General features: G+C 59.5%; 45 protein-coding genes and 2 pseudogenes. 20 read left to right on the plus strand and 27 right to left on the minus strand.

Annotation, left to right across the window (positions count from 1 at the left end):
- Positions 1 to 47: 47 nt before the first annotated feature.
- The 4 genes from cysN to BZL43_RS25425 form a co-directional block, all read right to left on the minus strand.
- Complete coding sequence (gene cysN, locus BZL43_RS25410) at positions 48 to 1,946, minus strand: sulfate adenylyltransferase subunit CysN (protein ID WP_095634820.1); 1,899 nt, start codon at positions 1,944 to 1,946, stop codon at positions 48 to 50.
- A 53-nt stretch (positions 1,947 to 1,999) separates the two neighbouring features.
- Complete coding sequence (locus BZL43_RS25415; protein ID WP_007901593.1) at positions 2,000 to 2,341, minus strand: four helix bundle protein; 342 nt, start codon at positions 2,339 to 2,341, stop codon at positions 2,000 to 2,002.
- Between the two features lie 104 nt (positions 2,342 to 2,445).
- Complete coding sequence (cysD, locus tag BZL43_RS25420) at positions 2,446 to 3,363, minus strand: sulfate adenylyltransferase subunit CysD (RefSeq protein WP_095634821.1); 918 nt, start codon at positions 3,361 to 3,363, stop codon at positions 2,446 to 2,448.
- A gap of 256 nt (positions 3,364 to 3,619) precedes the next feature.
- Complete coding sequence (locus BZL43_RS25425) at positions 3,620 to 4,378, minus strand: Nif3-like dinuclear metal center hexameric protein (protein WP_095634822.1); 759 nt, start codon at positions 4,376 to 4,378, stop codon at positions 3,620 to 3,622.
- 103 nt (positions 4,379 to 4,481) lie between these two features.
- Between BZL43_RS25425 and algW the strand changes: the two genes are divergently transcribed.
- The 3 genes from algW (at position 4,482) to BZL43_RS25440 (ending at position 8,603) form a co-directional block, all read left to right on the plus strand.
- Positions 4,482 to 5,642 carry a Do family serine endopeptidase AlgW gene (algW, locus tag BZL43_RS25430; protein WP_095634823.1) on the plus strand — a complete coding sequence of 387 codons (1,161 nt, stop codon included), beginning with the start codon at positions 4,482 to 4,484 and terminating at the stop codon, positions 5,640 to 5,642.
- A gap of 110 nt (positions 5,643 to 5,752) precedes the next feature.
- Entirely contained in the window at positions 5,753 to 7,858 is a 2,106-nt protein-coding gene (locus BZL43_RS25435; RefSeq protein ID WP_095634824.1) for a TonB-dependent siderophore receptor, read from the plus strand.
- Positions 7,859 to 7,871: 13 nt separating this feature from the next.
- Positions 7,872 to 8,603: a DUF4198 domain-containing protein gene (locus BZL43_RS25440; RefSeq protein WP_095634825.1), complete on the plus strand. Its 732-nt coding sequence runs from the start codon at positions 7,872 to 7,874 to the stop codon at positions 8,601 to 8,603.
- A 124-nt stretch (positions 8,604 to 8,727) separates the two neighbouring features.
- On the opposite strand, the gene hisC is transcribed toward BZL43_RS25440, so the two are convergent.
- From hisC to BZL43_RS25490, 10 genes are all read right to left on the minus strand, one after another.
- Positions 8,728 to 9,780, minus strand: a complete 1,053-nt coding sequence (gene hisC / locus BZL43_RS25445; RefSeq protein WP_095634826.1) for a histidinol-phosphate transaminase — start codon at positions 9,778 to 9,780, stop codon at positions 8,728 to 8,730.
- A gap of 2 nt (positions 9,781 to 9,782) precedes the next feature.
- The gene (gene hisD, locus BZL43_RS25450) at positions 9,783 to 11,108 is read right to left on the minus strand and encodes a histidinol dehydrogenase (protein ID WP_095634827.1); all 1,326 of its coding nucleotides are present in this window, start codon (positions 11,106 to 11,108) and stop codon (positions 9,783 to 9,785) included.
- A gap of 124 nt (positions 11,109 to 11,232) precedes the next feature.
- On the minus strand, positions 11,233 to 11,868 hold the full coding sequence (gene hisG / locus BZL43_RS25455; RefSeq protein WP_007901570.1) for an ATP phosphoribosyltransferase: 636 nt from the start codon (positions 11,866 to 11,868) through the stop codon (positions 11,233 to 11,235).
- A gap of 128 nt (positions 11,869 to 11,996) precedes the next feature.
- A complete protein-coding gene (murA, locus tag BZL43_RS25460; protein WP_095634828.1) occupies positions 11,997 to 13,262 on the minus strand; it encodes a UDP-N-acetylglucosamine 1-carboxyvinyltransferase in 1,266 nt (421 codons plus the stop codon).
- Positions 13,263 to 13,284: 22 nt separating this feature from the next.
- A complete protein-coding gene (locus BZL43_RS25465) occupies positions 13,285 to 13,536 on the minus strand; it encodes a BolA family protein (RefSeq protein ID WP_095634829.1) in 252 nt (83 codons plus the stop codon).
- Between the two features lie 115 nt (positions 13,537 to 13,651).
- Positions 13,652 to 13,957, minus strand: a complete 306-nt coding sequence (locus BZL43_RS25470; RefSeq protein WP_095634830.1) for a lipid asymmetry maintenance protein MlaB — start codon at positions 13,955 to 13,957, stop codon at positions 13,652 to 13,654.
- The gene (locus tag BZL43_RS25475) at positions 13,954 to 14,607 is read right to left on the minus strand and encodes a phospholipid-binding protein MlaC (protein WP_095634831.1); all 654 of its coding nucleotides are present in this window, start codon (positions 14,605 to 14,607) and stop codon (positions 13,954 to 13,956) included. The genes BZL43_RS25470 and BZL43_RS25475 overlap by 4 nt, the downstream gene beginning before the upstream one ends.
- Before the next feature lie 11 nt (positions 14,608 to 14,618).
- A complete protein-coding gene (gene mlaD, locus BZL43_RS25480; protein WP_095634832.1) occupies positions 14,619 to 15,086 on the minus strand; it encodes an outer membrane lipid asymmetry maintenance protein MlaD in 468 nt (155 codons plus the stop codon).
- Complete coding sequence (mlaE, locus tag BZL43_RS25485; RefSeq protein WP_095634833.1) at positions 15,086 to 15,883, minus strand: lipid asymmetry maintenance ABC transporter permease subunit MlaE; 798 nt, start codon at positions 15,881 to 15,883, stop codon at positions 15,086 to 15,088. The genes mlaD and mlaE overlap by 1 nt, the downstream gene beginning before the upstream one ends.
- Positions 15,883 to 16,692, minus strand: coding sequence for an ATP-binding cassette domain-containing protein (locus tag BZL43_RS25490; RefSeq protein WP_095634834.1), 810 nt, complete (start codon positions 16,690 to 16,692; stop codon positions 15,883 to 15,885). Before BZL43_RS25490 ends, mlaE begins: the two co-directional genes overlap by 1 nt.
- A 277-nt stretch (positions 16,693 to 16,969) precedes the next feature.
- Between BZL43_RS25490 and BZL43_RS25495 the strand changes: the two genes are divergently transcribed.
- From BZL43_RS25495 to BZL43_RS25540, 10 genes are all read left to right on the plus strand, one after another.
- Entirely contained in the window at positions 16,970 to 17,944 is a 975-nt protein-coding gene (locus tag BZL43_RS25495) for a KpsF/GutQ family sugar-phosphate isomerase (RefSeq protein WP_095634835.1), read from the plus strand.
- Complete coding sequence (locus BZL43_RS25500) at positions 17,944 to 18,468, plus strand: HAD family hydrolase (RefSeq protein WP_095634836.1); 525 nt, start codon at positions 17,944 to 17,946, stop codon at positions 18,466 to 18,468. Before BZL43_RS25495 ends, BZL43_RS25500 begins: the two co-directional genes overlap by 1 nt.
- A 7-nt stretch (positions 18,469 to 18,475) precedes the next feature.
- On the plus strand, positions 18,476 to 19,048 hold the full coding sequence (gene lptC / locus BZL43_RS25505; protein WP_095634837.1) for an LPS export ABC transporter periplasmic protein LptC: 573 nt from the start codon (positions 18,476 to 18,478) through the stop codon (positions 19,046 to 19,048).
- On the plus strand, positions 19,035 to 19,583 hold the full coding sequence (gene lptA / locus BZL43_RS25510) for a lipopolysaccharide transport periplasmic protein LptA (RefSeq protein WP_095634838.1): 549 nt from the start codon (positions 19,035 to 19,037) through the stop codon (positions 19,581 to 19,583). The genes lptC and lptA overlap by 14 nt, the downstream gene beginning before the upstream one ends.
- Positions 19,583 to 20,308, plus strand: coding sequence for an LPS export ABC transporter ATP-binding protein (gene lptB / locus BZL43_RS25515; protein WP_095634839.1), 726 nt, complete (start codon positions 19,583 to 19,585; stop codon positions 20,306 to 20,308). The genes lptA and lptB overlap by 1 nt, the downstream gene beginning before the upstream one ends.
- A 186-nt stretch (positions 20,309 to 20,494) precedes the next feature.
- Positions 20,495 to 21,988, plus strand: coding sequence for an RNA polymerase factor sigma-54 (locus tag BZL43_RS25520; RefSeq protein ID WP_095634840.1), 1,494 nt, complete (start codon positions 20,495 to 20,497; stop codon positions 21,986 to 21,988).
- 79 nt (positions 21,989 to 22,067) lie between these two features.
- Positions 22,068 to 22,376 carry a ribosome hibernation-promoting factor, HPF/YfiA family gene (gene hpf, locus BZL43_RS25525; protein ID WP_003178005.1) on the plus strand — a complete coding sequence of 103 codons (309 nt, stop codon included), beginning with the start codon at positions 22,068 to 22,070 and terminating at the stop codon, positions 22,374 to 22,376.
- 12 nt (positions 22,377 to 22,388) lie between these two features.
- On the plus strand, positions 22,389 to 22,853 hold the full coding sequence (gene ptsN, locus BZL43_RS25530; RefSeq protein WP_007901530.1) for a PTS IIA-like nitrogen regulatory protein PtsN: 465 nt from the start codon (positions 22,389 to 22,391) through the stop codon (positions 22,851 to 22,853).
- A gap of 2 nt (positions 22,854 to 22,855) precedes the next feature.
- Positions 22,856 to 23,713 carry an RNase adapter RapZ gene (rapZ, locus tag BZL43_RS25535; protein ID WP_095634841.1) on the plus strand — a complete coding sequence of 286 codons (858 nt, stop codon included), beginning with the start codon at positions 22,856 to 22,858 and terminating at the stop codon, positions 23,711 to 23,713.
- A 15-nt stretch (positions 23,714 to 23,728) separates the two neighbouring features.
- Positions 23,729 to 24,001, plus strand: a complete 273-nt coding sequence (locus BZL43_RS25540; protein ID WP_095634842.1) for an HPr family phosphocarrier protein — start codon at positions 23,729 to 23,731, stop codon at positions 23,999 to 24,001.
- Positions 24,002 to 24,106: 105 nt separating this feature from the next.
- Here BZL43_RS25540 and BZL43_RS25545 read toward each other — a convergent pair whose 3' ends face one another.
- The 5 genes and pseudogenes from BZL43_RS25545 to pmbA all read right to left on the minus strand — a co-directional run bounded on the left by BZL43_RS25545 (position 24,107) and on the right by pmbA (position 28,687).
- Positions 24,107 to 25,000 carry a ZIP family metal transporter gene (locus BZL43_RS25545; RefSeq protein ID WP_095634843.1) on the minus strand — a complete coding sequence of 298 codons (894 nt, stop codon included), beginning with the start codon at positions 24,998 to 25,000 and terminating at the stop codon, positions 24,107 to 24,109.
- A 30-nt stretch (positions 25,001 to 25,030) separates the two neighbouring features.
- Positions 25,031 to 25,320, minus strand: a pseudogene (locus BZL43_RS25550) (superoxide dismutase); the annotation flags it as partial.
- Positions 25,321 to 25,333: 13 nt separating this feature from the next.
- A pseudogene (locus BZL43_RS25555) lies at positions 25,334 to 26,709 on the minus strand (class II fumarate hydratase).
- Positions 26,702 to 27,097, minus strand: coding sequence for a FagA protein (locus BZL43_RS25560; RefSeq protein WP_095634844.1), 396 nt, complete (start codon positions 27,095 to 27,097; stop codon positions 26,702 to 26,704). The pseudogene BZL43_RS25555 and the gene BZL43_RS25560 overlap by 8 nt, the downstream one beginning before the upstream one ends.
- Positions 27,098 to 27,340: 243 nt before the next feature.
- Positions 27,341 to 28,687: a metalloprotease PmbA gene (gene pmbA, locus BZL43_RS25565; RefSeq protein WP_095634845.1), complete on the minus strand. Its 1,347-nt coding sequence runs from the start codon at positions 28,685 to 28,687 to the stop codon at positions 27,341 to 27,343.
- A 108-nt stretch (positions 28,688 to 28,795) separates the two neighbouring features.
- On the opposite strand from pmbA, the gene yjgA reads away from it, so the two are divergent.
- On the plus strand, positions 28,796 to 29,320 hold the full coding sequence (gene yjgA / locus BZL43_RS25570) for a ribosome biogenesis factor YjgA (RefSeq protein WP_095634846.1): 525 nt from the start codon (positions 28,796 to 28,798) through the stop codon (positions 29,318 to 29,320).
- Between the two features lie 53 nt (positions 29,321 to 29,373).
- On the opposite strand, the gene tldD is transcribed toward yjgA, so the two are convergent.
- The 8 genes from tldD to mreB form a co-directional block, all read right to left on the minus strand.
- Entirely contained in the window at positions 29,374 to 30,816 is a 1,443-nt protein-coding gene (gene tldD / locus BZL43_RS25575) for a metalloprotease TldD (RefSeq protein WP_095634847.1), read from the minus strand.
- A gap of 13 nt (positions 30,817 to 30,829) precedes the next feature.
- Positions 30,830 to 31,684 carry a carbon-nitrogen hydrolase family protein gene (locus tag BZL43_RS25580; protein ID WP_095634848.1) on the minus strand — a complete coding sequence of 285 codons (855 nt, stop codon included), beginning with the start codon at positions 31,682 to 31,684 and terminating at the stop codon, positions 30,830 to 30,832.
- Between the two features lie 185 nt (positions 31,685 to 31,869).
- A complete protein-coding gene (locus tag BZL43_RS25585) occupies positions 31,870 to 35,673 on the minus strand; it encodes a YhdP family protein (protein ID WP_095634849.1) in 3,804 nt (1,267 codons plus the stop codon).
- Between the two features lie 75 nt (positions 35,674 to 35,748).
- Positions 35,749 to 37,206 carry a ribonuclease G gene (gene rng, locus BZL43_RS25590; RefSeq protein ID WP_095634850.1) on the minus strand — a complete coding sequence of 486 codons (1,458 nt, stop codon included), beginning with the start codon at positions 37,204 to 37,206 and terminating at the stop codon, positions 35,749 to 35,751.
- Between the two features lie 57 nt (positions 37,207 to 37,263).
- On the minus strand, positions 37,264 to 37,860 hold the full coding sequence (locus tag BZL43_RS25595; protein WP_095634851.1) for a nucleoside triphosphate pyrophosphatase: 597 nt from the start codon (positions 37,858 to 37,860) through the stop codon (positions 37,264 to 37,266).
- Positions 37,861 to 37,904: 44 nt separating this feature from the next.
- Positions 37,905 to 38,396 (minus strand): rod shape-determining protein MreD, encoded by a 492-nt coding sequence (gene mreD, locus BZL43_RS25600; protein WP_095634852.1) that lies wholly within the window; start codon positions 38,394 to 38,396, stop codon positions 37,905 to 37,907.
- Complete coding sequence (gene mreC, locus BZL43_RS25605) at positions 38,396 to 39,523, minus strand: rod shape-determining protein MreC (RefSeq protein WP_095634853.1); 1,128 nt, start codon at positions 39,521 to 39,523, stop codon at positions 38,396 to 38,398. Before mreC ends, mreD begins: the two co-directional genes overlap by 1 nt.
- A 142-nt stretch (positions 39,524 to 39,665) precedes the next feature.
- Positions 39,666 to 40,703 carry a rod shape-determining protein MreB gene (gene mreB / locus BZL43_RS25610; protein WP_002555108.1) on the minus strand — a complete coding sequence of 346 codons (1,038 nt, stop codon included), beginning with the start codon at positions 40,701 to 40,703 and terminating at the stop codon, positions 39,666 to 39,668.
- Positions 40,704 to 40,913: 210 nt separating this feature from the next.
- Between mreB and gatC the strand changes: the two genes are divergently transcribed.
- From gatC to BZL43_RS25640, 6 genes are all read left to right on the plus strand, one after another.
- Positions 40,914 to 41,201, plus strand: a complete 288-nt coding sequence (gene gatC, locus BZL43_RS25615) for an Asp-tRNA(Asn)/Glu-tRNA(Gln) amidotransferase subunit GatC (protein WP_077045271.1) — start codon at positions 40,914 to 40,916, stop codon at positions 41,199 to 41,201.
- 16 nt (positions 41,202 to 41,217) lie between these two features.
- Complete coding sequence (gene gatA / locus BZL43_RS25620) at positions 41,218 to 42,669, plus strand: Asp-tRNA(Asn)/Glu-tRNA(Gln) amidotransferase subunit GatA (protein WP_095634854.1); 1,452 nt, start codon at positions 41,218 to 41,220, stop codon at positions 42,667 to 42,669.
- A gap of 10 nt (positions 42,670 to 42,679) precedes the next feature.
- Complete coding sequence (gene gatB / locus BZL43_RS25625; protein ID WP_095634855.1) at positions 42,680 to 44,125, plus strand: Asp-tRNA(Asn)/Glu-tRNA(Gln) amidotransferase subunit GatB; 1,446 nt, start codon at positions 42,680 to 42,682, stop codon at positions 44,123 to 44,125.
- A 257-nt stretch (positions 44,126 to 44,382) separates the two neighbouring features.
- Entirely contained in the window at positions 44,383 to 44,757 is a 375-nt protein-coding gene (locus BZL43_RS25630; protein WP_095634856.1) for a septal ring lytic transglycosylase RlpA family protein, read from the plus strand.
- 50 nt (positions 44,758 to 44,807) lie between these two features.
- Positions 44,808 to 45,869 carry a calcium/sodium antiporter gene (locus BZL43_RS25635; RefSeq protein WP_095634857.1) on the plus strand — a complete coding sequence of 354 codons (1,062 nt, stop codon included), beginning with the start codon at positions 44,808 to 44,810 and terminating at the stop codon, positions 45,867 to 45,869.
- Entirely contained in the window at positions 45,866 to 46,246 is a 381-nt protein-coding gene (locus BZL43_RS25640) for a carboxymuconolactone decarboxylase family protein (protein ID WP_095634858.1), read from the plus strand. Before BZL43_RS25635 ends, BZL43_RS25640 begins: the two co-directional genes overlap by 4 nt.
- Positions 46,247 to 46,292: the final 46 nt, after the last annotated feature.

A 46,292-nucleotide genomic window follows, 5' to 3' on the forward strand; every position in this document is an offset into this window, starting at 1 on the left:
CCCGCCGATGATCACTCATCGGCGGGTTTCTTTTTACCGGCTAACGCTTAGATCGCACCACGCTGACGCAGCAGATCCAGCACTTGCCTGACGCTTTCTTCCACCGACAGCGACTGGGTGTCGATTACCAGATCGGCATTCAGCGGCACGTCGTAGGGGAAGGATTCGCCCGGAATGTTGTCGCCACCCGCCGCGTACAGACCTTGCGGATCACGCTCGGCACAGACCGTCGGCGAGGCCTGGACGTAGACCGTCAGCAGACGCTCTTTGCCGATCAGTTCCCTGGCCTGCTCACGACCTTCAGCACTCGGTGCAACGAAGGCCGCCAGGGTCAGCAGACCGGCTTCGTTGAACTGCCGGGCGACGTGCGCCGCACGACGCCAGTTTTCGGTACGCCCGGCGCGATCATGTGGCAGACCTTTGTTCAGGTCATGACGCAGGTTCTGGCCATCGAGCACGAACACCGCGCGGCCCATGTCGAACAACTTGCGTTCAACCGCGTAGGCCAGGGTGCTTTTGCCCGCGCCCGACAAGCCGCTGAACAACACGGTGGCCGGTTGCTGACCAAAGCGCTGGGCACGTTCTTCGGTAGCCACATGCGCCAGTTTGCCGTGGTGGGTGCTGCTGCCATGGCTCAACGGCTGGGCGATGATCATGCCGGCCGCGACCGTGCCGTTGGTCAGTCGATCGATGACGATGAACGAGCCGGTGGTGCGGTTGCTGTCGTAACCGTCCAGCGCGATGGCCGCGTCGAGGCTGATCTTGACCCGACCGATCTCGTTCAACTGCAGCGAGCTAGCGGGACCTTCGGCCAGGGTGTTCACGTCCACGCGATTGACGATGCTGGTGATCGAACCCGGCACGTAGGTCGTGGCGCGTTTGATGTCGTATTTCTTGCCCGGCAGCATCGGCTCTTCGGCCATCCACACCAGCATGGCGTCGAAGGCGTCAGTCACTTGCGGCTGATTGTCGGCATGCACCAGCAAGTCGCCCCGGGAAATGTCGATTTCGTCTTCCATGGTCAGCGTCACCGCTTGACCGGGACCGGCGTGCTCCAGCTCACCTTCGAAGGTGACAATGGATTTAACGCGGCTGCTCTTGCCCGACGGCAACACCACGACTTCGTCGCCCTTGTGCACGATGCCGCTGGCCAGGGTGCCGGCGAAACCACGGAAGTTCAGGTTCGGACGGTTGACGTACTGCACCGGGAAACGCAGGTCGGTGTAGTTGCGGTCGCTGGCGATTTCGACGGTTTCGAGAATTTCCATCAGCGACTGGCCGGTGTACCAGGGCGAGCGCTCGGACTTGTTCACGACGTTGTCGCCCTTGAGCGCGGACATCGGCACGAACGCCATGGTGGTCGGCTTGAATGCGATGCCTTCGGCGAACTTCAGGTAATCGGCCTTGATCGACTCGAACACGCTTTCGTCGAAGCCGTTGAGGTCCATCTTGTTGATGGCGACAACGATGTGCTTGATGCCCAGCAACGAGGCGATAAAGCTGTGGCGACGAGTCTGCGTCTGCACGCCGTAGCGGGCGTCGACCAGGATGATCGCCAGGTCACAGGTGGAGGCACCGGTGGCCATGTTGCGGGTGTACTGCTCATGGCCGGGGGTATCGGCGATGATGAATTTGCGTTTGGCGGTGGAGAAATAACGGTAGGCGACATCAATGGTGATGCCCTGCTCACGCTCGGCCTGCAAGCCGTCGACCAGCAACGCCAGGTCGATGTCTTCACCGGTGGTGCCCACTTTTTTCGAGTCGCGGGTGATGGCTTCCAGGTGATCTTCGTAGATCATCTTGGAGTCGTGCAGCAGGCGCCCGATCAGGGTGCTCTTGCCGTCGTCGACGTTGCCACAGGTCAGAAAGCGCAGCATTTCCTTGCGTTCGTGCTGGCCCAGGTAGGCGAGGATGTCCTCGCTGATCAAATCAGATGCGTGACTCATTGCATTCGAGCTCCAAGCTGTAAGCTTCAAGCGGCAAGCTTGTCGGCGTACAGCTACTCAGAAATTTTGTTGATCAAGCCGCATAGCATTCTTGAAAGCTCGCGGGTTTCTGTAATCCAATCGTCAGCCAGAGGATCAGCGATGTAGGCAATTTCACGGCCGATGAGGATCTGAGTGCGCAACTCACCGCATGAAGCTTTCGCCACCCAAAGAAAATGTACTTTTTCCTTGGGACCACAACGCTCCATTCCTTCAGCAATATTGGAAGGCACCGAAAGTGCAGAGCGGGTAATTTGATCCTTGAAGCCAAAGTCCCCACATCTCGACAACTCTCTATAGATCCTTACTGCCAAACACTTGCTTCTCTGCCAGACAATCAGCTTCTCGAAATCCATTGCGAGTCATCCGATAACGGCTCGCAACACCCAGCTGCAAGCATCAAACTGCGAAATTACGCATACCACCCTTAACTTGCAGCTTGCCGCTTGTAACTCGAAGCTTAAAAGTATCCCTGACGTTTCTTTTCTTCCATCGAACCGGCGCCATCGTGATCGATGACCCGGCCCTGGCGTTCGGAAGTTCGCGTCAGGAGCATTTCCTGAATGATGTCGGTCAGGCTGGTGGCCTCGGACTCGACCGCACCGGTCAACGGGTAGTCGCCCAGCGTACGGAAACGGACCTTCTTCTTGACGATGCGCGCCTTGTCTTCATCGCTCAGGTGGTTGAGCAGGCGCTCGTCGTCGATCATGATCCAGGTGCCATTCATCTCGATAACGTCGCGCTCGGCTGCAAAATACAGCGGCACGATCGGGATGCCTTCGAGGTAGATGTACTGCCAGATGTCCAGCTCGGTCCAGTTCGACAACGGGAATACGCGGATCGATTCGCCCTTGTTGACGTTGCCGTTGTAGACGTTCCACAACTCGGGACGCTGGTTTTTCGGGTCCCAGCGGTGCTTGGTGTCACGGAAGGAATACACGCGCTCCTTGGCCCGGGACTTCTCTTCGTCGCGACGGGCGCCACCGAATGCGGCGTCGAAACCATGCTTGTCGAGGGCCTGCTTGAGGCCTTCGGTCTTCATGATATCGGTGTGCTTGGCACTGCCATGGGTGAGCGGGTTGATACCCTGCGCAACGCCCTCGGGATTCACGTGCACCAGCAGGTCCAGGCCGAGTTCTTCGACCATGCGGTCGCGGAACGCGTACATTGCCTTGAACTTCCACTGGGTGTCGACGTGCATCACCGGAAACGGAAGTTTGCCCGGGAAGAACGCCTTGCGTGCCAGGTGCAGCATCACGGCGGAGTCTTTACCGACGGAGTACAGCATCACCGGGTTATCGAACTCGGCGGCGACCTCGCGGATGATGTGGATGCTTTCGGCCTCCAGCTGTTTGAGATGCGTCAGTTTGTCGACCATGGCTACTCACGAAAACGATCTTATGGACGGCCTGCGGGCCGTGTTCGAGCGGGGAATCCTAGCACAGCGCTCTCTTCTAATCAGGCCGCGGACTAGATCGAAAGGGTATATGAATATACCCCCTCGTTTGGGCTCTCCCCCTGTAGGAGCGAGGCTTGCCCGCGAAGAACGATTACGCGGTATGCCTGATGCACCGCGTTATCGTTCTTCGCGGGCAAGCCTCGCTCCTACAGGCCAACCCCCTTCAGTTTTGAAATCAAATAGGGTTCGGGCAATCGATGAAGATATGCTCGAGCGCGAAACGTCGCGCCAGGTAATCGCCCAAAGCCTGCACGCCGTAACGTTCAGTGGCGTGATGGCCGGCAGCGATGAAGCTGATGTCGTTTTCCCGGGCGCTGTGGAACGTTTGCTCGGAGGCCTCGCCGCTGAGGTACAGATCGACGCCGGCCAATACCGCCTGATCAATGTACCCCTGGCCGCCACCGGTGCACCAACCGACCCGACGAATCATCGCGCTGCCTTCGATCAGCAATGGCTCGCGCCCCATGACTTCCTGCACGCGACGGGCGAAATCGCGAGGAGTCATCGGTTCGCTCAACGAACCGACCAGGCCAACGACTTTCAGATTATCCGGATCCAGCGGGCCTTCGACGGTGATGTCCAGTTGCCGGGCAAGCTGCACGTTGTTCCCGACTTCCGGGTGCAGATCCAGCGGCAAGTGGTAGGACAGCAGGCTGATATCGTGCTTGAGCAGCGTTTTCAACCGGCGCTGCTTCATGCCGGTGATGCACGGGTTCTCGCCTTTCCAGAAATAGCCGTGATGCACCAGCACCAGATCGGCCTGAGCCTCCACCGCGGCGTCCAGCAACGCCTGGCTTGCGGTAACCCCACTGACGATGCGCATCACTTGCGGCCGGCCTTCGACCTGCAAACCATTAGGGCAGTAATCGGCGATCTTCGCACTTGCCAGGTAGCGGTCGGCTTCTTCGACCAGAGTACTCAGGGCAACGGCCATAAAAGACTCCTAAATATCCCGTTCAGAGGCACGCGCGGCCTCGTATAATGCGCGACATTATGGGCGGTCTCACACCGCCTGCAACCTTTGTAGGACTTGCTTAATGCTCAAGGCGCTGCGTTTTTCCGGCTGGCCGCTGTTAGCCGGCGTTCTTATCGCTCTATTGATTATGCAGCGTTATCCGCAATGGGTCGGGCTACCGAACCTGGATGTCAATCTGCAGCAAGCCCCACAAACCCTCGGTCTGCAGCAGGGCCCGGTGTCCTATGCAGACGCGGTGACCACGGCTGCGCCGTCGGTGGTCAATCTGTACACCACCAAAGTGGTCAACAAGCCCAGCCATCCGCTGTTCGAAGATCCGCAGTTCCGCCGCTTCTTCGGCGACAACTCGCCCAAGCAGAAGCGCATGGAATCGAGCCTCGGTTCGGGCGTGATCATGAGCCCGGAAGGTTACCTGCTGACCAACAACCATGTGACCAGCGGTGCCGACCAGATCGTGGTGGCGCTCAAGGACGGTCGTGAAACCCTGGCCCGGGTTATTGGCAGCGATCCGGAAACCGACCTCGCGGTATTGAAGATCGACCTGAAAAACCTGCCATCGATCACCGTCGGCCGCTCCGACAACATCCGCATCGGCGATGTGGCCCTGGCCATCGGCAACCCCTTCGGCGTCGGCCAGACCGTGACCATGGGCATCATCAGCGCCACCGGGCGCAATCAGCTGGGGCTGAACAACTACGAAGACTTCATCCAGACCGACGCCGCGATCAACCCCGGCAACTCCGGCGGTGCGCTGGTGGACGCCAATGGCAACCTGACCGGCATCAACACGGCGATCTTCTCCAAGTCCGGCGGTTCTCAGGGCATCGGCTTCGCCATCCCGGTCAAACTGGCGATGGAAGTGATGAAGTCGATCATCGAACACGGCCAGGTGATTCGCGGCTGGCTCGGTATCGAAGTGCAACCGTTGAGTCAGGAACTGGCGGAATCGTTTGGGCTGTCCGGGCGTCCGGGGATCGTGGTTGCGGGGATTTTCCGTGACGGCCCGGCACAGAAGGCCGGCCTGCAATTGGGCGATGTGATCCTGAGCATCGACGGTGAACCGGCCGGCGACGGTCGCCGCTCGATGAACCAGGTAGCGCGAATCAAGCCGACCGACAAGGTCACCATACAGGTGATGCGCAACGGTAAAGAGCTCAAGCTCACGGCGGAAATCGGTCTGCGTCCGCCACCCGCGCCGATCAAGGAAAAAGAAGGCGAGTAAGCCGCCAGGAGCTGCACCCTAAGCAGCTCCATAACTGCGAAGCTGTTAACAGCAGACATTCTCATTAGGCATGTTATATTGTTTCAATAAAATTATTGGAACAACATAACATGTCGTCTCGAACAATGGCTTCCCTCGCAGGCCTGGCCCTCGGTTTGCTGGGGAATCCGGTCTTCGCCGAAGAATCGAAAACTGTTGAACTGGACGCCATCAGCGTCACCTCCGACTACGAATCCCCCACCGGCCCGGTCAAGGGTTACCGCGCCACGCGCTCCTCCAGTGCAACCAAAACCGACACGGCCATTCGCGATATCCCGCAATCGATCAGTGTGGTTCCCGTCAGTGTGCTCAAGGACCTGGGCAGCACCAGCGTCGAGCGCGCACTGGAATTTGCCGGCGGTGTGTCGAAGCAGAACAACTTCGGCGGCCTGACGCTCTACGAATACAGCGTTCGCGGCTTCACCACGTCGGAGTTCTACAAGGACGGCTTCAGTGCCAACCGCGGCTATCCAAGTACGCCGGACGTGGCCAACATCGAACGCGTCGAAGTGCTCAAAGGCCCGGCCGCCAGCCTCTACGGTCGTGGCGATCCGGGCGGCACGGTGAACATCGTCACCAAGAAACCCCAGCCTGAAGCCTTCACCACGCTGCAAACCAGCGCTGGCAGCTGGGATCGCTATCGCACCGCGGTGGACGTCAATACGCCACTGGATGATCAGGGCAACGTTCTGTCCCGCGTGAACCTGGCCGTGGAGGACAACCACAGCTTTCGCGATCATGTCGACAGCCAGCGTGTGTTCGTTGCGCCTTCCTTCAGCTGGCAACTGAACCCGGACACCAGCCTGTTGGTGGAAAGCGAATTCGTGCGCCACAGCTCGACCTTCGATCGCGGTGTCGTCGCGCCGAACAACAAATGGAGCGGCGTCTCCCGTTCGACTTTCCTTGGCGAACCCAACGATGGCGATATCGACAACCACAACAATCTGCTGCAAGCCGCCCTCGAACATCAGCTCAACGACCGCTGGAAACTGCGCCTCGCCAGCCATTACAAAGAAGGCAAACTCTGGGGCTTCGCCTCCGAAAGTCGTCCCTTGAACGCCGACGGCCATACCGTCAACCGTCGCTATCGTGAGCGCGATTCCAACTGGCATGACAGCATCACTCAACTCGAGCTGCGTGGCTTGTTCGACATTGGCAGTTGGCAACACGACCTGTTGATCGGCAGCGAATACGAGAATTTCCGCAAGAAGGAACGGGTCACGACCATTGCCGGCGGCCCTTACGCGATCGATATCTATCGACCGATCTACGGCCAGCCGAAACCCAATGGCGCACGCTCCGGGACTGACTTCTTCGAGCATGTAGAAAGCCGGGCGCTGAACCTTCAGGACCAGATCGTCTTCACCGACAAACTGCGCGGCTTGCTCGGTGCGCGCGTCGAACATTTCGAACAAAGCATCGACGATCACAGCCGCAACGCCACCAGCCGCCAGCGCCACGACGCGCTGACCCAGCGAGCCGGTCTGCTCTACCAACTGACGCCCGAAGTGGGGTTATTCGCCAACGCCTCCACCTCATTCAAACCGAACAACGGCCTGGACGCCGCCGGTAAATCCTTCGACCCGGAAGAAGGCGTCGGTTACGAAGTCGGGGTCAAGAGTGAGCTGTTCGACGATCGCCTGAGCACCACCCTCGCCGCCTTCCATATCGAAAAGGAAAACGTCCTGGCCCTCGACCCAAGCACCGACTCCAGCCGCGCCATGGGCAAGGCCCGCAGCCAGGGGTTCGATTTGCAAGTCACCGGGCAAGTGACCGACGCCGTGCGAGTGATCGGTGCTTTCGCGTACATCGACGCCGAAGTCACCCAAGGCGACAAGGTGATTCCCACCGGCAGCCGAATTCTTGGCGTGGCCAAACGCAGCGGCAGTCTGTTGGGCGTTTATGAATTCCAGGACGGCCATCTGCGCGGTTCGGACCTTGGCGCAGCGTTCACCTATGTCGGCGATCGCTCGGGTGAAGCCGGCAGCGATTTCCAATTGCCGGCGTATCACACCGTGGATCTGCTGGCCCATTACAAGGCCAGCGAAAACCTCACCGTGGGCCTGAACCTGAACAACCTTTTCGACGAGAAATACTTCGAGCGCTCCTACAGCAACTACTGGGTCAATCCCGGAGAACCGCGCAATTTTACCCTCAGCCTGACACTCAACCTGTAAAAGGACGTCCACCATGCAACATCTGAAGTCCCTGGCACTGCCTGGTCTGCTGCTCGGCCTGTTAAGCGCCAGTCAAGTCTCGGCCCACGGTCTCTGGACCGAACAACGTCGCAGCAACATCGAAGTCATCTACGGCCACGGCGCCGAAGACAACGCGTTCAAGGCGCAGAAAATCAGTGGCGCCTGGGCGTATGACGTTGCCGGAAAAATGATCCCGGTTGATGTGCAACGTCTGGCCGACCATGCCCGTCTGCAACCGCTGAAACCGCCAGCAGTGATGGCGGTAGCGCTGAACAATGGCATGTGGTCGCAAACGGCGGATAAGCAATGGATCAACGAAGGACGCAGCAAAGTGCCGGGGGCCATCGAGTCGACCGAGACGTTCAAATACAGCCTGGCAATCTACCAGCCGGGGGCGAAGCTGCCGAAGCTCGATCAAATGAAATTGTTGATTGTGCCGGAAGTTGATCCGCTAACCGTGGGGCCGGGCAAGTCGTTGCCGGTTCGAGTGCTGCTGGACGGTAAGCCGGCGGCGGGCGTGAAGTTGGTGGGCGACTATCGCAGCGCGCCGGATACGTTAAGCACCGAGACCGATGCAGAGGGTCGGGCGCAAGTATTGGTGCGTAATGAAGGGTTGAATGTGATTGCGGCGCAGGTGGAAGTTCCGCTGAAGGACAATCCGGATGTGGCGACACGTGGGCTGTTCACGTCGCTGACTTTTGTGGGCGAAGCGCATCACGATTAACCCCGAATGATCGTTCCCACGCTCTGCGTGGGAATGCCGCCATGGATGCTCTGCGTCCACTGTGACGCAGAGCGTCACGGGATGCATTCCCACGCGGAGCATGGGAATGATCAGTCTGGGGGTGTTACAGGTCGCCCAGTGCGTCGATCAGTGCCTGATTCTGCTCCGGCGTACCGATGGTAATCCGCAGGAACTGGGCAATCCGTTCTTGCTTGAAGTGCCGCACGATCACGCCTTGTTCGCGCAACTTCGCCGCCAGCCCTGCCGCATCGTGCTTCGGATGACGGGCAAAAATGAAGTTTGCCGCCGAGGGCAGCACCTCAAATCCTTTCGCTTGCAGCTGCGCGACCACTTTCTCGCGACTTTCGATGACCAACCGGCAGGTCTTGTCGAAATACTCACGATCTTCGAACGCCGCGGCTGCCCCGACAATCGCCAGACGGTCCAGCGGGTAGGAGTTGAAGCTGTTCTTGATCCGCTCCAGCGCCTCGATCAGGTCCGGATGCCCGACCGCCAGGCCAACCCGCAGGCCTGCCAGTGAACGGGACTTGGACAGGGTCTGAGTCACCAACAGGTTCGGATACCGGTCTACCAGCGTGATCGCCGTTTCACCACCGAAATCGATGTAAGCCTCATCCACCACGACCACTGAATCCGGGCTGGCCTTGAGCATCTGCTCGACCGCGTCCAGCGCCAACAGGCAACCGGTCGGTGCGTTCGGATTCGGAAAAATGATCCCGCCGTTCGGCTTGGCATAATCCGCCGGATTGATCTGGAACTGTTCATCCAGCGGCACCGCGTCGAATGCGATGCCGTACAAGCCGCAGTAGACCGGGTAGAAGCTGTAGCTGATGTCCGGGAACAACAACGGCTGATCATGTTGCAGCAAACCGTGGAAAATGTGCGCCAGGACTTCATCGGAACCGTTGCCGAGGAACACTTGATTGCCCTGCACGCCGTAGTACCTGGCGACAGCCTGCTTGAGCAGGTCGCTGTTCGGGTCCGGGTACAGACGCAGGTTGTCGTTCAGTTCGGTCTGCATCGCGGCCAACGCTTTGGGCGATGGGCCGTATGGGTTTTCGTTGGTGTTGAGCTTCACCAGTTTTGCCAGCTTCGGTTGCTCGCCCGGCACGTAAGGCACCAGGTTCTTGACGAAGGGACTCCAGAATTTACTCATGCTCAGCTGCCCTTCTTATCGTCAACGATGCGGTATTCGGCGCTGCGGGCGTGGGCGGTCAACGACTCGCCACGGGCCAGCACGGAAGCGGTTTTGCCCAGTTCGGAGGCACCCTGCTCTGAGCAGAAGATGATCGACGAACGTTTCTGGAAGTCATAAACACCCAGCGGCGAAGAGAAGCGCGCGGTGCCGGACGTTGGCAGCACGTGGTTCGGGCCAGCGCAATAATCGCCCAAGGCTTCGGACGTGTGGCGGCCCATGAAGATCGCGCCGGCGTGGCGGATCTGCGGCAACCAGGCCTGCGGGTCGGCAACCGACAACTCCAGGTGCTCGGGCGCAATACGGTTGGCCACTTCGATGGCTTGTTCCATGTCACGAACCTTGATCAGCGCACCGCGACCGTTGATCGAGGTTTCGATGATTTCAGCGCGCTCCATGGTCGGCAGCAGTTTGGCGATGCTCGCCGCGACCTGGTCGAGGAACTCGGCGTCCGGGCTGACCAGAATTGCCTGGGCGTCTTCGTCGTGCTCGGCCTGGGAGAACAGGTCCATGGCAATCCAGTCCGGATCGGTCTGGCCGTCACACACCACGAGGATCTCGGAGGGGCCGGCGATCATGTCGATGCCGACCTGACCGAACACGTGGCGCTTGGCGGTGGCGACATAGATGTTGCCAGGGCCGACAACCTTGTCGACCTTCGGCACGCTTTCGGTGCCGTAAGCCAGCGCCGCAACGGCCTGGGCGCCGCCGATGGTGAACACCCGGTCAACCCCGGCAATGCAGGCCGCGGCCAGCACCAGCTCGTTGATCTCGCCGCGCGGTGTCGGCACGACCATGACCACTTCGCTCACGCCGGCAACCTTGGCTGGAATAGCGTTCATCAGTACTGAAGAGGGGTATGACGCTTTGCCGCCCGGCACATACAGACCGGCGCGATCCAGCGGCGTGACCTTCTGGCCCAACACTGTGCCGTCGGCTTCGGTGTAGCTCCAGGAATCCTGCTTTTGCTTTTCGTGGTAGCTGCGCACGCGAGTCGCGGCCTTTTCCAGGGCTTCACGCTGAGGCGCGGTGATGCGGGTCAGGGCCAGTTCCAGGCGTTCACGCGGCAGAATCAGGTCTGCCATGGAGTCGACCTGCAGGCCGTCGAACTTCTGGGTGAATTCCACCAGCGCTGCGTCGCCGCGCTCGCGCACCGCCTTGATGATGTCCAGCACCCGCTGATTGACCGAGTCGTCAGACACACTTTCCCAGCTCAGCAGATGATCCAGATGATGTGCGAAATCCGGGTCGGCAGCGTTGAGTCGGCGAATTGCAGTCGGTGCGGTCATAGCGAGAGCCTCATAGGATTGGCAAAAACTCAGGCGCCCGAAGCTAACATTCGATCCGCTTGGGCACCTGAGAATTCTGGCTATGAGGCGGATAGACGGCGCGACTCAAGGTCGCGCAGGTAAATCAGCCGCGGTGTCGAGACTCCACTGCCTTGCGCAGGGTGTCGATCAACGCCTGGATACGGGCGTGTTGCATTTTCATCGAAGCTTTGTTGACGATTAGCCGCGAGCTGATGTCGGCAATGAAATCCTGGGGTTCCAGGCCATTGGCGCGCAGGGTGTTACCGGTGTCGACCACGTCGATGATCTTGTCTGCAAGACCGATCAGCGGCGCCAACTCCATCGAGCCGTAGAGCTTGATGATGTCGACCTGACGGCCTTGCTCGGCGTAGTAACGCTTGGCGACGTTGACGAACTTGGTCGCTACCCGCAGACGGCCCTTGGGCTCGACATCACCGACACGGCCGGCGGTCATCAGCTTGCAGAGGGCAATTCGCAGGTCCAGAGGCTCGTACAGACCCTGGCCGCCGTATTCCATCAGCACATCTTTACCGGCGACACCGAGGTCCGCGGCACCATGCTCGACGTAGGTCGGCACATCGGTGGCGCGTACGATCAGCAGGCGCACATCGGCCTGGGTCGTGGGGATGATCAGCTTGCGGCTCTTGTCCGGATTCTCGGTCGGCACGATGCCCGCTTCAGCCAGAAGCGGCAGGGTGTCGTCAAGGATGCGGCCCTTGGACAGTGCGATAGTCAGCATGGGAAACGTCAGTCCTTATCAGGCTACTGATGCCCGGTCGCAAATGGCGCCGGACACACATCGAACCTGAAACAGGCTCGACTTGAAACGAATTCAACGGGCGCGTCCCTGCACCCTTGCAGCAGAAACTAGCCCGGTACGCGGCGAATCTTCGCGCCGAGCATCTGCAGTTTCTCTTCGATGCACTCGTAACCACGGTCGATGTGGTAGATGCGGTCGATCAGGGTATCGCCTTCGGCGATCAGCGCCGAGATCACCAGGCTGGCCGAAGCACGCAGGTCGGTGGCCATTACTGGCGCGCCCTTGAGCTTTTCGATACCGGTGACGATGGCGGTGTTGCCTTCGACCTGAATGTGAGCGCCCATGCGGTGCAGTTCGTAAACGTGCATGAAGCGGTTTTCGAAGATCGTCTCGATCACCGCGCCAGTGCCTTCGGCAATAGCGTTGAGGGAGATGAACTGCGCCTGCATGTCGGTCGGGAACGCCGGGTATGGAGCGGTCCGCACGTTGACGGCTTTTGGCCGCTTGCCGTGCATGTTCAGCTCGATCCAGTCTTCGCCGCAGGTGATTTCAGCACCCGATTCGCGAAGCTTTTCCAGAACGGCTTCGAGAATGGTCGGATCAGTGTCCTTGACCTTCACGCGACCGCCGGTTACCGCTGCCGCCACCAGGTAGGTGCCGGTTTCGATACGGTCTGGCATTACTTTGTAGGTGGTCGGGTGCAGACGCTCGACGCCATCAATGGTGATGGTATCGGTGCCGGCACCGGAAACCTTCGCACCCATGGCGTTCAGGAAGTTCGCCAGGTCGACGACTTCAGGCTCGCGAGCGGCGTTTGCCAGCACGCTGCGGCCCTTGGCCAGAGCGGCAGCCATCATGATGTTCTCGGTACCGGTCACGCTGACGGTATCGAAGAAGAAGTGCGCACCACGCAGGCCACCTTCAGGAGCCTTGGCCTTGATGTAGCCACCTTCGACGTCGATCACCGCTCCCATGGCTTCGAGGCCACGGATGTGCAAGTCGACCGGACGCGAACCGATGGCGCAACCGCCAGGCAGTGCGACTTCGGCTTCACCGAAACGGGCAACCATCGGGCCCAGCACCAGGATCGAGGCACGCATGGTTTTCACCAGCTCGTACGGCGCGACCAGGGTCTTGATGGTGCGCGGGTCGATTTCGACGCTGAGCTTCTCGTCGATCACCGGCTCGATGCCCATGCGACCGAACAGCTCGATCATGGTCGTGATGTCGTGCAGGTGCGGCAGGTTGGCAACGGTCACCGGGCCATCACACAGCAGGGTTGCAGCCAGGATCGGCAAGGCAGAGTTCTTTGCCCCGGAGATGCGGATTTCGCCGTCAAGACGAGCACCGCCAGTAATAATCAATTTATCCATAAGAATCTCGACGCCCTTGGGCTCAGGTGCGCTCGGCCCAGGCCGCGCTGCTGAAAAATTTCATAGTGACCGCATGGATGCTGCCATCGGCGATCCATGGGTTCAAATGGGCATAGATCTGCTGCTGACGCTTCACCGGGCTCAACGCCGCCAGTTCATCGCTAATCACGTTCAGCTGAAAGTTGCAGCCTTCGCCCTCAACTTCCACCTGCACTTGTGACAGAGAAACGGACAGCTTTTCTTCAAGGAAGCTCTTTACTTCGTTGGCCTGCATGCTCAACCTCAATCGGCGCCCTGTGCGCGCGGGTCGGACATCATACAAAAAAGCCCCGCGCCTGCGAACCCCGCATTCACAGGACTCTGACGGGGGGCTTCTTTATAGATGCGGTTCAGGGGTGCGCCAACAGCTCGGTCAATTCGCTGACCTGAGCGATTTCGCGCATATCGTCGGGCATCGCGCGAATGCTCAGGGCCTTTCCGGCCGCCTGGGCATCGCGCATGAAACACAGCAACAGCGACAAGCCGACACTGCTGGACTTTTCCACCGCGGAGCAGTCGACCACCAGCGCAGCCGCGTTGCTGGACTTGATCAGCGCCTGCCCCTGCTTGCGCAAGTTGGGGCCCGTACGGTAATTCAGCACGCCACTGAGCAACAGCTCGCCGGCTTCGCTCATGCGGATGGCCGACTCACTCATTGGGTTTGATTCTCGGTGGATTTCTCGGTGACTTCCTTGGCTTTGGCGACTTCCCCGGCCCAACCATCGATGGTTTTGTCCAGATCGTTGCCATTGCGCTGCATCGCATCAGCGAACTGATCGCGGAACAGCTTGCCAATGTTGATGCCGTTGATGATCACGTTGCGCAGTTTCCACTCGCCATTGATCTTTTCAAGTGTGTAAGACACAGGATAGATCGCGCCGTTACTGCCTTTGACGGTCATGCCAACGCTGGTACGGTCTCCCGATTCTTCCTTGGCAGGATCGACGACGATGCCCTGGTTGTCGTATTCAAGCAAAGCATTGCCATAGAACTGGAACAGGCCTCTTTTGAAGTTTTCGACGAACCTTTGCATCTGCTCGGGCGTAGCCTTGCGCGAATACTTGACCGTCATGATGCTTTTGGAAATACCTTCGGCATCCACCACAGGTCCGACGATGGTATTGAGCGCCGTATAAAAGTCTTGTGGGTCCTGCTTGTACTTTTCCTTGTTGGCGGCAAGATCCGCCAACAACCGGTTGGTGGTGTCTTGCACCAGTTCGTGCGCCGACTGTGCCGCCACGGCGTTAGCCATCAACGGAAAGGCCGCGAGTATCACCAACAGGCCACGTCGCAAGATAGAGATCATTCAAAAGCTCCTCATTTAGCGTCTTTGCTAACGGTATTGAGCAGGAATTTACCGATCAGGTCCTCGAGCACCAGCGACGACTGCGTGTCGTGGATGGTTCCCCCTTCCTTGAGCAAGGCTTCTTCCCCGCCCACGCTGATACCGATGTATTTCTCACCCAACAGGCCAGCGGTCAGGATAGATGCAGTGGAATCGGTCGGCAGATTATCTACGCGCTTTTCCAGTTGCATGGTCACCCGACCGGTGAAGCTGTCGCGGTCCAGATCGATTGCAGTGACTTTGCCGATGGTGACACCGGCCATGGTCACTTTAGCTCTGACCGTCAAACCGGCGATATTGTCGAAATATGCATAAAGTTTATAAGTATCGGTGCTCGCCGTCGGAGCCAGACCGCTGACCCGCAGCGCAAGCAACAGCAAAGCCAGGATGCCAGCCAGCAAGAAAAGGCCGACACCGATTTCCAGGGTGCGGTTTTGCATCAGAAATCTCCAAACATCAAGGCGGTCAAGATAAAGTCCAGGCCGAGCACAGCCAAAGAGGCATACACCACGGTCTTGGTAGTGGCACGACTGATCCCCTCGGAAGTGGGCTCGCAGTCATAGCCTTGGAATACGGCGATCCAGGTCACGACGAAGGCAAATACCATGCTTTTGATAATGCCGTTGAGCACATCGTCGACAAACGTCACGCTGTTTTGCATGTTCGACCAGTAGGAGCCTTCATAAACCCCCAGCCAGTCGACGGCCACCCACGAACCGCCCCAGATACCCACCACGCTGAAAATCGTCGTCAGCACCGGCAAGGAAATGAAGCCGGCCCACAGACGCGGAGCAATGATGTACTTGAGCGGGTCGACCCCGATCATTTCCAGGCTGGACAATTGCTCGGTGGACTTCATGTTGCCGATTTCGGCGGTCAGCGCCGAACCTGCGCGCCCGGCGAACAGCAAGGCGGTGACTACCGGCCCCAGTTCACGCAGCAGCGTCAACGCAACCATCTGCCCGACGGCCTGTTCCGAACCGTAGCTGGACAGAATATTGAACCCCTGCAGGGCCAGCACCATGCCGATGAACACCCCGGAGACCACGATGATCACCAGGGACATCACGCCCACCGAATGCAGTTGCTTGACCAGCAAGCCAAAACCGCCGCCGATGCCGCCACGACCGAGCAAGGCATGGAACAGGAACAACGCCGAACGCCCAAACACCGCCATCACGTCGATGCCGGCATAGCCGAAACGGCGCACCCTTTCTATTAGTGTGATTTTGCGCATCAACGCTTCCCCAGAAGATCTGCGCGGTAATCCGGCGCTGGAAAGTGGTATGCGACCGGGCCGTCGGGTTCGCCAGTCAAAAATTGACGAACACGTGGCTCATCGGATTTCATCAGATCCTTGGGCGAGCCTTGACCCAACACCTGCCCGTCGCCCACCACGATAAGGTGGTCGGCGATGCTCGCGGTCTCGGCCAGGTCGTGGGAGACCACGATACTGGTGATGTTCAGGGCATCGTTGAGCAGGCGGATCAGGCGCACCAGCACGCCCATGGCGATCGGGTCCTGGCCGACGAAGGGCTCGTCGTACATAAGAATTCGCGGATCGAGCGCAATTGCCCGGGCCAAGGCGACGCGACGTTTCATGCCGCCGGACAATTCGTCAGGCATCAGGTCGATGGCGCCACGCAAGCCAACAGCCTGCAATTTGAGCAGGACAATGTCGCGGATCATTTCTTCAGGCAGCGCTGTATGAACACGCAGCGGAAAGGCGACGTTCTCGAACACATCAAGGTCGGTAAACAATGCACCGCTCTGAAACAGCACACCCATGTGCTTGCGCGCATCGAACAGATCGTTGCGCGACAGTGTTGGCAGGTTCTGCCCATTGACCCAGACTTCGCCGCTGGTGGGGCGCAATTGCGCGCCTATCAGCCGCAACAGCGTGGTCTTGCCACACCCGGAAGGTCCCATGATACCGGTGACCTTGCCGCGCGGGATGCGGATATCGACGTTATTGAAAATGCTGCGCGTACCGCGCTTGAAGGTCAGTCCCTTCAGCTCGACCGCGTAGGCGTTATCGGCACTCATCTAAACTCCTTGCGATGCAGCCTCTCACTCGGACGCCTGGCTTTCTGGCGAAAGCACATACCTTCCCGGGCAGGCCGAACTGGCGGCGAACTATATCACTGCAAAGCTCAAGCGCCCAAGGCCCAAGCCGGGCATGTTCAGCAACAAGATCGCCTGAAATCATCTATTTAAAGAGGATTCGGTAACAAGGAATGACAAACCGCGACGAACTAGCGTGAGGGTTTTGATCATTACCGTTATAATCGCCGCCTTTTCATCAGGCTATTTGATTTCCGACATGAACCAATCCAGCGACCTGATTCAATCCGCACAACGTACCATCCGTTTGGAACTGGAGGCCGTACAAGGCTTGCTACCCCATATCGATGCCGATTTCGTACGTGCGTGCGAGATGATTCTGGCCAGCAAAGGCCGCGTGGTTGTGGTCGGCATGGGCAAATCGGGGCACATCGGCAACAAGATTGCCGCCACCCTGGCCAGCACCGGCACCACGGCTTTTTTCGTGCACCCGGCCGAGGCCAGCCATGGCGACATGGGCATGATCACCCGCGACGACATCATTCTGGCGCTGTCGAACTCCGGTTCCACCAACGAGATCGTCACCTTGCTGCCGTTGATCAAACGCCAAGGCATTCAAATGATCAGCCTGACCGGCAACCCCGAGTCACCGCTGGCCAAGGCAGCGGAAGTCAACCTCAATGCAAGCGTCGAGCATGAAGCCTGCCCGCTGAATCTGGCACCCACCTCGTCGACCACCGCCGCACTGGTCATGGGTGATGCTCTGGCCGTCGCCTTGCTTGAAGCGCGCGGCTTTACCGCTGAAGATTTCGCTTTTTCCCACCCGGGAGGTGCCCTCGGCCGCCGCTTGCTGCTGAAAGTGGAAAACGTGATGCATGCCGGCACCGAATTGCCGCAGGTGATGTGCGGCACGCTGCTCAAGGATGCCCTGATGGAAATGACCCGCAAGGGATTGGGCATGACCGTCATATTAAGCACCGATGGAAAGCTCGCCGGGATCTTCACCGACGGCGACCTGCGCCGCACGCTGGACCGCACCATCGATATCCACAGCACCACCATTGATGAAGTGATGACCGCCCACGGCAAGACCGCCCGCCCCGAGATGCTCGCCGCCGAGGCCCTGAAAATCATGGAAGACCACAAGATCAACGCACTGGTAGTGGTCGACGATGAAGATCGACCGGTCGGCGCCTTGAACATGCACGATTTGCTGCGTGCGGGAGTAATGTAATGAGCACCGACCTGCTGCAACGTGGCAAACAGATCAAACTGGCGGTGTTTGACGTCGATGGCGTGCTGACCGACGGGCGCCTGTACTTCCTCGAAGACGGTAGCGAATTCAAGACGTTCAACACCCTCGACGGCCAGGGCATCAAGATGTTGATGGCCGCTGGTGTGCAGACCGCTATCATCAGTGGCCGCAAGACCCCTGTGGTTGAACGGCGCGCCAAGAACCTCGGCATTGCGCACCTTTATCAGGGCCGCGAAGACAAACTGGTGGTACTCGACGAACTGCTTGGCCAACTCAACCTGAGCTATGAACAAGTGGCCTACCTGGGCGACGACCTGCCAGACCTGCCGGTGATTCGCCGTGTCGGCCTTGGCATGGCGGTGGCCAGCGCCGCCAGTTTCGTGCGCGAACACGCCCACGGCATCACTCAGGCCCGCGGTGGCGAGGGTGCCGCTCGGGAGTTCTGCGAATTGATCCTGCGCGCCCAGGGCCACCTTGATGCGGCCAACGCCGCGTACCTGTGAGCCCATCATGCTGAGCAAAAAAATTCGTAACATCCTGGTGTTTGGTTGCATCGCTGCAATTTTTGCGGCGGTCGGCTACTGGAACATCAGCCCGGAACGCTTCCTCGACAAGCCAGTTGTGAAGGTCGATGAAAGCGCGATCGACTATTACGCCATCAACGCCCACAGCGTGCAGTACCTGCCAGACGGCAAACTGCAATACGAGATGACCTCGGACAAGGTCGAACACGTGAAAGCGAGCGAAGTCACGTTGCTGACCAATCCGGACCTGAACATGTTCCGGGGCACCGAATTCCCCTGGCACGTCCAGAGCGAGCGCGGCGAAGTCAACCCGGATGGCACTCAGGTCGAGCTGATTGACTCGGTACGCATTACGCGTTTCGACGAAAAAAACCGCAAAACCCTGATTACTACTACCCGTATGACAGTGTTCCCGCAGGAGCAATATGCGCAGACCGATCAACCCGTTAGAATCGACGGCGCTGGCGGTGTATCGACAGGCAACGGAATGAAAGCGTACTTGAAAGAAAGCAGGATACACCTGCTATCGAACGTAAGAGGACAGTATGAGGCTCGTTAAAACTCTCCCTATTTTGCTCAGTCTGGGCGCAGCACTGGGAAGCGTGAGCGCCTGGGCTCTGCCGAACGATCAAGAGCAGCCTATCCGCATTCAGGCCGACGATGCCCAACTGGACGACAAGAACGGCGTTGCCACCTACAAGGGCGATGTGATCATCACCCAGGGCTCGATGAAGGTCACCGGCAATACCGTGACCATCACCCGCACCCCGGCCGGCGACATCGACGTGGTGACCTCGGTGGGCAACCTCGCCTACTTCGAGCAACTGCAAACGGCGGGCGATACCAAGCCGGTCCAGGGTTATGGCGTAACGATCCAGTACCACGCCTCGCAAAACCGTGTCGTGCTGATCGATCGCGCCAAAGTCATCGATAAGGACAACAACGTCACCCAAGGCGAGAAAATCGTCTACGACACGGCCAAAAAGCTTGCAAGCGCCGGTCGCGCCACGGGTAACAAGGTCACCGAGGCACGTCCTCGCATCGACATGGTGATCCAGCCGAAGAAGAAAACCGACGAGCAAAAGGCCCAGTAATGGCAACTCTGAAAGCTCAGCATCTGGCCAAGAGCTACAAGAGCCGTCAGGTCGTGCGCGACGTCAGCCTGTCCATCGACAGCGGTCAGATCGTCGGCCTGCTTGGCCCTAACGGCGCCGGTAAAACCACCTGTTTCTACATGATTGTCGGCCTGGTACAGGCTGATCAGGGTCGCGTGTTGATCGACGACCTGGACGTCAGCCACCAGCCGATGCACGGTCGTGCGAAGGCGGGTATCGGCTATCTTCCTCAAGAAGCGTCGATCTTCCGCAAACTGTCGGTGGCCGACAACATCATGGCCATCCTCGAGACCCGCAAGGAACTCGACAAGGCCGGTCGTCGCCAAGAGCTGGAAAGCCTGATGCAGGAGTTCCACATTCATCACATCCGCGACAATCTCGGCATGAGCCTGTCCGGTGGCGAACGCCGCCGCGTGGAAATCGCCCGGGCACTGGCTACCAACCCGAAATTCATCCTCCTCGACGAACCCTTCGCCGGCGTGGACCCGATTTCGGTTGGCGATATCAAGCAAATCATCCACCACCTCAAGGCCAAAGGCATTGGCGTGCTGATCACGGACCACAACGTTCGTGAAACCCTGGATATCTGCGAAACCGCCTACATCGTCAACGATGGTCAATTGATCGCTGAAGGTGACTCCGCCACCATCCTCGCCAATGAACTGGTCAAGGAAGTGTATCTGGGCCACGAGTTCCGCCTGTAGGCACCTGAGCTGCCCCGGGTCGTCGAGGGAGCGCTCGCTTCAATAAAAAATCAATAACTTTTTATTGTTACAGCGCTCTAGGCAAACACTTCAGTTTCGGGCATATAATTTGCTTATGTTTGGCGCTTCGGCGCTCTGTAGTGGATGGCGCATGTGCGCCGGCGAATAAGGTGTTAAGCCCCTGCCATGAAACCATCGCTAGTCTTGAGAATGGGCCAGCAGCTGACGATGACACCGCAGCTGCAACAGGCCATCCGCCTGCTCCAATTGTCGACCCTGGACCTGCAACAGGAAATCCAGGAGGCCCTGGAGTCCAATCCGATGCTCGAACGCCAGGAAGAAGGCGACGACTTCGATAACGCCGATCCTTTGGCCGATAGCGCCGAACAGAAACCCAACCCCGATATTCAGGAGCCCTCTTACCAGGAAACCACCCCGACGGTGGACAACCTCGAGGAAGGCGACTGGAACGAACGAATCCCCAACGAATTGCCCGTCGACACAGCCTGGGAGGACGTCTACCAGACCAGCGCCAGCAGCCTGCCGAGCAATGATGACGACGAGTGGGATTTCACCACCCGCACATCGGCCGGTGAAAGCCTGCAAAGCCATTTGCTGTGGCAACTGAACCTGGCACCGATGTCCGACACCGATCGCCTGATCGCAGTGACCCTGATCGATTGCATCAACAATCAGGGTTACCTGGACGAAACCCTCGAGGAAATCCTCGAAGCCTTCGACCCGGAACTGGACATCGAACTGGACGAAATCGAAGCCGTCCTGCACCGCATCCAGCAATTCGAACCCGCCGGCATCGGCGCCCGCAACCTCGGCGAATGCCTGCTGCTGCAACTGCGCCAGTTGTCCGCCAAGACCCCTTGGCTGGCCGAAGCCAAGCGCCTGGTTACCGATTACATCGACCTGCTCGGCAGCCGCGATTACAGCCAGCTGATGCGTCGCATGAAGCTCAAGGAAGATGAACTGCGTCAGGTCATCGAATTGGTCCAGAGCCTCAACCCGCGGCCGGGTTCGCAGATCGAGTCGACTGAAGCCGAATACGTCGTTCCCGACGTGATCGTGCGCAAGGACAACGAACGCTGGCTGGTGGAATTGAATCAGGAATCGGTACCACGCCTGCGGGTCAATGCCCAATACGCCGGTTTCGTGCGTCGCGCCGATACCAGTGCCGACAACACTTTCATGCGTAATCAGCTGCAGGAGGCTCGCTGGTTCATCAAGAGCCTGCAAAGCCGCAATGAAACCCTGATGAAAGTCGCCACCCAGATCGTCGAGCATCAACGCGGCTTTCTCGAGTACGGAGACGAAGCCATGAAGCCGTTGGTGCTGCATGACATCGCCGAAGCAGTCGGCATGCATGAATCGACGATTTCACGGGTGACCACGCAAAAATTCATGCATACCCCGCGGGGCATCTATGAATTGAAATACTTTTTCTCCAGCCACGTCAGCACCTCAGAAGGCGGTGAATGCTCGTCCACAGCCATCCGCGCGATCATCAAAAAACTGGTTGCTGCGGAAAATCAGAAAAAGCCGTTGAGTGACAGCAAGATCGCTGGTTTACTGGAGGCACAAGGCATTCAGGTAGCCCGTCGCACCGTCGCCAAGTACCGCGAATCCCTGGGGATCGCGCCTTCCAGCGAACGGAAGCGGTTGATGTAACCGCCGGGCTGGCCACAGCGTTCCAGTGGCAGGCATTTCTGCCTGCCGCTTTATGCACTGGCAACGAAGGAGAAGCTGTATGCAAGTCAACATCAGTGGACACCAACTGGAAGTGACCGAACCCCTGCGCACCTACATCGGCGAAAAACTCGACCGATTAGAGAGGCATTTCGACAAGATCACCAATGTGCAAGTCACGATGAACGTCGAAAAACTGCTGCAGAAAATCGAAGCCACGCTGCATATTCCCGGCGGAGAAGTGGTCGCCAATGCCGAGCATACGGACATGTATGCCGCCATCGACCTGCTGACCGACAAGCTGGATCGCCAACTCAAAAAGCATAAGGAAAAGACCCAGAGCCTCCTCCAGGGCGCGACCGGTCGTTAACACCCCCAATCCATGATCCGACTAGAAACCATCCTGACCCCCGGCCGTTCCCAAGTGAACGCGCCGGGTGGCAGTAAAAAGAAAGCCCTCGAGCAAATTGCCAACCTTATCCACCGCGAAGTACCGGATCTGGAAATGCAGGACGTCTTCGAGGCCCTGATTGCCCGTGAGAAACTCGGTTCTACCGGTTTCGGCAACGGCATCGCCATTCCCCATTGCCGGCTCAAAGGTTGCACCTCGCCAATCAGTGCGTTGCTGCACCTGGAAGCCCCTATCGATTTCGACGCCATCGACGGTGCCCCGGTTGACCTGCTGTTTGTGTTGCTGGTCCCGGAAGCCGCCACCGATGCTCACCTGGAATTGCTGCGCCAGATCGCCAGCATGCTCGATCGCAAGGAAGTGCGTGAAAAACTGCGCAGCGCCCCGAGCAACGAAGCCTTGTATCAGGTTGTCCTGGACGAGCAGAACGGTCACTAATCATGCGCCTGATCATCGTCAGCGGCCGTTCCGGCTCAGGTAAAAGTACCGCCCTCGACGTGCTCGAGGACAACGGCTATTACTGCATCGACAACTTGCCTGCCGGCTTGCTGCCGGAACTGGCCGAACGCGCGCTGATCCACACCGAACTGGCACAACCGCTGGTGGCCGTGTCCATTGATGCACGCAACCTGCCAAGCCACCTGTCACGGTTCCCCGAATTGCTGGAAGAGGTCCGCAGCCGACATATCCAGTGCGATGTGCTGTATCTGGACGCCGACGAAGAAACCTTGCTCAAGCGCTTTTCGGAAACTCGCCGTCGTCACCCGCTGAGCAGCGCCAATCGTTCGCTGGCGGAGGCGATCCAGGATGAAAGCAATCTGCTGGGGCCTATCGCCGATCTGGCCGACCTCAAGGTCAACACCACCAATCTGAACCTGTATCAGCTACGCGATACCATCAAGTTGCGCCTGCTGAACCAGCCGGAGCCCGGCACTGCGTTCCTGGTGGAATCTTTCGGGTTCAAGCGTGGCATGCCGGTGGACGCCGATCTGGTGTTCGACGTGCGCTGCCTGCCCAACCCTTACTGGAAGCCGGAGCTACGAGCACAGTCCGGGCTCGATCAATCGGTGGCCGAGTACCTGGCGGCACAACCGGACGTCGAAGAGATGTTCCAGGACATTTCTTCGTACTTGCTCAAGTGGCTACCCCGCTTTGCCGCCAGCAATCGCGCCTATGTCACCATTGCCATTGGCTGCACAGGCGGGCATCACCGCTCTGTCTACCTGACTGAACGTCTGGGTCAGGTCCTGCAAAAAACCTTGAAGAACGTCCAGGTCCGCCACCGCGACCTCAGTTAAAGGATTCACATCGCGATGCCTGCTCTGGAAATCGAAATCATCAACAAGCTGGGTTTGCATGCCCGCGCGTCTGCAAAATTCGTGGGTGTGGCGGGTCAGTTTCCTTGCCAGATCAGGGTTGGCCGTACGCCGGAATCAATGATCGACGGCAAAAGCATTATGGCAATGATGATGCTGGCCGCTGGTAAGGGCACCAAAATCCACCTGATTACCGAAGGCGAAAAGGAGCAGGAAGCGCTGGATGCACTGGTGAAGCTGATCAACAATTACTTCGACGAAGGCGAGTAAAAGTCAAAAGATCGCAGCCTCGTTTCACTCGACAGCTCCTACAAGGATCTGCATACAGTAGGAGCTGTCGAGTGAAACGAGGCTGCGATCTTTTGATCCTGTTTTTCAAGCCAGCGCGGTATCCATCACCATCATCAGACAAAACCCGATCAGCAGCCCAAGGCTGGCCAGTTTGTCGTGACCATGGCGGCGCGATTCGGGGATGACTTCCTGAGTCACCACCAGCAACATCGCACCGGCCGCCAGTGCCAAGCCCAAAGGCAACAGCAGTTCGGCCAGGCTCACCAACCAGGCGCATAACAGGGCAAAAACCGGTTCGACCAACCCTGATGCCGCACCGATCAGGAACGCCTTGACCCGCGACATCCCTGCTCCAGCCAACACCAACGCAATGACCAGCCCTTCCGGCACATCCTGCAAGGCGATGCCCATGGCCAGGCTGTCGGCATCAGGCATGCCTCCCCCGGCCGAAACGCCAACCGCCATGCCTTCGGGGATGTTGTGGGCGATGATGGCAAACACAAACAACCAGATCCGCGGTGGAATCACCGATCGCTTCAGTGTCCCCGCGAGCATTTCGGGCGTAGCGCCAGATACTCTGCGATCCACCAGAAACAACCCGAATGCACCCAGCAGAATGCCGAAGCTGATCAGGCCACTGGCCGCCCAAGGCGTCAGCCCGAGATTTTCAGCCGCGGTAATGCCCGGCACGATCAGCGAAAACGCTGTCGCGGCGAGCATCACACCGGCTCCGAAACCGAGCAATAGGTCACTGGCCGCCTGAGGCATCTGCCGAATCACCAGCACCGGCACCGCGCCCAAAGCCGTACCCAGGGCACAAATCGCCCCGCCTTGCAGGGCGCGTTGCAGTCTCGGTTCGAGATCCAGCCAGCTCAGCCCTTGGGCCGCCAATAATGTCATGCCCGCCAGCAGCAACAACGATCCCAGTGCATAACGAAACATTCGTCCACTTCCGACCGCCAGTGTTTCAGTACTCATAGTCAGCCCTGGATTGGTTTTATAGAAGACTTAAACCAGTGCAGCCTGATAACGCGCAGCGACTTCAGGCCAATTGATCACGTTGTAGAACGCATTGAGGTAATCCGGACGACGATTCTGAGAGCACAGGTAATAAGCATGCTCCCAGACGTCCAGGCCAAGGATCGGCGTATTGCCGTTCATCAATGGGCTATCCTGGTTGCCGCTGCTTTCAACGATCAAGGTCTTTTGCGGCGTCATGCTTGGGTCAGCGCAGCTTTCGTGAAGGCCTCCTTGAAGCGGTCGAAACCACCCAGTTGCTCATCGATCGCCTTGGCCAGCGGTGCGCGGTGATTACACGCCGCCTGCGGTGAGCTTCTCTGGGTTGAGCAGTTCTTCCAGTTGGCTGCGTGTAAGGTCGGTGTGCTCCAGAGCGACATCAATCACCGGTCGCCCCTGCCGATAAGCCTGCTTGGCAATCTCGGCGGCTTTTTGGTAACCAATGATCGGGTTGAGTGCCGTGACCAGAATCGGATTGCGCGACAGCGCTTCTTTCAGCCGGGCCTCGTTGACCTTGAAGCTGGCGATAGCCTTGTCGCCCAGCAGACGGCTGGCGTTGGTCAGCAATTGGATACTGCTCAGCAGGTTCTGGGCGATGATCGGCAGCATGACGTTCAGCTCGAAATTGCCCGACTGACCGGCGATGGTGATCACCGTGTCGTTGCCGATCACTTGAGCGGCGACCATTGCGCTGGCTTCCGGGATCACCGGGTTGACCTTGCCAGGCATGATCGACGAACCGGGCTGCAAGGCTTGGAGTTCGATTTCACCAAGCCCGGCCAACGGGCCGGAATTCATCCAGCGCAGGTCGTTGGCGATTTTCATCAAGGAAACCGCTGTGGCCTTGAGCTGCCCTGAAACGCTGACCGCCGTATCCTGCGAGCCGATCAGCGCAAACAGGTCCTTGCCCGGCGTGAACTGAACCTGGGTCAGTTGGCTGAGTTGCTGGCTGAAATGCGCCGCAAATTGCGGATGCGCATTGATCCCGGTGCCCACCGCCGTACCGCCCTGGGCCAGCGATTGCAGACTCGGCAGCAGATCCTGCAGGTGACCGATATTGGCCTTGAGCTGTTGCGCCCAGCCATTGAGCACCTGACTCATGCGCACCGGCATGGCGTCCATCAAATGGGTACGCCCGGTTTTGACGAATGGATGAACCTGCTCGGCTTTGTGCTCGATGACCTGCACCAGATGCACCAGCGCCGGCAGCAATTGCTCATGCAAACTCAATGCAGCGCTGATGTGGATGGTGGTCGGGATGATGTCGTTGCTGCTTTGGCCGCAGTTGACGTGATCGTTGGGATCCACCGGCTCACCCAACAAGCGGCTGGCCAGGGTGGCAATCACTTCGTTGGCGTTCATGTTGGGCTGGTGCCGGAACCGGTCTGGAAGATGTCCACCGGGAAATGCTGCATGAAATCACCTTCGAGCAGGCCTTGGGCGGCGTCGACGATCGCCTTGCCCCGGGATTCGCTGATCTGCTTGAGCTCGACGTTGGCGCGGGCGGCCGCAGCCTTGACCAGAATCAGCGCCCGGATGAATTGCATGGGCATCGGTTGGCCGCTGATCGGGAAGTTATCCACTGCGCGCTGGGTTTGCGCGCCATAGAGCGCATCAACCGGGACCTGAAGTTCGCCCATGCTGTCGCGTTCAATACGTGTGTTATTCATCAGCAGATCCTTGCACCAGTTCTATGAGAGGGATGGAGGGTTGCAACTCGCAGGTGGCCAGTTGCCAGGCGTAGCTTTGCCAGCGCTTGAGGCGGCAGCCGCAGAGTGATTGCCGTTCAAGATCGCGCAATGGCCGCCAGGCTTGATCCAGACACAGGCTGCGCCAGTGCCAGGGCAGCGCGACATCGGCGGCAGTGTCGAGCAATAAACGGAAGGAGGTTTCGGCGATGGTCCAGGGAGAAGTGGCCGTGCAACACGCCAGATACCGCCCTTCGGCCAGGTAATGTTCGATCAGGCGCGGCTCATCAGGGACCATGGCGCAACGGATCTGGCGACTCATCCAGCGCCAGCTTTCGAGGTAAGGCTGCTCGTGCAAGGCAGAACTCATAATCCGGCTCACTCGGTAATGAGATTTATTATTAGATGATAATGAGAACCAAAACAAGCACAACGAAACACGGAAATCCTTGTGGGAGCGGGCTTGCCCGCGATGACGTTTGAAGATTTAACATCGATATCGACTGAAATGACGCTATCGCGGCAAGCCCGCTCCCACAGGATCTGTGTTGCGCCCCATAAAAAAGGCGCGCCATCCGATAGATGGCGCGCCTTTTTGTGCAGCAGTCGGAGGTTAGCTACCCGCCACCGTCATCCGCTCGATCAATACCGACCCGGTGCGAATGTTGCTGCGCAATTCCAGGTCATTACCGACTGCAATAATTTGCTTGAACATGTCACGCATGTTGCCGGCGATGGTCACCTCCTGCACCGCGAACTGTATTTCGCCGTTCTCGACCCAGAAACCCGCCGCGCCACGGGAGTAATCGCCAGTGACCATATTCAGGCCCTGCCCCATCAATTCGGTGACCAGCAAGCCACGGCCCATGCGCCGTAGCAAGGCGGCCTGATCTTCGTCGCCATGGGTGACGAACAGGTTGTGCACGCCGCCGGCGTTGGCGGTGCTCGGCATGCCTAGCTTGCGGCCGGAGTAAGTGCCGAGTACGTAGGACACCAACTCGCCCTTCTCCACGAAGGGTTTGGCGTAGGTGGCCAGGCCATCGCCATCGAACGCCGAACTGCCCAGGGCGCGCATCAAATGCGGACGTTCATCGATGGTCAGCCATTCCGGGAACAGCTTCTGCCCCAGCGTGCCTTCCAGGAACGAGGATTTGCGGTACAGACTGCCGCCGGAGATCGCCGACAGGAAACTGCCGAACAAACCACCGGCCAGTTCCGCGGAAAACAGCACCGGCACTTCGCAGGTCGGTACCGGACGCGCCCCCAGACGGCTCGCCGCCCGTTGCGCGGCACGCTGGCCGATGCTCTCTGGAGAGGCCAGCAAATTGCCCTGACGGTTTACGTCATACCAGTAATCGCGCTGCATTTGCCCATCGGCTTCGGCGATCATCACGCAACTGAGACTGTGACGAGTCGACGCGTAACCACCGATAAAACCGTGGCTGTTACCGTAAACCCGGCAGCCTTGGTGAGTGCTGAGGGTGGTGCCGTCGGCATTCTTGATCCGGTTGTCGGCGGCAAACGCCGCCGCTTCACAGGCCAGGGCCTGCTCGATGGCTTGCTCCGGGGTAATGTCCCATTGATGGAACAGGTCGAAATCCTGCAGATCCTTGGCCATCAGTGCGGCATCCGCCAGGCCCGAGGCTTCGTCTTCAGAGGTGTGCTTGGCAATGGCCAGGGCGGCGGCGACGGTTTCGCGAATCGCATCCGAACCACTGGCCGAAGTGCTGGCCGACCCTTTGCGCTGGCCTACGTACAAGGTGATGCCAAAGCCCTGATCGCGATTGAACTCAACGGTTTCGACTTCCCGTTGACGCACCGTGGTCGACAGGCCCTGCTCCAGCGACACGGCCACTTCACAGGCACTGGCGCCCTGGCGCTTGGCTTCAGCGATGATCTGCTCGACTTGTTCTTGCAGTGCCGGCAACGCTTGTGGGCCGACGCTTTCAACTGCACTCATGCTGTTCTCCACTCAAATTCTGCTTTCGGCTGGGGCCTTCGAGCGACCGGGCCGGACAAGCGGCCCCCGACTGGTTATCATGGCGGCGTTTCTTTGCGGACGGCCACCATGGTTGATTCTTACGACGACTCCCTCGATACGGGAGAAAAAAGCAAATCCCAGGTTAAACGCGAGCTGCATGCGCTGGTTGACCTTGGCGAGCGTCTTACAACGCTCAAGCCTGACTTGCTGGCAAAACTGCCATTGACCGACGCTATGCGCCGGGCCCTGGCCGATGCGCCCAAGCACACCGCGAATATCGCGCGTAAACGGCACCTTATGTTCATCGGCAAACTGATGCGCGATCAGGACACTGAAGCCATTCTGACTCTGCTCGATCAACTGGATGCCTCCACTCGGCAGTACAACGAACGTTTCCATGGCCTGGAACGCTGGCGCGATCGCTTGATCGCGGGCGACGATGCAGTTCTGGAGAAGTTCATGCTCGACTACCCGGAAGCTGATCGTCAGCAATTGCGCTCCCTGATCCGTCAGGCCCAGCACGAACTGGCGACCAACAAGCCACCGGCTTCGAGCCGTAAAATCTTCAAGTACATCCGTCAGCTGGACGAGACTCAACGCGGTCTGCGCTAACGTCCCGCATCCCCTGTAGGAGCAGCCTGCGGCGGCTCCTACAGGAGATATTTTCACGCCCCTGTGCCACCCACAGTAATCGCATCAATCTTCAGCGTTGGCTGGCCGACACCCACCGGCACCGACTGCCCATCCTTGCCACAGGTTCCCACACCGCTGTCTAGCGCCAGATCGTTACCGACCATCGACACCTTGCTCATGGCTTCCGGGCCATTGCCGATCAACGTCGCGCCTTTGACCGGGGCAGTAATCTTGCCGTCTTCGATCAGGTACGCCTCACTGGTGGAGAACACGAACTTGCCGCTGGTGATATCCACCTGGCCACCGCCGAGGTTGGCGCAATAGATGCCTTTTTTCACCGAGGCGATGATTTCCGCCGGGTCGCTTTCGCCACCGAGCATGTAAGTGTTGGTCATGCGCGGCATCGGCAGATGCGCATAGGATTCCCGACGCCCGTTACCGGTGCGGGCCACGCCCATCAGGCGCGCATTGAGCTTGTCCTGCATATAACCTTTGAGCACGCCGTTTTCGATCAGCGTGGTGCACTCGGTCGGCGTGCCTTCGTCGTCGACGCTCAGCGAACCGCGGCGCCCGGCGAGGGTCCCGTCATCGACGATGGTGCATAGCTTCGATGCAACCATCTCGCCCATGCGCCCGCTGTAGGCCGAACTGCCCTTGCGGTTGAAATCGCCTTCCAGGCCATGGCCGACGGCTTCGTGCAGTAACACGCCGGACCAACCCGACCCCAGGACCACCGGCAATGTACCCGCCGGGGCCGGGATCGCTTCCAGATTTACCAGCGCCTGACGCAATGCTTCGCGGGCATAGCCCATGGCACGGTCGTCGCTGAGGAAATAGCGGTAATCGGTACGACCGCCACCGCCATGACCACCGCGCTCACGACGGCCATTCTGCTCGACGATCACGCTGACGTTGAAACGCACCAGCGGTCGTACATCCGCCGCCAGGCCGCCATCGGTGGAAGCAATCAAAATCCGCTCCCAGACCCCGGCCATGCTCACGGTGACTTGCTGGATACGCGGGTCGAGGGCACGGGTCGCCACGTCAATACGCTTGAGCAGCTCGACTTTCTCGGCACGGGTCATCACTTCCAGCGGATTATCCGGCCCGTACAATTGGGTGACATCCTGGGTAGTGAACGCCTGCACGGTACCGTTCTGCCCGGCCCGGGAGATCGAACGGGCTGCACGGGCCGCCGCGCCCAGCGCTTCAAGGGTGATCGCATTGCTGTAGGCGAAACCGGTCTTCTCACCCGATTGCGCACGCACGCCGACACCCTGGTCAAGATTGAAGCTGCCTTCCTTGACGATGCCGTCTTCCAGCGCCCAGGATTCGGAAATCTGCCCCTGGAAATACAGGTCGGCGGCATCGATGCCCGGGCCGGCCAGATCGCCGAGCACACCTTGCAGGCTCTCGATCGTTACGCCGCCGGGCGCCAGGAGGTGTTCACTGACGGAGGACAACAACTCGCTCATATGCTTTTACGCCTTAAATTCGTCGTTCTGATGCAGGTCGCTGGGCGCCCTGCGAGAAAAAGCGCCGGTGAGTGGACACCGGCATCCGCGCCCTGATGGACGCCTGTTCGCTGCTGTCGCGTTGGGCCAGCAGCACGGCCTCGCCTTGATCCTGTTGCGCCAGCACACGCCCCCATGGGTCGACGATGGCGGCGTGACCAAAGGTTTCTCGTGGCCCCGGATGCGTCCCACCCTGGGCGGCCGCGAGCATGTAACACTGGGTTTCGATGGCCCGCGCGCGAATCAGCACCTCCCAATGGGCCGCGCCGGTCACCGCGGTAAAGGCCGACGGCGCGGTAATCAACTCCGCGCCGGCCGCACGCAATTCGCTGTACAGCTCCGGGAAACGCAGGTCATAACACACCGTCAGGCCGACTCGACCGACCGGAGTGTCGGCAATAACCACACCACTGCCATAAGCATAGTCATCGGATTCGCGATAACGCCCGCGATTATCCGCCACGTCTACGTCAAACAGGTGCAGCTTGTCATACCGTGCAACGGTTTCGCCGAGGTCATCCACCAGCAACGAGCACGCATGCACTTTGGCCGTCGGTTGATCCACCGGCGGCAACGGCAATGTGCCGGCTACTATCCATAACTTGAGGTCGCGGGCGGTCTGTTTCAACCACGGCAGGATCGGGCCTTCGCCCAAGGCTTCGGCGCGGCCGATGTCGGCAATGTCGCGCCGGCCCATGGCGGCGAAGTTTTCCGGCAGCACGGCAAGCCGCGCGCCACCGCTCGCCGCCTGCTCGAGCAGACGACGGGCCTGGGCCAGATTGGCCAGCACGTCGCTCTGGCTGACCATTTGAATCACCGCTACAGACATGGCCTATTCCCTATGTGAAATCTACGCATACCGGTAGGCGCTGCGGAGTGAAACGAGGCGGCGATCTTTTGACCTTGAACTTTGAAGTCAAAAGATCGCAGCCTGCGGCAGCTCCTACGGGGGTAAGCGGCGTCGCATGAAAACATGCTACTCCATAGGCCCGAAGAGTGCTTTTTCAAAAGAATTCAAAAAGGCTTGTCGAAGGTGATTTTCGGATCTTTCCATGGGCCTTTGACGGTGTATTTGACGCTGGCATAGCGCGCCACGCGGTCACCGATCAGCTTGTCGATCAGGAACAGCGCCCCGCCGACGGCCGGTGCACCGACGATCAACGCGGCAATCGGCAGATTGTTGGTCACCGGCAGAGTCACCAACAACTTGGCGTCGATCTGATCACCCACCAGGTCCAGTGTGCCGTTGAGCTCCACATTGCTCGACGGCCCGGTCAGCAGAATAGGTTCACGGGTCACGTAGACGCCGTTACTGGCGACCAGCAAACCTTTGACCCGGTCATAGCTCAAGCCTTTGCCGAACAGGTCGGAAAAGTCCAGGCGCAGGCGGCGGCCGATGGAGTTGAAATTGAGCAGGCCAAATACCCGCAGCGCCTGAGCACCGCCTTCGACTTCTACGAACTGACCTTTATTCAGCGATGCATCAAGGCTGCCGGAGAAGCGTTTGGACGCCAGCCACGCCGGCGAACCAGGCCAGCGACCGTCGACGTTCATGTGAAACTCTTCGCTGGTGACGCTCGGTGCAAACCCCCACCCCTTGAGCACGTCGGCAAGGTTCTTGCCACTGACTCGGCCCTTGTACCAACTGCTGGAATTACCCGGCATGCCTTCCCAGCCACCACTGCCGCGCAAGAGGATGCCCTTGAGGCCCAGATCAAGGGAATTGAAAGCGATGCCCTTGGCGGTCGGCCGAACTTTCAGGTGCCACGCGCCCACCAGGTCCGGCCCCTGGAACAGCTGATTAATGGTGACATCCAGTGCAGGGACCTTCGTCGGGTCCACCGAGGCCAACGGATCCGGCGAATTCTCGTCAGCCAGCGCTGCAGGGTCTCGTGCCGGCAAGCGCACATATTGCAGATTGACCGCAATCGGCGCGGCTTTCGCATCGGCAATTGCGACGCTGCCCTTGGCCTGCTGACTGTCGAGTTGCAAAGCCCACGCGGCCGGTTTACGCATCAACTTCACCGACGCCTGATCAAGGGTGGTGCCGAAACCCGTGAGTTTCCCAACCTTCAGATCCGCGCCACTGAGCAACTGTTTGGCACTGCCGCCCGGATCCTGGCCAGCATATTTGCTCACCAGATCCTGCCAGGGGGCGACATCCAGCTCGGACAGTACCCCACGCACGCGCAAGCCTTTGGCGCCGGGCAACACGGCACTGCCGCCACCGAGAAACAACTCGCCGCGACCGTCGGTGAAATTGCCGGCTGGTGCCGCAAACGTAAAACTGGCCAGTTCACCATAGGTGGCCCAGTAACGCCGCTCCGGCCCTTGCAGGGTCATGCGGAACACGGTATCGCGCCCGACATCGGCCGCCATGCCGAACGGTGCTGGCAAATCAACCGCCGCGCCTTTGAGACTGGAGCTGACCATCAATTGGCTGTCGGCGCCAGCAAGGTTCAATTGCAGTTGATAAGGGATCGTCCCCGCCACCGGCAATGGCTGAGTGACATTCAGCCATTCAGCCAGTTTTTTGACCTCGACCTCACTCGTCGCCGTAACCCGGGTATTGAGCTTGCCCGGGCTGCCTTCAGCAAATATCTGTGCGCTCACCGGCTTGTCGAAGGCCCGTGCCGTGATTTTTTGCCCGCTCAGCCCCTTGGTGCTGTCGAAACGGAAATCGCCCTTGAGTTGCGTCAGTTCCAGGGTGGGCTCACTGAGCTTTAAACGGGCCTTGGCGGTCTTGAAGTCGACGAGGATTTTCGGCTGCTCGCCTTTGACCAGCGGGATATCGAGTTTGAGCTTGCCTTGCAGATCGCCCTCGCCTTCCCAGCCAGCGAACGTCTCGGCAGTGCCAATGGGCGCTTGCTGCAAAATCTTCAGGCCATCGCCCAACCCGCCAGCGAAGGCGCCATCAAGGAACAGATGAGTGCTCTGCCCGGCAGGCACACGAGGAATATTGACGTAGACGTCGCGGACCTGAGTGTCGAGCAATTGGCCCTCGCTCGCGACGATCCGCACGCCGCTGTCTTCGATGAACACATCGCCGCTGACCTTGCTGACATGCGGCCAGCCTGGCTGGAACGCCAGCTCGGCATCGTGAACCTTGAAAAACAGGCTGATGCTGCGAGCCGTTTCGGCGGCGCCGTGGTTCAGCGAACCCTGGTACTGGAAGAAGCCTTCATCCACCGCGCCTTTGAGAATCGCGGTGCGCAGCCATTCGTCCAGCCCCGGGCTGAGAACCGTCGGCAGGTACTTGGCGGTGTAGCGACCGTCGCCGTCGACCAGGCCGACCCGCAGGTCCATGTAGTCTTCCTTGGTGTGATCGAAATGCAGGCGGATCAGGAAATCGCCGGCAATCTTGCCCTCTTCGCCCAGCACTTTCAGGTACGGTGCGATCAGGGTGAAAGCTTCTTTGTCGAGTTTCCAGGTCAACCGCGCGTTGGCCTGAATGTACTGCCATGGCTTGGCGAAAATCGGGTCCAGATGCAGGGAAAAATCCTTGCTGTCCATGCGCAGTTCGCCCTGCCCGAGGTCGCCGCTGATACTACCACTGACATTTCGCACCGCTGGTGCGCCGCGATAAGCGTCAAAGCCGACTTTTTCCAGGTTGGCGGCAAAGCTGAATTTAGTGTCATCGGTAGCGGCTGGGCGGAAGTCAATCAGCACATTGCGCAAAACTCCAATGACCTTGAGCCGCTCGACCGCCGTGGCGATCCCCTCGGGCAGAGGGCCCAATGCGTTCAGCAGCGGGGTGAGCGGTGTGAGATCGAGACGGTCAGCTTGCAGATGCAAGAGCTCGGGCGCCTTGTCTGTCGCGCCAGTCTGTTGAAATTGCAGTTTCGATTCCCAGCGGCTGTCGCCCAGGTTCATGGCCAGAGAATCCAGGGTCACCAGGACCCCATTGGAACTGCGCTGGAAATACCCGTTCAGCGCCAGGTTGTCGATCTGGATCGGCTTGCGCTCGGCATAGGCGCCTTTGAGTTGCGGTGCGTTCAAACGAATCGCAGCGCGTTGCACGGTGCCGTTGCTCCAGTTCATCCAGAACTCGCCACCGGCCTTGATCCGGGAAAAATTCCATTGCTGGGTCAGGCGTTCTGGCAACCATTTCGACCAATCGCTTTGCGGCAGGCTCAGGTAAGCGTCCGCTTCACCGTCCTTCCATTGGGCTGCGCGTAAACGGGTGCGCACACTCATCGCCACCGGTTGGCCGTCGGGCAGAGTCAAACGAGCATCAAGCCGCTGACGGGATGGACCGGTTTTCAGATTCAGGCCAACGTAGGTCAGGGTGAGCGGCGACTCTCCCAACGGCTGCAAGGTGATCTGGCTGTCGAGCACCGACAGCTGCCGGACCCTCTGCATGCGATTGAGCAGTTGCTCCGGATCCAGTGGCTGATCCTGCTGCACCGGCAAACCTTCCAGCGCCCAATGACCGTCTTCGCCTTCCTTGAGGCTGATCTTCAGGCCGTTGAGTTCCAGGTGTGCGATGCGCACTTCGCGCGCCAGCAGGCTGGCCCAGAGGTCCGGCACCGCGCGCACCTGATCCAGGCGCAGGGCATTGGAACCTGCGCCAAGCATCACGTCATGGGCCAAAAGAACCGGGGCGAAACCGCTCCAGTTGCCTTCCAGCTTGCCGATTTGCAGGGGCATGCCCAAGGCATCGCTGGCTTTGTCTTCGACGTCGACACGGTACTCGGCCACCAACGGCGTCAACTCTCGGCCGAGGCTGACGAACAGCGCCATCAGCACCAAAACCAACGCACACAGGCCCAGACCCCAGCGGGTCAGTGCGGCCAAAATGCGGGTCAGACGGTCCATGTCAGTTGGCTCCCATGGCAAAAATACTGCAAAAAGCTGAGGCCAGCCGTTCTAGTGGAGGTGAAACACAACGATTCAGAGCAACACCACGTCGTATTGTTCCTGGGAGTACATGGTTTCGACCTGGAACCGAATGGTACGCCCGATGAAGCCTTCGAGCTCGGCGACGTTGCCCGACTCTTCGTCGAGCAAACGGTCGACCACTTTCTGATTCGCCAGCACCCGATAGCCCTCGGCCTGATAGGCCCTGGCTTCGCGCAGGATTTCGCGGAAGATCTCGTAGCATACGGTTTCCGGTGTCTTGAGCTTGCCGCGCCCTTGGCAGCTACTGCACGGTTCGCACAGCACTTGCTCAAGACTTTCGCGGGTGCGCTTGCGGGTCATTTGCACCAGGCCCAACTCGGTGATGCCGATGATGTTGGTCTTGGCGTGATCGCGCTCCAGTTGCTTCTCCAGGGTTCGCAACACCTGACGCTGATGTTCTTCATCTTCCATGTCGATGAAGTCGATGATGATGATCCCGCCCAGATTACGCAGACGCAACTGACGGGCAATGGCGGTGGCGGCTTCCAGGTTGGTCTTGAAAATGGTTTCTTCGAGGTTGCGATGACCGACAAAGGCCCCGGTATTGACGTCGATGGTGCTCATGGCTTCTGCCGGATCGACCACCAGATAGCCGCCGGACTTGAGCGGTACCTTGCGCTCCAGGGCTTTCTGGATTTCGTCTTCGACCCCGTACAGGTCGAAGATCGGCCGTTCGCCGGGGTAATGCTCAAGACGGTCGGCAATCTCCGGCATCAGTTCGGCGACGAACTGCGTGGTTTTCTGGAAGGTTTCCCGGGAATCGATACGGATCTTCTCGATCTTCGGGCTCACCAGGTCCCGCAAGGTGCGCAGTGCCAGACCGAGGTCTTCGTAGATCACACTCGGCGCGCTGATGGTCTTGATCTGTTCGCTGATCTGATCCCAGAGCCTGCGCAGGTAGCGGATATCCATGAGGATTTCGTCAGCTCCGGCCCCTTCGGCAGCGGTACGCAAAATGAAACCGCCGGCCTCCTTGATGCCTTCTTTGGCCACGCAGTCGGTGACCACTTGCTTGAGGCGTTCGCGCTCGGCTTCGTCCTCGATCTTCAAGGAAATGCCGACATGCGCGGTGCGCGGCATGTACACCAGATAGCGCGACGGAATCGACAATTGCGTGGTCAGGCGTGCGCCTTTGGAGCCGATCGGGTCCTTGGTGACTTGCACCACCAGGCTCTGGCCTTCATGAACCAGCGCACTGATGCTTTCGACCGTCGGACCTTCGCGAAGGGAAATCTCCGAGGCATGAATGAATGCGGCGCGATCCAGACCGATATCGACGAAGGCGGCCTGCATGCCTGGCAATACCCGCACGACTTTGCCTTTATAGATGTTGCCGACGATCCCGCGCTTTTGCGTGCGCTCGACGTGGACCTCTTGCAGGACACCGTTTTCGACCACTGCCACGCGCGATTCCATCGGCGTGATATTGATCAGGATCTCTTCACTCATGGCAGGGTCTCGTTCAGGCATGTTCACGATAATGGCCGCATCTTGTCAGTACGACGCTCAGCGCGCGTTAAGGGTTTGCCAACAGGGTATGCCGAAATGGCCGAGCAGCTCGCAGGTTTCGCACAACGGCAATCCGACCACCGCCGAGTAGCTGCCATTAAGCCCGGCGACGAACACCGCGCCCAGCCCTTGAATCCCGTAACCGCCAGCCTTGTCCCGGGGTTCGCCGCTGGCCCAGTAGGCCGCGGCTTCGTCACGGTCGATAGGGCGAAAACGCACCAGACTGCGCACCACCAAAGACTCGCAGCGCTCGCCATTGCGCACCGCAATGGCGGTCAGCACTTCATGCTCGCGCCCGGACAACAGCATAAGCATGGCGCATGCGTCGGCTTCGTCCACCGGCTTGCCGAGAATTTTCCCGTCCAGCACCACAGCGGTATCGGCACCCAACACGCAGAAATCGGCGCCGGACATGACCGTGCCATGCCCGGCCTCGGCCTTGCTGCGTGCCAGGCGCTCGACGTAGGCCGACGGGCATTCTTCAGGTAAGGGGGTTTCATCGATGTCCGCGCTGATGACGGAGAACGGCACGCCGATCTGCGTGAGCAGTTCACGCCGACGCGGCGAGCCTGAGGCGAGGTACAGCTGTTTCATCAAGACATCTCCCTGTCGAGGTTATGGGCAAATGCCTGACCGAATTAATTGATTTTGTAGCGTCGACGCAAACCGCGCAAACCGTAGCTGATCCAGGGCCAGAGCAACGCGCTGACCAGTGCCGGTAACACCAGTGCCAGGGTCGGCTGGCGATTGCCGGTCAGGGCGCTCAGCCACAACTGCACTAGTTGGGCGAGGCCGAAGATCACCAGGATCACCAGGCTCTGTTGCCACATCGGGAACATGCGCAAACGCTGTTGCAACGACAGCACCAGGAAGGTAATGAGCGTGAGGGTCAACGCGTTCTGACCCAGCAACGTGCCATATAGCACATCCTCGGCCAGCCCCAGGCACCAGGCGGTCACCATGCCGACTTTCTGCGGCAGGGCCAGCGCCCAGAAGGCCAACAGCAAGGCCAGCCACAGAGGACGCAGGATTTCCATGAACTGTGGCAGCGGCGAGACGCTGAGCAGCATGCCGATGGCGAAGGTCAGCCAAACCATCCAGCCATTTCGGGATGAAGTAGTACCGCCCATTATTCTCTTCCCCCAGTGGTAGCCGGCGCGGAAACAGGCGGTTTGGCAGCTGGCTTCACGGCAGCGGGTTGGGCCGCCGATGGTTTGACGGCGGCTGGTGCCGACGCGGGTGGCGTACTGGCAGTATGGGTAGCGGCTGGTTTTGCCGGAGTTGCGGCAGCAGGTGCAACCGCCGGGGCAGCCACGGCAGCCGGTATCACCGACACGGCCGGTTTGGGCACGGTCGCGGGGATGATCGGCCCGCCGCCATGCTGGTCCAGCGCTTCCTGGGCCTGGGCGGCGTCGTTGGCGCGTTCCTCAGGCGTGCGTCCGTCACTGAATACCAACAACAGATAACGGCTGCGGTTCAATGCAGCGGTCGGCACCGCGCGGACGATGGCGAACGGTTGACCGGAATCGTGAATCACTTCCTTGACCGTCGCCACCGGATAACCCGCGGGGAAACGCTGACCGAGGCCGGAGCTGACCAGCAAATCGCCTTCTTTGATGTCGGCGGTATCGGCCACATGACGCAACTCCAGACGTTCCGGGTTACCGGTTCCGCTGGCAATCGCCCGCAGCCCGTTACGGTTTACCTGGACTGGAATGCTGTGGGTGGTGTCCGTCAGCAACAGTACGCGAGAGGTGTAGGGCATCAACTCCACCACCTGCCCCATGAGGCCGCGAGCATCGAGCACCGGCTGACCGAGGACCACACCGTCGCGCTCACCTTTATTGATGATGATGCGATGGGTGAAGGGGTTGGGGTCCATGCCGATCAACTCGGCCACTTCGACTTTTTCGTTGACCAGCGCGGAAGAATTGAGCAACTCGCGCAGCCGAACGTTCTGCTCGGTCAGGGCGGCCAGCTTTTGCATGCGCCCCTGCAACAGCAGGTTCTCGGTTTTGAGTTTTTCGTTTTCGGCGACCAGTTCGGTCCGGCTGCCAAATTGGCTGGCCACACCTTGCCATAGCCGCTGCGGCAGGTCGGTGATCCAGTAAGACTGCATCAGTACCAGCGACATTTGGCTACGCACTGGCTTGAGCAGTGTGAAGCGGGCATCGACCACCATCAGCGCGACCGATAGCACGGCCAGCACCAACAAGCGCACGCCCAGTGAGGGGCCTTTGGTGAAAAGCGGTTTAATAAGCCGCTCCTCCCAGGCAAATGTTCTCTTTATTCATACGGCATCAAACCGGCCTGGATGCAGACTGACAGAAGATAAACGCAACAGGCAGCACTGCAAAGTGCTGCCTGCGCGCTCAACAGCATAGAGGCGATCCGGCGGCTTATTCGCTGGAAAGCAGATCCATGGTGTGTTTATCCATCATTTCCAATGCGCGGCCACCGCCGCGTGCAACGCAGGTCAACGGGTCTTCGGCGACGATTACCGGCAGACCGGTTTCCTGGGCCAGCAACTTGTCGAGGTCACGCAGCAAGGCACCACCACCGGTCAGCACCAGACCACGCTCGGCGATATCCGATGCCAGCTCCGGAGGCGATTGCTCCAGCGCACTTTTCACGGCCTGAACGATAGTGGCCAGGGACTCTTGCAGAGCTTCGAGCACTTCATTGGAGTTCAGGGTGAATGCGCGTGGAACGCCTTCGGCCAGGTTACGGCCACGAACGTCGACTTCGCGAACTTCGCCGCCCGGGTAAGCCGTACCGATTTCCTGTTTGATGCGCTCGGCGGTGGATTCGCCGATCAGGCTGCCGTAGTTGCGACGTACATAGGTGATGATAGCTTCGTCGAAACGGTCGCCGCCAACCCGTACCGATTCGGCATAGACCACGCCGTTGAGGGAGATCAGCGCGATTTCAGTCGTACCGCCGCCGATATCGACAACCATCGAACCGCGAGCTTCTTCCACCGGCAGACCGGCACCGATCGCAGCAGCCATCGGCTCTTCGATCAGGAACACTTCACGGGCACCGGCACCCAGGGCCGATTCACGGATGGCACGACGCTCAACCTGGGTGGACTTGCAAGGAACGCAGATCAGCACACGAGGGCTGGGCTGCAGAAAGCTGTTTTCGTGAACCTTGTTGATAAAGTACTGCAGCATTTTTTCGCAGACGCTGAAGTCGGCGATCACACCGTCCTTCATCGGACGAATGGCAGCAATGTTGCCCGGCGTACGGCCGAGCATACGCTTGGCCTCGGTGCCGACAGCAACGACACTTTTCTGGTTACCGTGTGTCCGAATAGCCACAACCGATGGCTCATTCAGGACAATACCGCGCTCGCGCACGTAAATAAGGGTGTTGGCAGTGCCCAGGTCAATGGAAAGATCGCTGGAAAACATGCCACGCAGTTTCTTGAACATGGGAAAGGGACCCTAGGCAACGCGTGGGTAAAAAAGTGCGGCAAACTCTAACAACGACAGGGATTTTGGGCAAGGCGCCAATATGTTAAATTGGCCGCTTTTCTGTGCACCAAGCCCCACAATCGCGGCCTTGAGACCGTAGAAATGCGGTAGTGTTCCGACAATCTAACACACGGACGCCGTCCGTTCTGTTTTCCACTGGAGAATCCCATGGCGCTTGAACGCTCCGACGTGGAAAAAATCGCTCATTTGGCCTGCCTTGGCCTCAATGAAGCCGATCTTCCACACATCACTTCGGCCCTGAACAGCATTCTGGGGCTGGTCGACGAAATGCAAGCGGTCAATACCGACGGTATCGAGCCGCTGGCCCACCCACTGGAAGCCAGCCAGCGCCTGCGTGCAGACGTGGTGACTGAAACCAATAATCGCGAGGCCTATCAGTCCATCGCACCAGCGGTCGAAAACGGCCTGTATCTGGTTCCGAAAGTCATCGACTAAAGGGAAAGAGCCTGCAATGCATCAATTGACTCTGGCCGAGATCGCCCGCGGACTCGCCGATAAAAAGTTTTCTTCCGAAGAGCTGACCAAAGCCTTGCTGGCGCGCATCACCCAGCTCGACCCGCAGCTCAACAGTTTCATCAGCCTCACCGAAGACCTGGCGCTGCAGCAGGCGAAAGCCGCTGACGCTCGTCGGGCCAACGGTGAGAGCGGCGCTCTGCTCGGCGCGCCGATCGCCCATAAAGACCTGTTCTGCACCCAGGGCATCCGCACCAGCTGCGGCTCGAAGATGCTCGACAACTTTAAAGCACCGTACGACGCCACCGTGGTCGCCAAACTGGCTGCTGCCGGGGCCGTGACCCTGGGCAAGACCAACATGGACGAATTCGCCATGGGGTCGGCCAACGAGTCGAGCTACTACGGGCCGGTGAAAAACCCGTGGAACCTGGAACACGTTCCGGGCGGTTCGTCCGGCGGTTCGGCGGCTGCGGTTGCCGCGCGCCTGTTGCCGGCAGCCACCGGCACCGACACTGGCGGCTCGATTCGTCAGCCCGCCGCGCTGACCAACCTCACCGGCCTGAAACCGACGTACGGTCGCGTTTCGCGCTGGGGCATGATCGCCTACGCGTCCAGCCTCGATCAGGGCGGCCCATTGGCCCGCACCGCCGAAGACTGCGCGATCCTGCTGCAAGGCATGGCCGGTTTCGACCCGCAGGACTCCACCAGCATCGACGAACCGGTGCCTGATTACAGCGCCGGCCTCAACGGTTCGCTGCAAGGTTTGCGCATCGGCGTGCCGAAGGAATACTTCAGCGCAGGCCTGGACCCACGCATCGCCGACCTGGTCATGGCCAGCGTTGAAGAGCTGAAAAAGCTCGGTGCCGTGGTCAAGGAAATCAGCCTGCCGAACATGCAGCACGCCATTCCTGCGTACTACGTGATCGCCCCGGCGGAAGCGTCTTCCAACCTGTCGCGTTTCGACGGCGTGCGTTTCGGCTATCGCTGCGAAGACCCGAAAAACCTGGAAGACCTGTACAAGCGTTCCCGCGGCGAAGGTTTCGGCCCGGAAGTACAGCGCCGAATCATGGTCGGTGCCTACGCGCTGTCGGCCGGTTACTACGACGCCTACTACCTGAAGGCGCAGAGAATCCGTCGCCTGATCAAGAACGACTTCATGGCGGCCTTCAATGAGGTCGACATCATCCTCGGCCCGACCACGCCGAACCCGGCCTGGAAACTCGGCGCCAAGAACAGCGACCCGGTCGCGGCATACCTGGAAGACGTCTACACCATCACCGCCAACCTCGCTGGTTTGCCGGGCCTGTCCATGCCTGCAGGTTTTGTCGATGGCCTGCCGGTCGGCGTGCAGTTGCTCGCCCCGTATTTCCAGGAAGGCCGCCTGTTGAACGTTGCCCATCAGTATCAGCAGAACACTGACTGGCACACCCGCACACCAACCGGCTTCTGAGGAGAAACACATGCAATGGGAAGTCGTGATCGGGCTGGAGATTCATACCCAGCTCACCACCCGGTCGAAAATCTTTTCCGGTAGCTCCACCACTTTCGGTTCCGAGCCGAACACCCAGGCCAGCCTGGTAGACCTGGGCATGCCTGGCGTATTGCCGGTGCTGAACCAGGAAGCGGTGCGCATGGCGGTGATGTTCGGCCTGGCCATCGATGCAGAGATCGGCCAGCACAACGTGTTCGCCCGCAAAAACTATTTCTACCCGGACTTGCCCAAGGGCTACCAGATCAGCCAGATGGAATTGCCGATCGTCGGCAAGGGCCACCTGGACATCGCGCTGGAAGACGGCACGGTCAAACGTGTCGGCATCACCCGCGCGCACCTGGAAGAAGACGCGGGTAAAAGCCTGCACGAAGAGTTCAACGGTGCCACCGGCATCGACCTGAACCGCGCCGGCACGCCGTTGCTGGAGATCGTTTCCGAGCCGGACATGCGCAGCGCCAAGGAAGCCGTGGCTTACGTCAAGGCAATCCATGCACTGGTGCGTTACCTGGGAATCTGCGACGGCAACATGGCCGAAGGCTCGCTGCGTTGCGACTGCAACGTGTCGATCCGTCCAAAGGGTCAGGTTGAATTCGGTACGCGCTGCGAGATCAAGAACGTCAACTCGTTCCGCTTTATCGAGAAAGCGATCAACAGTGAAGTGCAGCGTCAGATCGAGCTGATCGAAGACGGCGGCAAGGTGATCCAGCAGACCCGCCTGTACGACCCGAACAAGGACGAAACCCGTCCGATGCGCAGCAAAGAGGAAGCCAACGACTACCGTTACTTCCCCGACCCGGACCTGCTGCCAGTGGTGATCGAGGACTCGTTCCTCAATGAGGTGCGCGCCACCCTGCCGGAGTTGCCACCACAGAAACGCGAGCGCTTCCAGGAACAGTTCGGTCTGTCGGTCTACGACGCCAGCGTGCTGGCCACCAGCCGCGAGCAAGCCGATTACTTCGAGAAAGTCGTGAACATCAGCGGCGACGCCAAACTGGCGGCTAACTGGGTGATGGTTGAGCTGGGCAGCCTGTTAAACAAACAAGGCCTGGACATCGACCAGTCGCCGGTTTCGGCCGAGCAACTGGGTGGCATGCTGCTGCGCATCAAGGACAACACCATCTCCGGCAAAATCGCCAAGGTGGTGTTTGAAGCCATGGCCAACGGCGAAGGCAGCGCGGATGAGATCATCGACAAGCGCGGCCTCAAGCAAGTGACCGACACCGGCGCGATCTCGGCGGTGCTGGACGAAATGCTCGCGGCCAACGCCGAGCAGGTCGAACAATACCGCGCGGCAGACGAAGCCAAGCGCGGCAAAATGTTCGGCTTCTTCGTCGGCCAGGCCATGAAAGCCTCCAAAGGCAAAGCCAACCCGCAACAGGTCAACGAACTGCTTAAAAGCAAGCTCGAAGGCTGATGAGAAGGGAGCCAGTTTTGAATATTGGCTCCATTGCTGTGGTAACGGGCTTTTGTAGCCAGAGGCTTTTGTGGCGAGGGAGCTTTTGTGGCGAGGGGGCTTGCCCCCGTTGGGTCGCGAAGCGACCCCAAACATCTGGATTGCGGTTGTATTTCACAAACCGAGTATCCAGGTTTTGGGACTGCTGCGCAGTCCAACGGGGGCAAGCCCCCTCGCCACATAAGCCCGCTCTCACATCTATTTTGGGAGCTTTTTGAATGAAGCGTCTGCTCAGTGCCTGCGCCCTGCTCTCTCTGCTGGCCGGTTGCGCCAGTACGGATACCATCGATCCACACGGCTACGACAAGGCTGGCGTAGCTTCGTATTACGGCGCCAAACACCATGGCAAACGCACCGCCAGCGGCGAGCGTTTCAACCAGCACGGCCTCACCGCCGCCCATCGCCAGTTGCCATTCGGCACCCGGGTAAAGATTACCAACCTGAATAACGACAGATCCTGCGTGGTGCGCATCAACGACCGCGGGCCATACTCGCGTGGGCGCCTGATCGACGTGTCACGTGAAGCGGCCGAACAGTTGGGCATGTTGCGCAGTGGCACCGCTAAAGTTCGTGTGCAAGCCCTCGACGACTGATAGACGGAGCGCTGACTATTTTCGGACTGGCCGATTTACCCCTGATCAGTGTGATTGAATTGTTCAGCGGTCTGTTTTTACTGATTGCCGGCGCCGAACTGATGGTGCGTGCCGCCGTGCGCCTGGCCGCGCGACTGCAGGTGCGCCCGCTGATCATCGGCCTGACCATCGTGGCCTTCGGCAGCAGCGCACCGCAAATGGCGGTCAGCCTGCAAGCTACCCTGGCGCAAAACGCCGATATCGCCGTCGGCAGCGTGATTGGCAGCAGCATCTTCAACATCCTCGTCACCCTCGGGCTCTCGGCGCTGATTATTCCGCTGCGGGTTTCGCGGCAATTGGTGCGCCTGGATATCCCACTGATGATCGGCGCCAGCCTGCTGGTATTCGTACTGGCATGGAACGAAGAACTGAGCCGGTTCGACGGCATGATGCTGCTGGCCGCGCTGGTGCTGTACCTGGGCTTGCTGCTGCGCCAGTCACGGCACTCGGCCCGCCCGCCATCGGGCGCACATGAGGCACGGCAGGCACCCTGGTTCGGCAGCCTGCTGATGATTGTCGCCGGGCTGGCGATACTGGTGTTCGCCGGGCACTTGCTGCTCGGCGCCGCAGTGACGGTCGCGACCGACCTGGGGTTATCGGAGCGGATCATCGGCCTGACCGTCGTCGCCGTCAGCACCTCCCTGCCGGAGCTGGCCACTTCGTTGATCGCCGCATTGCGCGGTCAGCGAGACATCGCGGTGGGCAACGTCATCGGCAGCAACCTGCTCAACCTGTTGGGCGTGCTCGGGCTGACCACATTAATCGCGCCGTCGCCACTGTCAGTCTCGCCGAACGCTTTGGATTTCGACCTGCCGGTGATGCTCGGTGTCGCGGTGCTGTGCCTGCCGGTGTTCTATTCCGGCTACCGCGTGACGCGCGCCGAGGGCCTGCTGTTTTTGGGTTTGTACCTGGCCTATGGGCTGCACGTGGTGTCGTTCACCACCGGCATGCCGCTGGCCGGCAAGCTTGAACGCCTGATGCTGTTTTTCGTCCTGCCGGCGCTGGGGGCGTTTTTGCTGTTCACCTCGCTACGTGCCTGGCGTCGCCAACACCACAAGAGAGAATTGCCATGACCGACAACAAAAAGCCTGGGGTTGAAGTCCGTCGCCAAGTGATGGGCGACGCTTTCGTCGACCGCGCCTTGGCCAACGCCACCGAGTTCACCCAACCGCTGCAGGACTTCGTCAACGAACACGCTTGGGGCGGTGTGTGGAACCGCGAAGGTCTGCCGCTGAAAACCCGCAGCCTGATCACCCTCGCCGCGCTGACCGCGTTGAAGTGCCCGCAAGAGCTGAAAGGCCACGTGCGCGGCGCGCTGAACAACGGCTGCACGGTGGAAGAAATTCGCGAGGCGCTACTGCATTGCGCGGTGTATGCCGGCGTTCCGGCGGCGATCGATGCATTTCGGGCGGCGCAGGAAGTGATTGATAGCTATCAGAAGCCGGAGTAATTTCGCCGCATTGAAAAAGATCGCAGCCTTGTAGGAGCTGCCGAAG

The organism is Pseudomonas sp. PICF141, assembly GCF_002286815.1.
Taxonomy (GTDB): domain Bacteria; phylum Pseudomonadota; class Gammaproteobacteria; order Pseudomonadales; family Pseudomonadaceae; genus Aquipseudomonas.

Bases quoted from the DNA above. Each gene is read 5' to 3' on its own strand.
- BZL43_RS25560 (WP_095634844.1), bottom strand. From the start codon at position 27,097: ATGAGTTCTGCCTTGCACGAGCAGCCTTACCTCGAAAGCTGGCGCTGG.
- BZL43_RS25580 (WP_095634848.1), bottom strand. From the start codon at position 31,684: ATGTCTGTAGCGGTGATTCAAATGGTCAGCCAGAGCGACGTGCTGGCC.
- BZL43_RS25640 (WP_095634858.1), top strand. From the start codon at position 45,866: ATGACCGACAACAAAAAGCCTGGGGTTGAAGTCCGTCGCCAAGTGATG.
- BZL43_RS25630 (WP_095634856.1), top strand. From the start codon at position 44,383: ATGAAGCGTCTGCTCAGTGCCTGCGCCCTGCTCTCTCTGCTGGCCGGT.
- hisG (WP_007901570.1), bottom strand. From the start codon at position 11,868: ATGCTGACTATCGCACTGTCCAAGGGCCGCATCCTTGACGACACCCTG.
- BZL43_RS25540 (WP_095634842.1), top strand. From the start codon at position 23,729: ATGCCTGCTCTGGAAATCGAAATCATCAACAAGCTGGGTTTGCATGCC.
- algW (WP_095634823.1), top strand. From the start codon at position 4,482: ATGCTCAAGGCGCTGCGTTTTTCCGGCTGGCCGCTGTTAGCCGGCGTT.
- BZL43_RS25595 (WP_095634851.1), bottom strand. From the start codon at position 37,860: ATGAAACAGCTGTACCTCGCCTCAGGCTCGCCGCGTCGGCGTGAACTG.
- BZL43_RS25415 (WP_007901593.1), bottom strand. From the start codon at position 2,341: ATGGATTTCGAGAAGCTGATTGTCTGGCAGAGAAGCAAGTGTTTGGCA.
- BZL43_RS25520 (WP_095634840.1), top strand. From the start codon at position 20,495: ATGAAACCATCGCTAGTCTTGAGAATGGGCCAGCAGCTGACGATGACA.
- hpf (WP_003178005.1), top strand. From the start codon at position 22,068: ATGCAAGTCAACATCAGTGGACACCAACTGGAAGTGACCGAACCCCTG.
- gatB (WP_095634855.1), top strand. From the start codon at position 42,680: ATGCAATGGGAAGTCGTGATCGGGCTGGAGATTCATACCCAGCTCACC.
- rapZ (WP_095634841.1), top strand. From the start codon at position 22,856: ATGCGCCTGATCATCGTCAGCGGCCGTTCCGGCTCAGGTAAAAGTACC.
- BZL43_RS25495 (WP_095634835.1), top strand. From the start codon at position 16,970: ATGAACCAATCCAGCGACCTGATTCAATCCGCACAACGTACCATCCGT.
- BZL43_RS25585 (WP_095634849.1), bottom strand. From the start codon at position 35,673: ATGGACCGTCTGACCCGCATTTTGGCCGCACTGACCCGCTGGGGTCTG.
- mlaD (WP_095634832.1), bottom strand. From the start codon at position 15,086: ATGCAAAACCGCACCCTGGAAATCGGTGTCGGCCTTTTCTTGCTGGCT.
- mreB (WP_002555108.1), bottom strand. From the start codon at position 40,703: ATGTTCAAGAAACTGCGTGGCATGTTTTCCAGCGATCTTTCCATTGAC.
- mlaE (WP_095634833.1), bottom strand. From the start codon at position 15,883: ATGCGCAAAATCACACTAATAGAAAGGGTGCGCCGTTTCGGCTATGCC.
- BZL43_RS25435 (WP_095634824.1), top strand. From the start codon at position 5,753: ATGTCGTCTCGAACAATGGCTTCCCTCGCAGGCCTGGCCCTCGGTTTG.
- tldD (WP_095634847.1), bottom strand. From the start codon at position 30,816: ATGAGCGAGTTGTTGTCCTCCGTCAGTGAACACCTCCTGGCGCCCGGC.
- gatA (WP_095634854.1), top strand. From the start codon at position 41,218: ATGCATCAATTGACTCTGGCCGAGATCGCCCGCGGACTCGCCGATAAA.
- BZL43_RS25475 (WP_095634831.1), bottom strand. From the start codon at position 14,607: ATGATCTCTATCTTGCGACGTGGCCTGTTGGTGATACTCGCGGCCTTT.
- ptsN (WP_007901530.1), top strand. From the start codon at position 22,389: ATGATCCGACTAGAAACCATCCTGACCCCCGGCCGTTCCCAAGTGAAC.
- hisD (WP_095634827.1), bottom strand. From the start codon at position 11,108: ATGACCGCACCGACTGCAATTCGCCGACTCAACGCTGCCGACCCGGAT.
- mreD (WP_095634852.1), bottom strand. From the start codon at position 38,396: ATGGGCGGTACTACTTCATCCCGAAATGGCTGGATGGTTTGGCTGACC.
- hisC (WP_095634826.1), bottom strand. From the start codon at position 9,780: ATGAGTAAATTCTGGAGTCCCTTCGTCAAGAACCTGGTGCCTTACGTG.
- murA (WP_095634828.1), bottom strand. From the start codon at position 13,262: ATGGATAAATTGATTATTACTGGCGGTGCTCGTCTTGACGGCGAAATC.
- BZL43_RS25425 (WP_095634822.1), bottom strand. From the start codon at position 4,378: ATGGCCGTTGCCCTGAGTACTCTGGTCGAAGAAGCCGACCGCTACCTG.
- gatC (WP_077045271.1), top strand. From the start codon at position 40,914: ATGGCGCTTGAACGCTCCGACGTGGAAAAAATCGCTCATTTGGCCTGC.
- BZL43_RS25490 (WP_095634834.1), bottom strand. From the start codon at position 16,692: ATGAGTGCCGATAACGCCTACGCGGTCGAGCTGAAGGGACTGACCTTC.
- lptC (WP_095634837.1), top strand. From the start codon at position 18,476: ATGCTGAGCAAAAAAATTCGTAACATCCTGGTGTTTGGTTGCATCGCT.
- lptA (WP_095634838.1), top strand. From the start codon at position 19,035: ATGAGGCTCGTTAAAACTCTCCCTATTTTGCTCAGTCTGGGCGCAGCA.
- rng (WP_095634850.1), bottom strand. From the start codon at position 37,206: ATGAGTGAAGAGATCCTGATCAATATCACGCCGATGGAATCGCGCGTG.
- pmbA (WP_095634845.1), bottom strand. From the start codon at position 28,687: ATGAGTGCAGTTGAAAGCGTCGGCCCACAAGCGTTGCCGGCACTGCAA.
- cysD (WP_095634821.1), bottom strand. From the start codon at position 3,363: ATGGTCGACAAACTGACGCATCTCAAACAGCTGGAGGCCGAAAGCATC.
- cysN (WP_095634820.1), bottom strand. From the start codon at position 1,946: ATGAGTCACGCATCTGATTTGATCAGCGAGGACATCCTCGCCTACCTG.
- BZL43_RS25465 (WP_095634829.1), bottom strand. From the start codon at position 13,536: ATGCAGGCCAACGAAGTAAAGAGCTTCCTTGAAGAAAAGCTGTCCGTT.
- BZL43_RS25440 (WP_095634825.1), top strand. From the start codon at position 7,872: ATGCAACATCTGAAGTCCCTGGCACTGCCTGGTCTGCTGCTCGGCCTG.
- lptB (WP_095634839.1), top strand. From the start codon at position 19,583: ATGGCAACTCTGAAAGCTCAGCATCTGGCCAAGAGCTACAAGAGCCGT.
- BZL43_RS25470 (WP_095634830.1), bottom strand. From the start codon at position 13,957: ATGAGTGAGTCGGCCATCCGCATGAGCGAAGCCGGCGAGCTGTTGCTC.
- yjgA (WP_095634846.1), top strand. From the start codon at position 28,796: ATGGTTGATTCTTACGACGACTCCCTCGATACGGGAGAAAAAAGCAAA.
- BZL43_RS25500 (WP_095634836.1), top strand. From the start codon at position 17,944: ATGAGCACCGACCTGCTGCAACGTGGCAAACAGATCAAACTGGCGGTG.
- BZL43_RS25545 (WP_095634843.1), bottom strand. From the start codon at position 25,000: ATGAGTACTGAAACACTGGCGGTCGGAAGTGGACGAATGTTTCGTTAT.